Raw genomic sequence first — 56,715 nt, forward strand, 5'->3', positions numbered from 1 at the left:
GCTTGGTCATCCGCGACCGCATACAACCGACCGAGGTCTGCCTCGCCAGACGACAAAGCCTCGACCATGGCCGTCGTGTACTCCTCGTACGCCGCGAGCGCGGCCTGCTGTGGCGATCGCGGCATGGACGGTGCGGACGGGGCGGGCGAGGCGGGCGAGGCGGGCGGTGTGCTCGGCGCGGCGGCCGCGCCCGTCGCCGCCTGCTGTGAATCGCCCTGATTGGCGCCCGTGCAGGCGTTCAGGACGGCCGCCAGAACGACGGCAACGACCAACAGACACCGTCGTGCCCTCACGTCCCCACCCCGGATCGACCCCACCCCATCGGGTGCATCCTAGACAGCATCTCATAGCATGTCGAACCACCACACACGGGTGTCCGGGCGGTCATCTCGCCGTTACGCTGTCCCGCAACGCCTATGTCATCACGTCCCAGGAGCGCCAATGTCGCCCAAGCCCGTCGCCTTCCCCTTCGCCGACTTCCTGATCAACCCGCAGACAAGTTGGGAGCGCGTCTTCAACCCCCAGCTCTTCATCAGCTACAACAGCTCCGACGCCCCGATCGAGAACCACGTGCTCCGCCGTGTCGGCAGCTACGGCAAGCAGCTCGGGACGCTGCTCGACGCCGTGGAGGTGCTGGCCGCCCGTCTGCCCGCCGACGAGCTGACGCCGGCGGAGCGCTCGGCCGTCGACGCGCTGACAGAGCTGCGGGCCGACGTCGAGCGCGCCAAGGCCGACTACCGTGGCGAACCGGTCCGCGCCGACCTGTCACGCGCCGACGTCGACCGCTTGCTGGACCAGCTCGCGGACCTGGAACGCACGGAGCCTGATGCCCACCGTGACCTGGTCGGCCGACTCCGCGACGCGCTCGGCGACTGACTACCCGTCGAATGCGACGGTCAGCTCCTGACACATCTCGGCCAGCGCCTGACGGGCCGCGCTCGCCAGGCCCGGGAACGAGATGAACCCGTGCGCCATGCCGACGTAGTCGGTGTAGCGGGCGAGTGTGCCCTCGGCCCGGAGCCGTTCGGCGTAACGGCGGCCCTCACCGCGCAACGGGTCGTGCTCGGCGGTGATCACCAGCGCGGGCGGCAGGTCGGCGAGGCTCGGCGCACGCAGTGGCGACAGCCGCGGATCCGTCGGGTCCGCCTGTCCGAGCGTGTAGTGGTTGAGGTAGGCGATCCGGTCGGCCTTCGGCAGCATCGGGGCGTCGTCGAGGTCGGCCGACGGCGGTGTCTCCGGAGCGATGTCGACCGACGGGTAGAGCAGCGTCTGGTGCACGATTGCTGGACCGTCCTCGTCGCGCGCCCGCTGGCACGCGACCGCCGCCAGGTTGCCACCGGCGCTGGCGCCCATGACGGCCAGCCGGGTCGCGTCCCCGCCGAGCTCGCCAGCTTGGGCCGAGATCCAGCACAGGCCGGCGTAGCTGTCCTCCACGGCAGCGGGGAACCGGTGCTCAGGCGCGAGCCGGTAGCCGGCCGACACGACCACCGCGCCGACGCGCTGTGCGAGCTCGCCGCACATCCACGCCGACTGGGCCACGTTGCCGATCACCCATCCCCCGCCGTGGAAGAACACGACGACGGGCAGTCCGATGGCACCGTGCGGGCGGTAGATCCGCAGCGGGATCGGCCACTCGTGGTCGTCGATGCGCTGCTCGACGACCTCGACGTTGCGGGCGGGCCGCCCGAACACCAGATGCGCCAGCGGGTTGTCCGGAATCTCGCGTCGCCGCACCTGTCGCAGCTGCTCGGGCGTCATGGTGCCGACGTCGGGACCGATGCTGCGCAGCACGCGATCGAACGCGCGCAGCCGGAGGTCGGCCCGATCGGTGACGGGTCGTGTGCTCACTCCACCGAGTATGCGTCGGCGCACGGGCGGGTGTATCGCCGAACCGCCCGGGAACGCTCGCCACGACCTGAGAGGAGCACAGCATGGCCGATCACACGGGCGAAGAGATGAAGGGCCGCGCGAAGGAGGCCGCCGGCACGATGACCGGCGACAAGAAGCTGAAGCGCGAGGGCAAGGTCGACCAGGCCAGCGCCTCGGTCAAGGACAAGGTCAGCGACGCCGCCGACGTCGTGAAGGACGCCGTCAACAGCGACCGCCGTCACCGCTGACCGCGCGGATCCGCGCCCCGTGGCAGGTCTGAGCGCACTGCAGCTCATGGTGCCCGCGGTCGATCCTGTCCTCGACGATCTGCGCGCCCGGCTGCCGGCGGGCACGGCCCTCAGGGACCGAGGCCACATCTCGTTCGGATACCCCTCCTCGACCCGGACGCCGGTCGGGCGGTGCTCGACGACGTGGAGGCGGCGCTGGTCCGTGGCCCGTTCGACGTAGAGCTGTCGGGTCCCCGGCGCTTCCCGGCGGACGCCGGCGGCCAAGTCACGGTGTACCTGGCGCCGCAGCCGGAGGCCGCGGTCCGCGCGCTGAGCTGGGTCATCGCGGACGCGTCCGGTCACGACATCGACTTCTCACCCCACTGCAGCCTCGCACGGCTGCCCCGTGACGTCACCCCGGGCCGCTGGAGCGGCTGGTCCACCCGTACCTGCCGCTGATCGCGCGCTTGGAGCAGGTGCAGTTCCACGTGCACAGCGCCGATGGCTGGCGCGTCGAGCGCACCATGCCGCTGGGCACACCCGCGCGATGACGCTGCGCCTGTTCGTCGCCGTGGTTGGCATGCCCGCGTCGGGCAAGTCCACAATCGCCCACCAGCTCGCACCCGCGCTCGGCCTGCCGCTGCTGGCCAAGGACACGAACAAGCACGGCCTGATGGACGCGCTCGGCGACCACGCCGAGGTTGAGGCGTCCCGCGACCTCGGCCGCGCCGCGGTGCACGCGCTGCTCGCGTTGGCCGCCGACAACACCGGCGCCGTGCTGGACAGCACCTGGCACCCGTACACGGCGCCGCTGCTGGGTGCCCTGCCCGCACCGGTCGTCGAGGTGCGGTGCCACGTGCCCGTGGCGGTCGCGCGACAGCGGTACCTTGCGCGCATGTTGACATGTCGAACAGGTGACCTCCAGGCGCAGCGCCCCGACAGCGAGCTGTGGGCCGCCGTGCACCGCGAGCCGCTCGGCGTTGGGCCGTCGTCTGAGTCGACACCGACCGGCCCGTCGACGTCGCTGGGGTCGTCGCCGAGGTCACGGCCCACCAGCGAGACCTCCGCGCGGCGGCGGAGCATCCAGGTCCGGACCGCCCATGAGTGATCCGTTCGCGGGGTTCGGCGCGCTCAGCTTCGACTGCTACGGCACCCTGATCGACTGGGAGACCGGCATCACGCGGGCCCTGCGGCCGTGGGCGGAACGGCACGGCCTGATGCTCGCACGCGACGAGATCCTCGACGCGTTCTCGGCCCACGAGACCGTCGTGCAGTCGGAGCGCCCCGCGGCGCCGTACCCGCTGGTGCTGGCCGAGGTGCTGCGGCGCATGGGCGCCCGGTTCGGGGTCGGCGTGTCGGGGACCGAGGCCGCCACCTTCGGTGCGTCGGTCGGCGACTGGCCCGCCTTCCCGGACTCCGCCGACGCGCTGCGCCACCTGGGGACGCGCTTCTCGCTGCTCGTCCTGTCCAACGTCGACCGCCGGTCCTTCGCTCGGTCCAACCGCCATCTCGGCGTGACCTTCGACCGCATCGTGACCGCTGAAGACGTCGGGTCCTACAAACCGGCACCGGCCAACTTCGCAGCGCTGCTTACGGCCGTCGAGGGGCTGGGACTCACCCCCGACCAGCTGCTGCACGTTGCCGAGAGCCTGTACCACGACCACGCGCCGGCTCGGGACGCGGGCGTGCGATCGGTCTGGATCCACCGGCGTCACGCCGTCGACGGCTTCGGGGCGACGCCGACGCCCGTCGTCGACGTCACGCCGGACTGGCGGTTCGAGTCGATGGCGGCGTTCGCGGAGGCAGCGGGCACCTGACTCGCGCACGCTGCGGGCACGTGACCCGCGGATCCGCTGCGGGCACCTGACCCGCGGATCCCCGCCGCTCGGAGCCGCCGGCAATGCCGCGCGGGGTTGCCGCCCGGACAGCGCGCCCGCGACCCTCATGGCCAGCCGGCGCCAGCCGACAAGAGCATGGGGTCACGAGGTCGATACGCTGGGTCCGCCTGTGATGGGTCCGACCTGGAGCCCCGCACCGACAGGACGCCCGGAAGGGCCGAAAGAGACAGCACCCGGATGGCCGGCACGATCGCGACACCCCAGCTGAGGACAGGCACGGGCCACGCCGACGCGGCGGTGGCCGACCTTGTGCGCCGGGGATACGTCAGCGGACGCGCCACGTCCCTGACCGGCACACCGGCCGAGCTGCGGGACCGCCTGCGCGCCGGCGGGCTCGAGGTGCACTACCAGCCCATCGTCGCCCTGCCCGACCGCAGGCTGCTGGCGTTCGAGGCGCTCGCCCGGATCCGCACGGCGACCGGTCGTCTGCTGCAGCCATCCAGCTTCATCGCGCTGGCCGAGACGTCCGGTCTGATCGTGCCGCTCGGGCTGGAGGTCCTCGCCACCGCGGTGTCTGACCTGTCCCGGTGGCGTTGCGATCCCGCGCTCGGCGGGGTCTCCGTAAGCGTCAACGTCTCTCCCGCCCAACTGGGTGACGATACGTTCGCTACGACGGTGCGCCGGGTCCTGCACGCCCACGGCCTTCCGGCGGCCGGCGTCGTCCTCGAGATCACCGAGAGCCGCCTGGCGGGCCCCGACGCGGAGCGGACCGTCGAGCTCGTCGAGGCGACCGGCGTCCGCCTCGCGCTGGACGACTTCGGCACCGACTTCGCCACGCTGGACAGCCTGCGTCGCCTGCCCGTCCACATGCTCAAGCTCGACCGAGGCTTCGTTGCGGGCATCGGCGACGGCGGGCTCGACACCGTCATCGTCCGCAACGTGCTGGACCTGGCCTACGAGCTGGATCTGACGGTCGTCGCCGAGGGTGTCGAGACCCACGAACAGGCCGCCAGCCTGGCGGCGTGGGAGTGTACGTCCGCCCAGGGCTTCCTGTTCGGCCGCCCCACCCCGGCGGACCGGGTGGCGCGACGTGCATCCGGAGCCGCAACCGTCCCGTCGCTGCCTCGGCCGTCGGCGGTGGATCAGCCGGACCGTGCGACGGCGGTGGATCAGCCGGTCCGTGCGACGGCGGTGGATCAGCCAGACCGTGCGACGGCGGTGGCGATCGCCCGGACGCTGTCGCTGGGCGACACCGACCCCCACCACCGCGCACACGTCCACACGGTCGCGACGGGCATCGCCAACGCCATGCGCCTTCCCGCCGCCACCGTCCACGAGGTCGAGCTTGCGGCCCTGTGCCACGACGTCGCCCGCCTGGGTCCACTGGTTCGCGACCCCCGCGGACCGGCCACACTTCCGCCTGCACTGCACGCGCTGCTCGACCCAGAGGCGGGTACCGCCGACCAGCGACTGACCGCGGGGCTGGTCCGCATCGCTGTCGAGGTCGTCACGGACGCGACCCCGGATCCTGATGCGACCCCGGACCCGCGCCAGCTGGCCGCGGCGCTGGCCACCGGCGCGGCGACGCAGCCGCACGGCATCGCACGGGCGATGCGCCAGCTCGCCGCGCGCCTGCCGTCGACGTCGCCGACCGCCGCGGACCTGCTGCAGGCCGAGGCCGCGCGCGGCGACCTGCGGTCGACCGGCGACAGGCTCCGTGCCCTGCGCGCGTTGGCGCAGGCCGTGAACCCGACCGCCGACTCACGCAACCTGGTCGGGCTGCTCGCCGAGGAGGCGCTCGACATCGTCGGCGCCGCGTCGCTCTCGCTGAGCCGCTGGGAGCGCGACGAGGGCGTGCTGCGTGTACTGGTCAACGTGGGGCAGCTGACCGACGCCGAAGAGCGCTTCCCTGACGACGAGACCTACGCCATGACGGAGTACCTCGCCGCCAGCCGCATGCTGGCCGCGGGCGTGCCGCACGTGCAGCGCGTCGACGACGGCCAGGGCGATGCGGGAAGCCGGGAGCTGCTGCGCCGCCTGGGGAAGGGGTCGTCGGCCGCGGTCCCCGTCTACGCTGACGACCACCTGTGGGGCGAGCTGTACGTCACGACGGAGATCGACGAACCTCCGTTCGCGGCGCGCGACCTCGAGCTGCTGACGGCGATTGCAGACATCCTCGGCGGCGCCCTGGCCTACGGCGAGCAACTCGAGCGCATGGCCCGCCTCGCGTTCGAGGATCCCCTGACCGGGCTGTCGAACCGCCGCGCGATCGACGACCGGCTCGAGCAGGCCCTGCTGGAGACGACCACGCCGGTCACGGTCGTCATGATCGACGTCAACGGCCTCAAGCAGGTCAACGACGAGTACGGGCACGCTATCGGCGACAAGGCCCTGCGGGCGGTGGCAGACGCCCTGAGCGGAGCGACGCTCGACCTGCCGGGCGCGACGTGCGCCCGGCTCGGCGGTGACGAGTTCTGTGTGGTTCTGGTGGGTGACGCCGGGCGCGGAGTCGCCCCGATCGTGAACCGTGCGGCCGCCCAGCTGCGCACCGCGCCGCCGCCGCAGGTCACGATCTCCGCCGGCGCGGCCACGTCGACCTTCGCCGGGCGCACGGTCCGCGAGCTGTTCGCGGCGGCTGACCACGCCCAGTACGAGGCCAAGCGCACAGGCCGGACGCTGCTGCCCGCCGGGTCGACCGAGCACGTCGACGCCGGCCCCACCCCGGTGGGTCGTGAGCGCCGTGGACCGCACCGGGCCGACGCGTCGCCGGGCACCACCTTCGAGAGCACGTGCGGGCGCGTGGTCGAGGTCCTGGGTCGCCTCGCCAGCGCTCCCGCCGACGACGTCCTCGAGTCGGTCGGCATGGTGATGGCCGAGACGTGCGATCTCGGGCGGTGGCTGTTGTCACGCGTCGACAGCGACGGTGTGATCCGCATCCAGCACCTGCATCTGCGGCGTGCCCGTCCCCCGACACACCACGGCTCGATCGTGCCGCCCGAGGACGAGGTGTACGACCTCGACGACTACCCGGTGACCCGGGCGGCGGTGGAGGGCCCCGAGCCCTACTGGGTGCGGGTCGACGATCCCGACCACGACGCCGCGGAGCGGGCCGTGCTCACCGACATCGGCATGACGGGCGTGCTTGGCATCGGCGCGCCCGAGCACGACGACGGGGCGTGGCTGCTCGAGCTGTACGCCGACGAGCACACCGGCGACCTGGACGCCTTCGTCCCGCTCGCGCGCGTGGTCGCACTGGCGCTGCACACACGGGACCGCGACGCTCCCACCGGCTGACGACTACTCCATCAGGCCGGCATGGAACGCCATCACGACCGCCTGCGCGCGGTCGCGGGCACCCAGCTTGACGAACACCCTCCCGACATGGGTCTTTACGGTGTTCTCCCCGATGAACAGCTCGGCCGAGATCTCGCTGTTCGACAGCCCACGCGCCATCGCCCGCAGGACGTCGCGCTCGCGGTCGGTGAGCTGCCCGAGCCAGGTAGGGGTCGGGGCGGGAGGACGCCGGCGCGAGAAGCGCTCGATCACACGGGTCGTGACCGTCGGCGACAGCATCGATCCGCCGGCGACGACCTCGCGGATCGACTGCACCAGCTGGTCGGGCGGCGTGCGCTTGAGCAGGAAGCCGCTGGCGTCGGCGGCGAGCGCATCGAAGACGTAGTCGTCGAGCTCGAACGTTGTGAGCACGACCACCTTCGGCGGCGACGGGCGCGCGAGGATCCGTTCCGTCGCGGCGATGCCGTCGAGCTCGGGCATCCGCACGTCCATCAGGACGACGTCGGGACGCATGCGCTGCACCACGCCGAGTGCGGTCGTACCGTCATCCGCCTCGCCCACGACGGTGATGTCGTCGGTCTGCTCGAGGATCATCCGCAGCCCCGCGCGCATGAGCGCGTCGTCGTCGACCAGCACCACGCCGATCACGTGACGGTCTCCACCGGGATGCTGGCGGTCACCTGGTACCCGCCGCCGTCGCGCGTACCGTAGGCCAGCGATCCTCCGTGCACCGCGACGCGCTCGGCCATCCCGCGCAGGCCACGTCCCGCGGGCGCGTCGGAGCCCCGACCGTCGTCGACGACCACGACCACCAGTTCCCCGTCCGATCGCCGCACCGTGACACTGGCGTGGGCCGCCTCGGCGTGTCGCAGCGTGTTGGTCAGCGCCTCCTGCACGATGCGGTAGATCGTGGCGCCCTGCGCTGCGGACACATGACCGTCGATGTCCCGGACGAGCCGTACCTGTAGCCCGGCCCGACCGACCTGGTCCGCGAGGCGATCGAGCTGATCCAGACCCGGCAGCGGCGCGCGGTCCATCGCGTCCGTGTCGAGCATGCCGAGCAGCTCATCGAGCTCCCCCAGCGCCGTCCGTCCGACGCGTTCGATGGTCTCCAGCGCCGCGCGCTCCCCCGGGGTCGGTGCCGACCGCCCGCCGGCCCGCACCCGCGTGGACGACCATGACGTTGAGGGTGTGGCCCACCAGGTCGTGGATCTCCCGCGTCATCCGCCGCCGCTGCGCCTCGAGCGCCAGGCGCGCCTCCTGCGCCTCGGCAGCGGCCAGCGACAGGCCCCGCTCGTGCTCCACGGCGACCTGAATGCGCCGGGTCAGGCTCGCGCGCCCGGCGGCCCAGGCCAGCGCCCACAGGATCATGGTGAACGCACCCAACACCGGCTCCTCGCTGAGCGAGCCGAAGTAGACGGCGACGCCGGCGAGCCCAGTGGCGAGCCCGAGCACGGCGACGCCGGTCGAGGCGACGGTGGCCATCGTGTAGAGCAGCACGATGTTGCCGAACGGGTAGACGTCGCCCGGCACGCCGACGACCGCCGAGGTCACGACGACCGCAACCCCGTTGACGAAGTAGGCGGGCACGGGCGCGCGCGACCGGAACGCCAGCGTGACCGCCATGAGGGCGATCAGGACGCTCGCCGCGAGCTGCTGGCCGTTGCTGACATCCGACCTGAACACCCAGAGCTCGACCTGGGTGAGCGCGGCGTACACCGCTGCGAACGCGACGTCCGACCCGAACGTCGTCCGAGCGCTCGTGCTCGCGGTCATGCCGGCAGGCTAGCCGGAACCCGCCGCCGGTGGAGCGCTGCCACGAGCGGCAGGGCGAACGCGGCCGCGATCGCCGCGCCCGACGCGATTGAGCAGGGTCACCGACCACGGTGCCAGCACGTCAGCGGGCAGCCCGGCGACGCTCGTGGAGATGGCGAACAGCAGCACACCGGCATAGCCCGCCACCGCCACGCGCACCGCCAGCAGCCGTCGCGTCGGGGACAGGCCTGTGGCCACGCCGAGGGCCAGGACCAACGCGAAGATCTGGATGCCATGGAACGCCACGGCGTGCGGGAACTTCACGACCGCGTCGCCGTTGGTCACGACGTCGGGCACCACACCGAACCGCTCCGTGTACGTCGTGCCGAGCTCGACGAGCCACCGGCCGATGCCCAGGCCCGAGGCGATCATCACGAGCCCGCCGAGCACCGCCCATCGGGTCGCAGGATCGGCGGGGCGCTCCACCAGCGTCCACACGAGCAGGACCAGCAGTCCGAGCGCCATGAGCCCAACCATCGCGCCCATGATCCCGAACACCATCGCGTCGGTCGGGTCGAACACGTTGAAGTGCGACGCGCGGCCCCGCCACGTCTGCAGCACGATCAGCGCGGTCTCGACCGTCGAGGTGACAGCCAAGCTCCACGCGAGCAGGCCCGCCAGCCGGGGACGTGCGACCGGCATACGATCGAGCATCCAGCCGACGGCCCACAGCAGCAGGGCGATCGACGCCGAGAACACGATCGGCTTGCGCCAGGAGACCGGACCCGCCCAGCTCCCGCCGTCGACCGCGAACACGCTGACGTGGACGAGCGCGGACGCGGCCCACACGACCGCGGTGGCCATGGCCACCCGCGCGGGGCGTGTGGCCGGGCCGAGCTGACGCAGCGTCTCACGGACCATGACGACCTCCCATCGCATGGCCCGCCTTTAGGAACGGCAGGCCGCGCCGTCGTCATGCTGCGGGGTGATCACGTCGTGGTCCACAGGGTGATCCGGCGGCGGACAGCGTCCGCCGCACGGGACCGTGACGGCGCCCATCCGCCGGCGACGGTGGACCGGCTGTCGGACGTCGCGCCCCTGCGGCGTGCGACCCACGCCCCACAACATCCTCGAAACATCCAGACGCCCACCGGCGACGAACTGCATAGTGGACGAAGACGGCACGATCAACCGGACAGCTTCCCATGGCCACGGTCACCGAAGACGACGTCGAGGAGCAGCGGTCGACCGCCGCCACGCCGCAATGGCCAGCGGCGCTCGCCGGCGTGCTCGCGGCCCTGGCGGCCCTTGCAGGCGGCGAACTGGTCGCGGCGCTCGTGCCGGGCGCACGGTCGCCGGTCACCTCGATCGGCGCGGTCGTAATCGACCTCGCTCCACCTGCCCTGAAGGACGCCGCGATCGACCTGCTGGGCACCGCCGACAAGCCGGTCCTCATCGGCACCGTCCACACGGTGCTGCTGGTCGCCGCCGCCGCCACCGGGATCCTCGCGGCGCAGCGCTGGTGGGCCGGCGTCGCCGGTGTCACGCTGCTGGGCGTGGTGGCGATGTCCGCGGCGCTGGCGGACACTGCGGTGTCGGGCGTCGCGGCGCTCCTGCCGTCAGTGGTGGCCACGATCGTGGGCATCGGCACGTTGTGGTGGCTGACGCACGCGGTGCGTGACTGGACGGACCCCGCCGACGACGAGCAGCGGCGCACGTTCCTCCGCGCCGCCGCCATGGCCGGTGGAGCCACCGTGGTCGCGGGTGGGCTCGGCCGGTTCCTGATCAGCCAGGCGGAGGCGGCGACCGCACCGTCGACCGCGACACTGCCCCGTGCGGACGAGCCGCTGCCCGCGCTGCCCGCGGACGCGTCGCTCGAGGTCGAGGGGATCACGCCGTTCGTCACCCCGAACGACGACTTCTACCGGATCGACACCGCGCTGCGGATCCCAAACGTCGACGTGGAGGACTGGTCGCTGCAGGTCACCGGGATGGTCGACAACCCCCTCGAGCTAACGTTCGATCAGCTGCAGCGCTACGAGATCGTCGAAGCCGACGTGACGCTGGCGTGCGTGTCGAACGAGGTCGGCGGCGACCTGGTGGACAACGCCCGCTGGCGAGGCGTGCGACTGGCCGACGTGCTGGCCGATGCGCGGGTGCGGCCGGGTGCCGACCAGCTGGTCGGCCGGGCCGTCGACGGGTTCACCACCGGAGCACCGCTGGAGGTCGTCACCGGCGGCCGCGACGCCCTGATCGCCATCGGGATGAACGGCGAACCGCTGCCGCGCAAGCACGGCTACCCTGCCCGGCTCGTGGTGCCCGGCCTCTACGGCTACGTGTCGGCCACCAAGTGGCTCGCCGAGCTCGAGTTGACCACGTTCGACGCCTTCGACGCCTACTGGGTACCACGGGGATGGGCGGAACGGGCGCCGATCAAAACCCAGGCCCGCATCGACGTGCCACGTCCGCTGGACACCATCGCACCGGGCCCGACGGCGGTCGCAGGGGTCGCGTGGGCGCAGACCCGGGGGATCTCCAAGGTCGAGGTCCGGGTCGACGACGGTCCCTGGCAGGAGGCGCGGCTGTCCGAGGAGGTCGGTGCCGACACCTGGCGGCAGTGGGTCTATGAATGGGACGCCACACCCGGCAGCCACGACCTGCGCGTGCGCGCCACGGACGGCACCGGGCGGACCCAGACTGCGGAGCGGCAGCCGCCGCGACCGGACGGCGCGACCGGACGGCACGGCATCGTCGTGACGGTGTCCGAGGGCTGAGCGCCCAGCGCCCCGGCAACCAGGTCCTGCCGCCCGCGGTCCCCGCCGGCGCAGTCGAGTGGCACGACCGATGCGTCCACGGTTGACATCGAGACGGTCTCCGACCACGAACCGCCCTGGTAACGGATCCCAGTCTGGCCGCTGCCTGCCCACGCGAACGCGCCCAGCGTGACGTGTATCACGGGCACGCCTCACCGCTCTGTCCGTCCGAGACGCAGGAGGAGCGGGACGATGCTGCACCCCTACTCGATCTTCTTCAAGGCCATGTGGGAGACCCCAAGGCCCCGCGCGGACGCGTCGCCGGCTGACGCCCGAGGGGCCGAGCCCAGGAGCCCGGCGACGGCCTGCCCAGTCCGAACGGTGCGCGGGTCGTGGGGACGCGCACCTTCCGCGACACGGCGTCGTGACCCACTACCATCCCTGCCACGGGCACTCCAGCGGAGGACGGCAGCCGATGGCAAGGACGGCACAGGACGTAGTGGCACCTGCCAGGCCGCAGTCCGGCGACGTGCTGCGTTCGGTGGTGGTCTGGTGAGCATCGAGCACCTGACCACCCACGGCGTCTTCACCCTCGACAGCCAATCGTTCGACGTCACCAACAACGTCTGGCTCGTCGGCGACGACGACGAGGTCGTCGTGATCGACGCCGCCCACGACGCGGCGCTGATCTGGGAGGCGGTCGGCGGACGCCGCGTCCCGATGATCGTCTGCACGCACGGGCACAACGACCACATCAATGCGGCGGTCGAGCTCGGCGATCTCGTCGACGCGCCCATCGCCCTGCACGCCAACGACCGGATGCTGTGGAACGCCGTCCACGCCGACCGCGCTCCGGATCTGGACCTGAGCGACGGCCAGGTCATCTCGGTCGGCGGCGTTGACCTGACGGTGGTGCACACGCCGGGACACTCCCCCGGCTCGGTGTGCCTGCGCGGCAACGGCGTGCTGTTCTCGGGCGACACCCTGTTCCAGGGCGGGCCTGGCGCCACCGGCCGCGCCTATTCGGATTTCGACGCGATCATCGCGTCGATCCGTGACCGCCTGCTGACCCTGCCGCAGGACATGGTGGTCCACACCGGACACGGGGACAGCACGACGATCGGCGAGGAGTCGGGGTCACTGCCCGACTGGATCGCGCGCGGTCACTGACCCAGCGGACACCCCGTCGGCGGGGTGAGTCCCTGGTCACCCGGCGCCAACAGACTCCCCGAATCGGTCACCAGGCTCGGCGACACCCTTGACGCCCGCGCTGTCCTGATGCCACACCTGATCACGGGACGTCAAGCCACCAGACCCGCCATACAGCACGTTCACCATCCCCGCGCTGTTCGATCCGCCAACGGACTCGGCGGGGACACCGGCCGCAAGGTCGGCGCGACCATCGCCGTCGAAGTCGCCGGCGGCAACTGATTCCCCGAACCGGTCACCGGCTTCGACACCGCCCAGGATCCCGGCACTTCCCTGATGCCACACCTGATCACGGGATGTCAAGCCACCAGACCCGCCATACAGCACGTTCACCATCCCCGCGCGCTCGACGCCGCTGAGGGACTCGTTGGGGACACCGACCGCAAGGTCGGCGCGACCATCGCCGTCGAAGTCGCCCGCCGCGACCGACCATCCGAAGAGGTCGGGGAACTCAGCGACACCCTTGATGCCCGGACTGTCCTGATGCCACACCTGATCACGGGACGTCAACCCACCAGGCCCGCCATACAGCACATCGACGGATCCGACGCCAACGCCACTGACGGACACGGACTCGAACGGCACACCGATCGCCAGGTCGGCCCGACCGTCGCCATCGAAGTCACCGTCCGCCAGCGACCACCCGAACTCGTCCTCCGTCTCGGCGGCGTCCTGGATGCCCGGGCTGTCCTGATGCCACACCTGATCACGGGACGTCAACCCACCAGACCCGCCATACAGCACATTGACCATCCCTGCGAACTCCACGGCGCCGATGGACTCCTGAGGTACACCGACTGCGAGATCCGCCCGACCGTCGCCATCGAAGTCGCCCGCCGCCACGGCGTGCCCGAAGAAGTCGAACGCCTCGACACCGCCGAGGATGCCGACGCTGTCCTGATGCCACACCTGATCACGGGACGTCAACCCACCGGACCCGCCATACAACACGTTCACCATCCCCGCGCCATCCGACCCGGCAACCGACTCCTCAGGGACACCCACCGCCAGATCAGCCCGGCCATCACCATCGAAGTCACCCGCCGCAACCGACGCCCCGAACCGGTCACCAGGCTCGGCGACACCCTTGACGCCCGCGCTGTCCTGATGCCACACCTGATCACGGGACGTCAACCCACCAGACCCGCCATACAACACGTTCACCATCCCCGCGCCATCCGACCCGGCAACCGACTCATCAGGGACACCCACCGCCAGATCGACGAACCCATCACCGTCGAAGTCGGCCCACACCGAGTCTGCGGGCTGCGCAGCCACCGTAGTCGCCTGCGCCGGATCCACCGACCGGCACACCGCCGCGATCAGCAGTACGAGCACCACGACGCCCCGGACGACTGTGGTCGAGTTCGGTCGCGCTCGACCAGCGCTCCCCATACGCCGGGCCGATCCTCGTCGGAACCGGAGGCGCGCACCCGACCGCTCGTTGGTCACGAACGCCGGCATGCAGAAGACGCCCATCTTGGTCACCCCCGCTGGAACCATCACATGTGTCATGTTCATGCGGAACGACATGAGAATATGAAGCAGGGTGCTGTGAACACAAGGATGTCGGGCGTTCAGCTCTCGCTGCTGCAGTCAGCGAGCGGGCGTGCCGGATCCTATGGAGCCTCGTAGGCGTGCCGGTACATCACCGCGATGCGGGGGCCGGCGTTTGCGGCCTTGGGGATGGCGTGCTCGCAGGTGCGCTGGCATGACCCGCCCATGACCAGCAGATCGCCGCGTCCCACGGCCCAGCTCAGGCTGGACCCGCCTCCGCGAGGCCGCAGGCGGAACGGCCGCGGCTCCCCGAGCGACACGATCGCCACCGTGGCCTCCGGCAGGTCACGGGCGATGCGGTCGCCGTGCCACGCCACGCTGTCGCGCCCGTTGCGGTACAGGTTGCAGGCGATCCGGTCGAGCGCAATGCCGTAGCGCTCGCTGAGGACGTCCGACAACTCGCCGAGCAGCCGGAGCTGGGGCGGCAGCGTCCCACGCTGGACACTGGCGACCAGCCGGGGACGCGGCACGTCTGCACCCCGGATCCGCTCGGTACCGGTGCGCCATGGCAGGTACCGTTCGGCGGCGTCGTAGAGCGCGTCGGCGCCGCGGACCCAGCCTGGAAGCCGGTCGACCCACGCGCCGTCCGGTAGGTGGTGCCGGCGCAATCCGGCGAAGTCGGCCGCGTACTCCGGCGTCGTGGTTGCGGTGTCGAACAGCGATCCCTGGAAGGTGAGCGTCCCGGTCATGCGCAACAGCATAATCGAACGGACGTTCGGTCGCCACCGTCACCTACGATGGCTCCTCATGCTGGCCATCGATCACGCGATCATCGCGGTCGACGACCCCGCGACGTGGGCCCGGCAGCTGCGGCACCGGGCCGGCCTCACGGCCGTCCCAGGTGGACGCCACGAAGGCACCGGCACGGGCAACTGGATCGTGCCGCTCGGGGACACCTACCTCGAGCTCATGACCGTCGTCGACCGCGCCGAGGCCGAGGTGAGCGCGCTCGGCCGGTGGCTGCTCGAGCAGATCCGCAACGGGGATCGCCTGGCGGGCGTATGCCTGCGGACCGACGCCATCGACGAGATCGCACAGCGCCTCGATCGGACGCCCGAGGCGATGTCGCGTCGCGCCGACGACGGTACCGTGCTGCGCTGGCGGCTGGTCGGGCTCGATGCGGCGCTGTCGGACGGGGCGCTGCCGTTCTTCATCGAGTGGGACATCGACGACGGTCAGCATCCGGGCGCGATGGCGGCCGATCACGCCGCGACCCCGGGGGGCATCCGATGGATCGAGGTCGGCGGCGACCGGGGGCGCCTTGACGCCTGGCTGGGCGACGACGTCCTGCCCATCCGCTGGGTCGACGAGGCACCGGGCCCGCGCACCGTCGCGATCGCGACGTCCGAGCGCCTCGTGCAGATCACCGCCACCGGCCTCGCCTGACCCCACCTGGCGTCTCCGGATCAACGCAGGTGGTTGCCCGAACCGAGCGGTCCCGTGGCACGTCGGCTACTCGCATGCAGCTGTAACGAACGGACGGTGTGGTCCAACGCGCTACGGGGTCTTCGACGCCAGGACGTCGGCTCTGTTGATCTCCGGCGGTGCGCTGAGCAGACGGTCGGCGTTGTTCATCAACGCAGCCGCGATGGGCCCGTCGAGATGGGCGCTGCGCTCCTGCTCACCGGGGAAGGCGTCGACGATCCAGAAGGTCGACGTAGTGGAGCGCAGTGCAAACCAGACCGGCGTGCCCTCCTCCTGGTTGGCGAGGCCGACCGCTCCGGTGAGGAACTGCGCGACCTCGTCCTCGAGCCCTTCGCGGGCGGTCAGCTTCACGACGAGTGCGACGGTGTTCATTGTTCCTCCCTGCCTGGTGAACGCCCCTGCCTGGCGCACCCCTAACACGGCACGGTAGGTGCGCCTTTCGCACCGGACGATGGCGGAAACGACAGCGTCGCTACCATCTGCGACATGCGAATCGCCTTGGCCGTCACCCAGACCTGCTTCAGCTCCGGGGTCGCGGCACTCCTGGACATCCTGGGGACGGCCGAGGCGCACCGCGCCGACGTCGACACGTCGATCCCTCCCCTGCGGCTGCGTGTTCTGGCACCGGATCTGCGGGTGACCACGAGCAGTGGCATGGACGTGCCTGTCGACGGTCCCTTGTCGGACCTCGGCGACCACGACGTCGTGGTCGTGCCGGCCATGGGCACGATGACCGGCGACGACACCCTGGCAGGTCTGCGCCGCGCTGACGCGCGCGCTGTGGTCGCGGCCATCAGCGACCTCGCCCCGACCGCACACACCGTGGCGGCCGCCTGTACGGGCGTGTTCCCGGTCGCCGAGGCGGGATGGCTGGAACGACGTCGCGCCACCACCAGCTGGTGGCTGTGGCCGGCCTTTCGACAGCGCTATCCATCAGTCACGCTCGACGTCGACGCGATGGTGGTCGCCGACGACCACGTGGTGACGGCCGGTGCCGCGTTCGCGCACATCGATCTCGCGCTCGCGCTGGTCCGTCGGCACAGCGCGGCTCTGGCCGACCACGTGGCGCAGCTGCTGGTGATCGACCAGCGCCCCTCGCAGAGCGCCTACATCGCAATCGACCACCTGGTCCACAACGACCCGCTCGTGCTCGCGTTCGAGCACCATGCACGGGCGCATCTGAGCGAGCCGCTCGACATCGGCGACGTCGCCACCGCGATCGGGACGAGCCGGCGCACGCTCGAACGACGTACCGCCGCGGCGCTGGGGATGAGCCCGCTGTCCGTCATTCAGCGCCTCCGGGTGGAGCGCGCCGAGCACCTCGCGCGGACGACAGGCCGCAGCCTCCAACGGATCGCGTCGGAGGTCGGCTACGCCAACGCGTCCACCCTGCGGGCGCTCATGCGCCGCCTGAGGTGACGGGGCCCCGATCCGGACGTTCCGTCAACGCCGGAGGCGGCATGGTCCAGGTGACGGCGGTGCCCTCCACGGCGGTCACGTCGTCGTCGCGGGTCACCGACACCCGGCAGCTCGCGATCGGCTTGTCGGCGCGGACCTCGACCACCTCGACTCTGCCCGTGATGGTGTCCCCCGGCCGCACCGGCGCGCGGAAGTCCAGCGTGAGGTTGAGGAACACCGAGCCCGGGCCCGGCAGGTGCTGGGCCACCACCGCGTTGAGGATCGCGGTCGTCACCCCACCCTGCACCACGATCCCGCCGAACGGTGACGCCGCCGCGTAGGCCTCGTCGTAGTGCAGCGGGTTGAAGTCGCCGCTGATCTCGGAGAACAGCTCGATGTCGCGCGTCGTCACCGTCCGCTGCATGCTGGCGGTGTCCCCGGTGGCGGGCGCACCGCCAGGCCACACCTCCGAGGCGGTCGAGTGATCACCCATCTGCGCTCCTCGCGGCGTCAGGGACCGTGTCATTCGGTGAAGATCGCGGTGGGCAGGAGGGCGGTGACCACCATGTTCGGCACGTCTGGCAACGCGGCGATGCGCAGGTCGACGGCCACGCTGCAGATCGCGTAAGCCTGCTGCCGGTCGAACCCGCGCTCACTGACGAGGTGGTCGATCATCTCGCGCAGCGCGTCGCGGGTGGCGACGGTGACGTCTTCGGAGTAATTGACGCCGTCGGCGTCGATCGACAGGCCCGTGGTCGCGTAGAAGCTGCGCGGCGCGGCGAACTCGGGCGGCACGGAGTAGTCCTCACGCTCGAAGCGCAACCGGCGCAGGTTGCGCTCGGCAGCCTCGCCTTTGCGCAGGTCGAAGCGGAACCGGAACGTCGACCGCATCTCGATCGCCGTGCCGCAGCTCTCGTTGTCGCCCTGGGCGTAGTGCGCGTCACCGCCGGAGAACAACGCCCCCTCCGTCCAGACTGGGATGTACAGGCGCGCGCCCACCCCGCACTGGCGGATGTCGACGTTGCCGGCATTCTCGCGCGGCGGCACCGTGCGCAGCGCCTCACCGGCGATCGCAGGATCGTCGGGGACCGCGCGTGCGGGGTCCGGCGGCAGCACCATGCCCCCGCGGTCGAGCAGGTCCTGCTCGCGGTCCGTGATCTCGGTCATCAGGTCGCGCGACGGTGCGACGCCGAACGTGCCCAGGAACGGCGCCGCCGGGATGCGCACACCAGGAAGGTCGTCGGAGGTGGCCCAGCCGTCTGCCATCCGCCAGCGGATCATGTGCGGCTCGGGGAAGTCGTCGCGGAGGAACCCGAAGCCGGGGATCTGCACGGTGAATCCGAAGTCGGCGGGCGTGACGTCGACGACGTCGACGACCAGCAGGTCACCTGGCTCCGCACCTTCGATGTAGACCGGACCGGTCAGCGGATGCACCGGCCCGAGGTCGGCGTTGGCGACGTGGTCGACGGTCGAGTCGGGCGTCAACTGGCCGTCGAGCGCGTCGCGGGTGTCCATGACGACCTCGTCGCCCGGTGCGCAGCGCACGACGGGTGGGATGTCGGGGTGCCAGCGGTTGTGGCCCTTGGCCGGCTCGCCGGCCAGCGGCACCGAGTAGTCGACGCGGATCTCGTGGGTCGTCATGTGCTGCCTCCGCTCCATCGCGGCCGGCACCGCCGTCCGGCGGCGCCGGTGCCCATCGTTTGCTGAACCGGGCCCCGCTCATCTGCGGAACCGGGCCCCGCAACGTTGTACCCGGTGTCGACCGCAAGCGACACCGCGGCCATCGGCCACCGGCATGGATCGGCCGGTCCGGCCCACCGTCCGCGCCGTCACTGCTTCACGCCACCGTACGATCGGCTGAGATCCACGACGAGCCGCGGGAGGTGGCCGAGGATGGCGTTCACTGACGACGCGCCGGTCTGCAGGACGTGCGCGGTCCAGCACCGCCCCGGCCCGCAGCCTGAGCTCTGCGCGATCTGCGCCGACGAGCGACAGTGGGTGCCCGCCGACGGCCAGCAATGGACCTCGCTGGCGGGCCTGCGCGCCGAGGGACACAGGATCGCGGTGCGCGACCTCGAGCCGGGGATCACCGGCGTCGGCGTCGACCCGAGCCTTGGGATCGGCCAGCGGGCGCTGCTCGTGCGGACCGACGCGGGCAACGTGCTGTGGGACTGCATCGGCTACATCGACGAGGCAGGTGTCGCAGCTGTAGCCGCGCGTGGCGGCGTCGCCGCGATCGCCGCGTCACACCCACATTTCTACGGCGCAATGGTCGAGTGGAGCCACGCCTTCGACGACGCCCCGTTGCTGCTGCCATCCGCCGACCGCGCGTGGGTGCTGCGCGACGACGCGCCGATCATCTGGTGGGACAACGAGGTCGAGCCCGTGCCCGGTGTGCACCTCGTGCAGTGCGGCGGCCACTTCGACGGCAGCGCCGTACTCACGGTCGACGCGGCCGCCGACGGGCGCGGCGTGGTGCTGGTCGGCGACACGGCGACGGTGGTCAAGGACCGCCACGTCAGCTTCATGCGCTCGTATCCCAACCTGATCCCCCTGCCCGCCGCAACCGTCATCCGGGTCGCAGACCGCCTCACCCGCTACCCCTTCGGACGGATCTACGGTGGGTGGTGGGACACGGTCATTCCCGACAGTACGGGCGTTGTCGAGCGCTCCGTCGAACGCTATGTCCGGTGGGTCGAGCAGTCCTGACACGCCGCCCGAGGCGCCGCGCAAGCGGCTGCCCGACGGGCCAACTGGCTAGCACGCCTGAGTCGGTCAGGACAGTGCCCGCCATGGTCGCGGACGAACTCAGGTACCTGCCCGGCTCGTGGCTGCTGCGGCTGCGTGCCGAACGCGAGGCCGATCAGACCATCGAGAGCCAACGCTACGATGCCCATTGCTGTCGATGCTGACCCTTGCAAGTCAACGCTAGGGGTGGCTCGATGAACATCAACGCCGGCCGACGGTGACCGGATGGGAGGCCGGCGTCGGATCTCGACGCCGCCAGTCCCTACGAGAGGCGTCGAGCGCGTCCACCACGCGGCCCGCGGCGAATCGGACGGTCCGCGTGGGCGTCAGGAGAGGCGGTCGAGCGCGTCCAGCGCGCGGTCGACGTCATCGGAGCCGTGGTAGTGCACGAACCCGATGCGCACGGCACCCCCGGTGTCCAGCAGGCCCAGGCGTCGCATCGGCTCGATGGCGTAGTAGTGCCCGGCCCACACGTAGATGCCGTCGGCGGCCATGCACTCCGCGACAGCCTGCGGCGCCCATCCGTCGACCGTGACGGCGAACGTCGGGGTGCGGCCGTCCACGCCCTCGACACCGTGCAGACGGACGTGTGGCAGCCGCTCCAGGCCCGCGAGAAACCGTCGCGACAGGTCGCGTTCGTGCGCGCCGATCGCGTCCATGCCGATCTCGTCGAGGTAGTCCAGGGCCGCGCCCGTCCCGGCGATCGCCTCGAAAGCGGCGGTGCCGTTCTGCCACCGCTCGGGGCCGCTGTCGGGTGACGGGCGGACCTTGCGGGGCGTCCACCGTGCAAGCAGCTCGGGATCGGCCGACAGCACACCGGCGTGGGGGCCGAAGAACTTGTACGGCGAGCACACCACAAGGTCGACGCCCGCGGCTCGCTGGTCGATCGGCACGTGCGGTGCGGCGTGCACGGCGTCCATGAACGTCACCGCACCCACCGTCTCCGCCGCCTCTACGAACGGCGTGGGGTCCACCAGCGTCCCGAGCGCGTTCGACGCGCCAGGGAAGGCCACCAGACACGTCCGCTCGTCGACCTGCAGCGTGTCGAGATCGAGCATCCCTGTCTTCGGATCGAGATCGACCCAGTCAACGGTCGCGCCGGTGCGCTCGGCGAGGTGCAGCCAGGGTGAGACGTTGGCGTCGTGGTCCAGGCGCGTGCACACGATGCGATCGCCAGCCTCGACCTCGGTAGCGAGCGCATCCGCGACGTGCAGGGTCAGCGTCGTCATGTTCGGACCGAAGACGATGCCGTCGGCCCGCCCTCCCAGGAACGCGGCTGCCTGCGTACGCACCTCGGTACAGAGCGCATCGGTCGCCTGCGACGTAGGGAACGCGCCGTGTGCGTTGGCGCTGCCCGCCCGCAGGTAGGCGGTCATCGCCTCGACCACCTGCTCGGGGACCTGGGTGCCGCCGGGGGCGTCGGCGTGGACGACCGGCCGTCCGTCCGCGGTCGTGGCGCGCAGGGCGGGGAACCGGGCACGGACGTCGTCAAGCGCGATCATCTGGCCATCCTCGCACGCCGGCCGCTACCATCGAACGCGTGGACCGCAGTCCGCTTGCCTTCGGACGAGGAGTCGACGTGGGCATCACCAGGCTGAACCACGCGGTGCTGTACGTCAGCGACGTCGAACGCAGCGTCGCCTTCTATTCGGACGTCCTGGGCTTCACCAAGCTGCCGATGGACGTCCCCGGGATTGCCGCCGCGTTCATGCAGGCGCCGGGATCGACCAACGACCACGATCTGGGGCTGTTCCAGATCGGCCCAGCTGCGGGTCCGTCGCAAGCGGGACGGTCGACGGTCGGCCTGTACCACCTGGCATGGGAGGTCGACACGCTCGCGGAGCTGCGGCGCCTCGCCGAGCGTCTCGGCGCGCATGGCGCCCTCGTCGGTGCGTCTGATCACGGCTCGACCAAGAGCCTGTACGGCCGGGACCCCGACGGCCTGGAGTTCGAGATCGCGTGGATCATCCCTGCCGACCTCCTCGACGAGCAGGCGCTCGCCGCCCGCACCCGCATCGGCCGGCTCGACATCGACCGCGAGATCGCACGCTACGGGGCCGACACCCGCGGCGGCGTCGGCATCTCCCAACCGGTCTGACCAGCCGACCTGGCGACGAGTCTCACCGCCCAGCGCGGACTGCCGTCCCCGGACCGGTACGACCACACAACCCGGGGACGGATCCCATCGCCCACCGCGACCGCCGTCTCACGTGCGGGGACCGGGCCTCAGACCTCGGTGGTCCAGCCCCAGCGGTCGGGTGTCTCGCCGCGCTGCACCGTTTGCAGCGTCTCACGCAGCTTGGTCGTGTTGGGGCCTGGTGAGCCGTCGCCGACCGTCAGCCGCTCGCCCTCGTGCACAAGCGCGCCGACCGGCGCGAGGACGGCCGCCGTGCCCGACAAGGCCATCTCGACCTGCGGCGCGCGCTCGACGAGCTCATCGACCGTCAGATCACGCTCTTCGACGTCGTATCCCTGCTCGCGGGCGATCGTCAGCACCGAGTCGCGGGTCACACCGTGCAGGAACGACCCGTCGAGGGCGCGCGTGACGAGGCGGTGGCCGTCGATCATCATGAAGTTGGCGGCGCCGGTCTCCTGCACCATGCCGCCGGGAGCGAACAGGACCTGGTCGGCGCCGAAGGCCTCGGCCGCGCGGCGGGTGATGCCCAGCGCCATGGCGTAGTTCGCACCGGTCTTGACCTGCCCGAACTGCGGCGTCGTGCGCGGCAGCTCGGTCTCGACCGCGACCGTCAGGGTGCGCGATGTGTCGAAGTAGTCCCCGACCGGCGACGCGAGCACGTACAGCAGCGCGGTGTCCGACGGACGCGCCGCAGCACCGATATTCGGCTCGGTGCCGATGAGGACCGGCCGCAGGTACAACGCGCCGGGCGGCTCCGGGACGTCGTCGCGGTTGGCGGCGACCGTGTCGCGGACCATCTCGGTGAGCAGGTCGACCGGGGGCTCGGGCATCCACAGCAGCTCGGCACTGATGCGCATGCGCTCGACGTGACGGTCCAGCCGGAAGATGCGCACGGTGCCGTCGGGACCGCGGTGGGCCTTGAGCCCCTCGAAGCAGGCACTGCCGTAGTGCAGGACGTGCGCCGCCGGCGACAGGTCCAGGGAGCGGAACGCTACGAGCTCGTGGCCGTTGAACCGACCCGATTCGTAGGCGCTGATCGCCATCGTCTCCGAGAACACCGATCCGAACGCTGTCGCCGCCATGGCGCATCCTCCTGGGCGGGCCACACGCCACGCCTGTCGTCACTCCCAGCATGGCAAATTTTGGTCCGGTCCGCTGGCCGGCATGGCGTCCGACCCGCCCCAGCGGCTGTGTGGAGCGGGTCGCCTCCTGCACCGATCACCGCCGACCGAAGAGTGAAGACGACGACCTGCACGACGCTCCCGGGCGCGCACCCGGTCTTCGACCACCACGTGTCCGAGGCGGCCGGCCACGACCCACCCCGAACCACATCATCGATCACGAGCCCCGTCGGCTGCGCGCGTGGTGTAGGCAACTGCGGCAGCGCCGCGACGTTTCCGGACATCTCAGACGCGCGTTGGCCGCCGCCGACCGAGGGGACGCCGCCCGATGCTGGCGTCGGCGAAGTCGATCATCGCAGCTGTCAGCGCAGCGGGCCTGGATGGGCAGCCGTCCGTGACCGCCTGATCCGCGGCGCGGTGCGCCGACCGTCCCAGACGAGCGGTTCGGTGGCCCACCTGCTCTAGGCTGCTCACGACGAAGGGGCGTCGTGGATCACCAACGGAGCAGGCCAAGACTCGCAGCGCGGCGCGTCGCGACCGTCGCGATGACGCTGCTGCTCATGTCGGCCTGCGGTGGTGCCCAGACCGTGGAGTCGACCGACGCTTCGACGTCCGACGAGGTCACGGTCGCGGCAGCGGCGGCGTCCGGTCCCGCGGACGCGCCGTCCGACGCGGCAACGTCGGCATCGGAGCCATCGGTCGCGACGTCCGACGCCACGGCCTCGGTCGCCGACCTCCAGACCGGCCTGCTCACACCCGAGGCGCTGCCGGACCCCGGGCCAGGCTTCTCGTGGGTGACGACGCGGGACCGTTCGGCAGCACGTCCGTCGGTGCGGCTGTTCGATCCTTGTGAGCCGACCGACTACCCGACGGATCCGCAGCGGACGGAGGTCCTCGTGCGCGACCTGCGTGTGGAGGAGCCAGGCGGCGCGGCACCCGAGACCGCGGAGGTACGCCAGAACCTCGCGCGCTACGGCGGGCCCGATGTCACGGCGGACGCGATCGACGGCTTCCTGCGAGCCGCACAGGAGTGCGACCGCAGCGGCCCGGAGGGTGCCACCAAGACGACCGAGGTGATCGTCGCCGAGGACGACCGCCTCCTGCTGCAGACGACGCCGGACATCGGCCTGTCGACCCTCTACACGATCGTCGAGCGGCGCGGCGACGTCGTGACCCTCGTGCGCTACTACCCGGGGGAGACGCGCGAGGCCGACCGTAGGGCGCAACGGATCGCCGACGCGGTCACCGCAGCGCTCGATACTGCCGGCTGAGCATCGTCCTCCTCCACCGGTCGGCTGCTCCGAGGCCGCCGACCGGTCGTAGGGTTGCGGCAATGACGACAGCCATCTCCGATGGGCGCCGTCGCGTCCAGCGCGCAGAGTTCACGGCCGTGCTTGCCTTCTCGATGGCGCTCACCGCGCTCGGGATCGACCTGATGCTGCCGGCATTCGGACAAATCCGTGGTGACCTCGGCCTGCCGTCGGACTCGACCGCGGTCGCCGGACTGATCACCGCCTACTTCCTCGGGCTCGCGATCGGGCAACTGGGCTACGGGCCGATCGCCGACCGGTTCGGGCGGCGTCCCACCATGTTCGCCGGGTACGCCGTCTACGGGCTCGCTGCGCTGGTGACAGCGCTGGCGCCCTCCCTGCCCCTGCTGCTGGCCGGCCGGTTCGTCTGGGGGCTCGGCGCCGCCGCCCCCCGGGTGGTCACCCTCGCGATGGTGCGCGACGCGTTCGAGGGAGAACAGATGTCCCGCATCATGTCACTGATCATGGCGGTGTTCATCCTGGTGCCCGTCGTAGCACCGACGCTGGGAGCCGCGCTGGTCGCGGTCGTGTCGTGGCGCTGGCTGTTCGGCGTCTGCGCGCTGGTTTCGATGGTGTTGTCGGTGTGGGCAGTGCGGCTGCCAGAGACGCTGCGCGAGGAGCACCGGATGCAGCTGCGCTTCCGACGCGTCGCGCGTGCCGCACGCGTCGTGGTGTCGAATCGGCAGTCGGTCGCGTACGGCCTCGCGATGACGGCGCTGTACGGCGTGTTCACGTCCTACCTGGCCAGCGCCGAGATCATCTTCGGCGAGGCGTTCGGCCGCGCCGACATCTTCCCGTACCTGTTCGGCGGCATCGCCGCGGCGATGGGCGTGGCGATGCTGGCCAACGCGTGGATCGTGGAGCGGGTCGGCACCCGACGCCTGGGCCACATCGTGCTGCTGACCTACGTGGTCATGGCCTGTGGGCTGGTCGTGATGGTCGAGGCGAACGACGGCCGGCCACCCCTTGCGGCGTTCGTGCTCGGGGTCGCGGCGATGCTGTCGGCACACGCACTGCTGATCCCGAACTTCAACACCATCGCGATGGACCCGATGGCGGAAGTCGCCGGGACGGCGTCATCGGTGATCGGTGGCGTGCAGGTGGCCGTGGGGGCGCTGCTCGGGTGGCAGCTGGACCGCGCGTTCGACGGCACCGTGACCCCGATCTCGTACGGGTTCCTGGGGTACGGCCTCCTCGCACTGGCCCTGGTGGTCTGGGCGGAGCGCGGCCGGCTGTTCCGGCCGCTGACGCCGTCACGCCGACCCGCACCCGAAGCGGTCGTCGTGCGCCCCTGACCGCGATCGCCGGCGGACACGCAGCGCCGCATGGACGGGGTCTGGTCGGCACGCCGAGCGCGTGCGCGCACGACGCTTCCACGCAGCTGCGTTCGTCAGGTCAGCGGCGCGGTCGGTCGGTCCAGGTCCGTGTGCAGATGACCGGTGTCGTTGAAGCGCCGGACGATCCAGCACCGTCGGTCACCACCAGGTGCGTCAACGAGCCGTTGTCGGCGGCGATGAACGCGAACGGCTCACATCCCGTCGCGAGGTGCACGACATGCCGATGACCGCACCGCTACCGGATCGCGCTCACTCATCCGCCGACCGACGTCACCCCCTCCCACTCGCCCAGATGCACCTCCCGAACGTCCGCGTCGACCCGCGGGCCACGCCGGTCCGCTCGGCCAGCGGCGGGGCGGTCTGCGCCGTGCGCCGCGGCGTTGAGACGTAGATCGCGTGACCTCCTCGCCGCACAGGCGGTCAGCGATCAGCTGCGCCCCCTGTCGGCCGCGAGGGTCCAGATCGGGGTCTGCCTGGCGACCCAGCACGGGCGCAGGCGCGTCGAATCGGGCGGGCGCCGACTCTCCGTGGCGGATCAGCAGCATGTCGCTCGCTCCCGGAGGTGGGCGGAAGCGGCGCTGGCGGTACTCGGTGGTGGCGGCATCGGTCGATGCCGCCACGGTAAACCCGCGTCGGCCTTGTACGCGGCGCCCATCGCCCCGAGGATGCCATGCGAGGAGGACAGCATGGCGAACATCCACGCCGGTCGACTCGCCGACGTCTTCAAGCAGCTCGCGCTCGCCACGCTGCTCACGGTCGAGCAGCCTACGCTGTATGCCGAGACGCACGCTGGCAACGCGGTCTACCCGAACCAGGCGCCACCACCCGGCGCGATCCCGGCGCCACGCGACCCCGTCACCGAACGGGCCTACGGCGTCGGCCGGTTCGTCGAGGCGATGGATCGCGATCCGCGGCTCGGAGCCAGCAGCTACGGCGGCATCCTGCGCGAGCACATCGCCGGGTCGGCGACGATCCCTGGATCCCCGGCCGTCGCCATGGCAGTCCTGCGTGACCGCGCGGACTACCTGCTGTGCGACGTCGACCCCGTCAGCACGGCCGACCTCGAGCGGTGGGCCGTCACCGTGGGCCTCGGCCGTAGGGTGGCCACGGTGACCGCCGACGGCCTGCGCGCGGTCGGTCGTCGTGTGCTCGGCGGCTCGGCCGATCCTGCGTCGACGTTCGTACACGTCGATCCCTACGACCCCTGGGCCACCGGCGAGGACGGCACGTCGTCGATGGAGCTCACCCGCGCGTTGATCGCCGAGGGCATCAGCGTCATGCTCTGGTACGGCTTCGACGTACCGGCCGACCATGCGTGGGCCACCGACCAGCTCGCCGGTGACATCCCGCTGTGGTGCGGCGTCGCGATGGTCACCGACGCGGACGGGGCGACCCGCGATGACGGCGACCTGGGCGCGGCGACCACTCCGGGGACGGGATGCGGTGTGCTCTGCGCCAACACCTCGTCGGACGCGACCGAGCACTGCGAGCAGCTCGGCCATGCGTTGGCCGACAGCTACGCGGGCGTGCCCCTGCCGTCGGGTGAGCCCGGTGGGCTGGCGTTCACGGTCGTGCGCGCATGAACGCCGCCCACGCGGGCGGCCGCGTCAGGCGACCTCGACAGCCGAGCGGTCGAACTGGGTCGGGACGACGACCAGCGGCGTCGGCGAGATCCGCGCGAGCCGTTCGGCGACGGTGCGCCGCAGCCTCCTGGTCCCGCCCGCCGTGAGGATCATGGCCGAGTGGTGCCTGTCCGCGTAGGCGGCGATCGCGGCGACGGCATCGTCTGCGAGGACGGCCGCCGCCGACGTCGGGATGCCGCGCCGCCGCAGCGGCTCGGCGATGTGATCCGCGTACGCCTCGGCCGCGTCCGCCGGCGCCAGATCCTCGCTCGCCGCGAAGGGACCGAGCCGCGCAGTCACCTGGGCCGTGCGGGACAGCACGACGGCCAGCGAGACCCCCGTCGTCGTGGCCAGGCGCCCGGCGACGTCGGCGACCTCGCGGTCGCGTGCAGACCCGTCGAGCGCGACCAGCACGTGGGCGATGGTGCATGGCATGGTCAGCTCGCCAGCTGCAGGCGGCTGTTGTGGCCTGCGTAGTCGGGCACACGGCGCTGGTAGGACGTAGCCATCAGCGGTGAGGACACCATGAAGTCGGCAGACGCGCGGTTGCACGCCACCGGGATGTTCCACACCACCGCGATGCGCAGCAGCGCCTTGACGTCGGGGTCGTGCGGCTGCGGCTCCAGCGGGTCCCAGAGGAAGACCATGGCGTCGATGTCGCCCTCGGAGATCTTGGCGCCGATCTGCATGTCGCCGCCGAGGGGACCGCTCTGGAGCCGCTCAACCGGAAGGCCGAGCTCGTGTTCGAGGATGTTGCCCGTGGTCCCCGTTGCGATCAGGTGGTGGTCGGCGAGTGCGGCGCGGTTGTACTCCGCCCACTCGACGAGGTCGGCCTTGCAGTTGTCGTGTGCGACGAGCGCGATGGTCTTGCGCCCGGTCAGGACGTCTGTCATCGCTTCTCCTTGTGTCGGTACATCCCCGCGACCAGCCGCACGTCGTTCATGCCGGGCCGTGGAGCGGTCAGGGTCCGGTGGTCCGATCGGACCCGCCGGCGGGTTCGTCCACCACCCCACTGCTAGCAGCGTGTCCGCCCGCGCGGGTTACATCTTGATGAGCAGTTCGTCGCCGGGGCGTGTCATGGCCGGCAACCACAGGTCCAACACGCAAGATGACAGCCACATTCCCCCGGCTCGATCCAGGCGCGCACCGCACACACAATCCCGGAGAGCCAACCCATCACATCGGTGTGCGCGCTCCCCCCGGCCACCGCGCACACACAATCCCGGCAGCCAACCAACCACATCGGTGCGCGCGCTCCCCACGGCCACCGCGCACACACAATGGCAGCCAACCGACCACATCGGTGCGCGCGCTCCCCGGAAGTCGAGGTCACTTCCGGTTGAGGGACACCTCAGCCTGGTCGGCCGCCGTGCGTCCGGCACCCACGTCGTCCCAGGACGCCACCAGCGCGTCGGTCAGCTCGACCGGGCGGCTCAGCGCGATCAGGTGGCCGCCCGGGACCCCGACGGGCGTGATTCCGAGGCGCTGCCGTGCGATGCGGATCTGGAAGTCGGCGGGGAAGAAGCGGTCGTCACGCCCGGCGATCACACGGGTCGGCACCGTCGGCCACCCGCCCAGCGGCCAGGAGTCGGTGAACGGCGTCGACGACTGCGGGGGCTCGCCGCGGCGCATGGCCTCGTCCACGACGTGCTGTGGGACGTCATGGAAGAAGTCGTCGAGCAGGTCGTCGGCGAGCCGGCGGCCGTCGCGCGCCGCCCGCTCGGCCCTCGCAGCCGCCTGATCGGTCGTGTCCCACCACTGTCCGCCGGTCTCACCGGGCGTCGGGATCATCGCGTTGACCAGCACCAGCAGGTCGACGGACACCCGTTCGCACACCAGCGGTGCGGTCAGCCCACCCATCGACTGACCGACCACCACGAGCGGCCGCGTGTCCCCGATCGCCGCCACGACAACGTCGACGTACGTGGCCAGCCCTGCCGCGTCGTCACCCGCCGGCAGGTTGACCGCGGTCGCCAGCTGTCCTCGGCGTCGCAGCTCCTCGACGACCCGGTGCCAGTACCAGGCCTGGCCCCCGGCACCTGGGACAAGAACGAACGTCGCACGTCGGCTGCCGTCGGTCGGAGTCATCCGGCTTCCCTCACATGGTGGTCAACGTGGAGACGGTCAGGGCGGCCTGAACTCATCGGACTGACGGCCGCCGGGCGTACCGGCGGCCGTCAGTGGTGATCGGTGTCTACGCCTACGAGCCAGGTACCCGCAGGAGCAGCAGCTGCCCGTCCTCACGCTTGAGGGTCAAGGTCGGGCTGACGACCTCAGAGTCGACCCACTGCGCCGGGTCGTGGATCTGCACGGTGCTCAGCCACGCGCCCTCGCCGAACCAGCGCGAGGCGTCGACGATCCCACTCGATTCCGCGTCCGCGTTGACGACGGTCGCGACGGTCGACCAGTCACCTGAGCCGAAGTCGTGACGGAGGATGTTCGCGTTGGCGGTGTCCTCCTGCACCATGAGGCTCGTGCGGCTGGTGTCGAGGTTGTCGGGGCTCGTCATCTCGACGTAGGTCGGGTCGGTCTCAGCCGCGTCCCCATCCGCGAACACCGAGAAGCTCGTCACGCGTCGGGGGTTGTCCTTCGAGACGACGAACTTGAAGATCCTGCCGTTGTCCGCGAGTCCGATCGCGTCGGCCGGCCGGTGCATGCGACCCGTCGCAGGGTCGGGCACCACACGCGACGCACCGGTGTCGGCCACGTAGACCGTCCGCGGGTGGTGGCCGTCGGTCGCGACGTCCTCCAGACGGATGAACTGGAACACGTTGTTGTCGTTGGACCACTGCTCCAGCGCGTCCTGCGGCGGAAGCTCTGTCTCGCCGCGCGCTATGCGCTTGGGCACACGGATGAAGCGACCCTGCCAGTCGTCACCCGGCTGGATGTCGAGGTAGTCGTTGGCACCGTTGAACGGGTCCTGCGGATTCACCGGCCCCTCATCGGTACGCGTCACCTGGAACGCCCACAGGCTCCCGCGGTCACGGAACAGGTCGTCCTGGCTGCGCGTCAGGTACATGTACACCTGCGACGTGCCCGCCGTGAACGTGTCGTCGGTCGTCCAGATCGAGTGGTGTCGCCAACGACCCGGGACCACGACGCTGTTCTCGTGGTTCAGCCGTCCCATGCCGGCCACCTGGGTGTAGCGGCCACTGCGGACGTCGTAGGCGACCGCGTAGCCCGCCTGGCGCTGCGGAGCCACCGCCGGGTCGGGTCCGTACGGCGCGCCATCCGGCACGTCGATGATGTCGTTGCTCTCCTCGTTGACGAAGAACGTGTAGTTGCGGAACCCATGCTCCGGCCCGGCCATGAACGCCGAGCAGAAGCGGATGAACCCCGCCGACGACGGCAGCGCGACATCGGCCGAGCGCACACGGGCGCGGCCGTCGAGGACGAGCTTGGACACCGATGAGTCCTCGAAGTCCGCCGTGCCGCCGAAGGGCACCCTCGACTGCTCGTGGGCGACGTAGACCTGCACCTCGCCGTGCCCCGCCGGGGCGAGCCCGATGCCGTCCGGGATCCCCTCGAACATGAAGTCGCCGACCTGCTCCCCCACCGAGATGATCGGGGTCAGCGACGACCCCTGTGGCACCTCATCGGACAACGTCAGGTACGGATCCTTGTCCGTCTGGAACCCATCGCCGTGCTTCCCCTGGGAGTCAGCGTGCGCCGGCACCGCCAACCCCAGCACCAACATCAGAGACCCCACAACCCCATGATCCGCCGGCTCACCACAAGTGCCCTCCCCGCGTAGAGACGGGTCGGATGCTCTCACCATCAGAAAGGACAGTGAATTTGTCCCCGCCGATTGCTGTGGACCGGAGTGAGAGAGGTCATTCGTGGTCTGAGTCCGTCGAGAACCGGCCACTGGCGTCGGGTCCCGTCCGGTGGCAAGCTCCCACAAGCTGTGGTCGGCGCCGTAGTGGGGGCACACGATGCAGTTCGTTCCACGTCGAGCTCTGGTGACCACGCTCGTCATCGTGATGTTGGCCGCACTGGCCGTTCCCGCGGTGGCGGGCGGCATGCGACACGGCGACAAGGACGGCCGCTCAGTGCGGGTCGCCACGTTCAACGCCTCGCTGAACCGTGGCGCCGAGGGGCAGCTGCGCGCAGACCTGTCGACGCCGAACAACGCGCAGGCGCGGCAGATCGCCCAGATCATCCAGCGCGTGCGCCCCGACGTCCTTCTCATCAACGAGTTCGACTACGACCCAGCGGCGGTCGACCTGTTCCGCGAGAACTACCTCGAGGTCGCACAGAACGACGCCAGGCCGATCCGCTACCCCTACGCGTTCATCGACGAATCCAACACCGGTGTGCTGCCCGACGTGCCGGTCGACTTCGACAACAACGGGTCCTTCGCGCTGCCGGGCGACGGGTTCGGGTTCGGCTTCTTCCCGGTCAGTTCGGGATGCTGGTCCTGTCACGGTTCCCGATTCAGGCCGATCGGGTCCGGACGTTCCGGACGTTCCTATGGCGGGACATGCCCGGCGCGCTGCTGCCCGACGACCCGACCACCCCCGCGCCCGGCGACTACTACTCCGAGGACGAGCTCGACGTGTTCCGGCTGAGCTCCAAGAGCCATTGGGACGTCCCGATCGACGTTGGCGCACCGACGTCCGTCCACCTGCTGGCCAGCCACCCCACGCCTCCGGTGTTCGACGATCCTGTCATCGACCAGAACGGCCTGCGCAATCACGACGAGATCCGGTTCTGGGCCGACTACGTGCACCCTGCCGGGGGCGACTACATCTACGACGACGACGGTCGCCGTGGCGGGTTGTCGCCGCGCGCGTCGTTCGTGATCGTCGGCGACCAGAACGCCGACCCGTTCGACGGCGACAGCGTTGCCAGTGCGGCGAATCAGTTGCTCGACAACCCGATGGTCAACGACAGGTTCGTCCCGTCGAGCAAGGGGGCCGCCCAGGATGCTGTCGAGGACGGCGGCGTCAATGTCGACCACATCGGCGATCCGCGCTACGACACGGCCGACTTCAGCGACGACCCGCCGTTTGGCGCGGGCAACCTACGGGTCGACTACGTGCTGCCGAGCCGCCGGCTGAATGTGCGCCGCGGCGGGGTGTTCTGGCCGACCGAGGACAGTCCGCTCTTCCGCCTGGTGGGCGACGATGATCCTGATGTGGGTGTCCCGCTGAGCTCCGACCACCGCCTGGTGTGGCTCGACCTCAAGGTGCCCGGCCGCCACTGACCACCTGTGGACAACGGATCCACACCCACGCCCTCCAGCACTAACGTCCGTGGTCGAACACACATTCGATCACGGAGGGCACCATGCACGTGCTGGCGGCGATGAGGACGACCCTGCAGGACGACGGGACGTTGGCCGGGCCGTTGGAGGGCGAGCTCGTCGTGCTTCCGGCGCCCGACGTCGAGGTCGGTGACCTCGGGCTGTGCCGCAGGGAGCCACGGACGTTCGTCGGCGTCGACAGCCACGCGGACATCGCCGCCGTGGAGGTCGTGGAGCTGGCGGTCACGCCGCAGGTGATCCTGGGTCACGTGCGCGAGTCGCTGGCGCGCCGCTGCCCGTGGCAGGAGGACCGCATCGTCGACACGGCCGCGCGGCTTACCGCCGAGATGCTCAGCATCGCGCAGCAGTTTCCGGTGGGCACGATCCTGGACAAGCAGGGACGGCTGCTGCAGGCGCAGATCCCGCTGTTCGACCACGGTGACCGGCGACCGGTCTGCGGTTCGGCGGACGACGGTGGTGGGCCGTGGTGACTCCGCGCCTACGCCGGCGCGTCGTGGGTGCCACCGCCGGGTGGCGGTGGCTCGGGCTGGTCCGGCGCCGGCAGAAACGCACGGTCGACCGCCATCCAGATCGTGCGGGTCCACGGCGAGATGAGGAAGGGCAGCACCGCCGTGGCCGCCAGCCCGACGATCAGCAACGCGGTCCACGGCACGTCCGGCCAGGTCAGCACATCGTGGCGACGAACGACAGGCCGAACATGCCCTCGATGACCGCGAAGGCGATGATCATCGCGCCGAGCCAGTAGCCCTCCTCACGCTCGAAGACGAGACCGCACCGCGGGCAGGGGTCGCGGATGTCGAACAGGCCGTCGAACAGATCGCCGGCGCCGCACGTGGGCACTGGCGACGGAACCCGCGCCCGAGCAGGCGCGAGCGCTGCGTGCCGCAAGCGATCAGGTCACGGTCGGGTATCTGTCCCATCGGCTCCGGCCACCTCGGTCCACCACGCCCAGTGTCGCCGACCGCCGACGCGTCGACGGGCAGCGCGCGACCGGGCAGACTGACCTGATGGGACGATCCGCCGCATCCGCGCGTCAGGCGTGGGCGGTCGCGTCGATCACCCATGCGGCGGACGACCGGGTGCTCGAGCTCGGGTGCGGGCACGGCGTCGCCGCCAGCCTGGTCTGCGATCGGCTGACCACCGGCCGTTACGTCGGGGTCGACCGGTCCGCGGCGATGGTCGCGCAGGCGACGGACCGCAACCGTCACCACGTCGAGGCGGGACGCGCGAGGTTCCTGCGGGCGGCGATCGCCGAGCTGGCGGGCCACGGGTCCGTCGATGTGGTGTTCGCCGTCCACGTCGGCGTCTTCGTGCGCGGCGACCCGCACGCGGAGCTCGACGTCGTCCGACGGCACCTGCGCGACGGTGGTCGGCTGTGCCTGTCCTACCAGCCCCTGGCTTCGGACGCGGTCGACACGACGATCACGCGGCTGACGTCGACGCTGACGGCCAACCGCTTCGACGTCGTCGACGTGGTCACCGGCGCGCCGGCGTCCCGGCCGATGTTCACGGTCGTCGCCACGCCCGGCGCGACGCCAACCGAGGCCCCTCACCCGGGCGCGCCGTTCGCCGACGCCAGCGCGGCGAGCACACGATTGCACGTCGCGTCGAGGGCGAGCCGGTCCGCGAGGTCGACGACGGCCGCGGGGTCTGCCGGCGCCGCCGGCAGCGCGTCGTCGAGCCGCGGGATGTCGAGGTGGGTCGCGACCCTCACTACGGGGTCCGCAGCGATGAGGTACTCCCGCGATCCGAGCACCTTGCGACGCACGGCGATCGCCATGTCCGATCCGGGGTCCGCGGCTGCGTCGAGGACGGCGCCGATGGTCCTGTAACGGGAGATCAGCGTCGCGGCCGTCTTCTCGCCGATGCCGACCGCACCCGGCAGCCCGTCACTGGGATCGCCTCGCAGCAACGCGTAGTCGGCGTAGGCCGTGCCCGGGATCCGGTAGCGCCTGGCGACGGCGGCCTCGTCGATGACCTCGTGCCGCCCGACGCCCTTCGCGATGTAGAGCACCCGGACGTCGCGGCGGTCGTCGATGGTCTGGAACAGGTCGCGGTCACCGGTCACCACGTCGACCGGGCGACGTGCACGCGCCGCGAGCGTGCCGATGACGTCGTCGGCCTCGTAGCCCGCGACGCCCACCCACGCGATGCCGAACGCGTCGAGTGCCTCGCAGATCAGCGGCACCTGCAGGGCGAGCGGGTCCGGGACGATCTCGGCGTCGCCCTCCGCGAGCCGGTGCGTCTTGTAGGTGGGCACCGCGGCAACGCGCCACGCCGGACGCCAGTCGGCGTCCATGCATGCGACCAGGTGCGTTGGCCGACGGACGGTGATCAGGTGGGCGATGAACTCGAGCAGGCCCTTCACTGCGTTGACCGGCGTGCCGTCGGGCGCCGCCAGCGGTGGCACGCCGAAGAACGCGCGGAAGTACATCGACGGCGCGTCGAGCAGCATCAGGCGTCCAGCCCCGGCACCCACGCCTCAAGCCTGCCACCGCGGACGCACCCTCACGACGTCCAGGCATCGGATCGACTGCCATCCACCGGAACATCCGTCCAGGTCTCAGCGGCGCGATGCCGTGCCGCCGCGTGCGCGAGGCTGGTCACGTGACACCGGACGACTACTTCGGGGAGTGCCGGCTGGGCATCGAGGTCTTCGCAGCGGTCTCGGAGATCCTGAGGCCGCGTCCGGTCGAGGTGCGCACGACGAAGAGCCAGGTCGCGTTCCGCACGCGGCGAGGGTTCGCGTACGTGTGGATGCCGGGCAGGTACCTGTCGAACCCCGGCGCACAGGTCGTCCTGTCCATCGCCCTCGACCGCCGTCTCGGCTCGGAGCGCTTCAAGGAGGTCGCGCACCCGTCCACGCGGATCTGGCAGCACCATCTCGAGATCCACGAGGTCACCGACATCGATGACGAGGTCGCCAGGTGGCTGCTGGAAGCGTACGAGCGCGCTGGATGATGATTGGACAGGTCCGGGCACTGGCGTGCAGGCCCTGCGACGCCAGGCTCGTCGCGATGCCGTGGGTTGCCCGGCGGGCGCCCGACGTGGATGCTCATCGGTGGACCGACGAAGGTGTGGACGTTGGACGTCGGAGCTCACCTGCCGCTGATCGACTTCGGGGCGGGGTCAACGACCCTCGACCGGCTCGTCGCGTTCGCTGCGACCGCTGACGAGCTTGGGTATGCGACGTTGTCGGCGAACGACCACCTGGTCTGGCAGCGACCGTGGTTGGACGGCCCAGCGGCGCTGACCAGCGTCCTGTCGCACGCCGGGAGGATGACCCTGGCGACCAGCATCTGCCTCGTCAACGTCCGCCACCCCGTCGTGGTCGCGAAGTGGCTGACGACGGTGGCCCGGCTGGCCGGCAACCGTGTGATCGCCGGGCTGGGCCCCGGCTCGTCCGGTGCGGACCACGCCGCGGTGGGGATACGCTTCGACGAGCGGTGGGCCCGCTTCGACGAGGCGTTCACGGCCGTCAAGGCGCTGGTGCAGGGGCGCAGCGTCCCCACCGGAACCTTCTACGATGTGATGGACGTGCACCTGGAGCCGCTGCCTGCGCGCACACCCGAGGTGTGGTTCGGCAGCTGGGGGTCTGACCGACGGCTGCGGGCGTTGGCCGCAACCGCCGACGGCTGGATGGCGTCCGGGTACAACACGACACCCACCAGGTTCGCGGAGGCACGCGGGCGGCTGGACGAGCACCTGGTCGCGTGCGGACGTGATCCGTCAGGGTTTCCCGACATCATTGCGACGATGTGGCTGTCGGTGACCGACACACAGGGCGAGGCGGACCGTCTGGTGCACGACGTGCTGGCTCCGGTGCTCAGGCGTCGTGCCGACGAGCTTGCCGCCCAGCTTCCGATCGGCCGGCCCGAGCACTGCATCGAGCTGCTTCAGGCGTATGCCGACGCGGGAGCGCGGCAGATCCTCCTGTGGCCGATCAGTGACCCGATCGACCAGCTCCATCGGTTCGACGCCCTCGTGCGCCCCCACATCACGTCGTGAGACCACCTCCGCGGATCGCGCAGCGGCCGCTCCGCTCATCTCGCCGAGATCGTGTCGCGCAGTTGGCCCAGGAAGTACGCCCATCCGTGCGCATGGTCGTCGACGACGGCCGGCGGAAGGCCATGGTGGACGAGGCGCACAGTGGTGACGCCGTCCTCCTCACTCAGGTTGATCTCGACCATCGTGCTCTCGGGCGGCACCCCCATCAGGCTGTCCTCCCAGCCGTAGGAGAAGACGAGGCGCCGGTGCGGGATGAGCTCGACGAACCGGCCGACCACGGTTGCGCCGTTGGGGTGGGTCCAGCGTAGGATCCCGCCCGGGACGGGGTCGGCGGTGGCGTGCGGACCGATCCAGCGGACCAGGCCCTCCGCCGTCGTCAGGTGCGCCCAGACCACGTCGGCCGGGGCATCGATCGTGACTTCGTGGGACGCGAGCCTCACGGCAGATCCCCCGCCTCCACGGCGCCTTTGAGTGCGGCGAGCGCCGGCTCCCAGTAGGCGTCGAGGGCCCGGCGGAGCCGATCGAGTCCTTCGATGTCGACCCTGTAGAGGCGCCGCCGCCCGTCCATGCGGCCACGGACGAGTCCCGCGTCCCGCAGGACCTTGAGGTGCTGGCTCGCGGCGGGCTGACTGAGCCCGACCCGCTCGGCGAGCTCGCCGACCGCCATCTCCCGGTCCAGCACGAGCCGGAGCATGGCACGACGACCTGGATGGGCGATCGCGTCGATCGCGGCCTGCATTCGTGACACCTACGATTCATCGCATATAAGATTCGTCGCATATGATAATCCCGTTCTTTCGGGAGGACCGCTGTGAGCGACACCCACCAGATCGCGCGCCGCCGTCACGACGTGGGGACCAGCGCAGCGACGCTGCCGCCTCCGGACGCCCGCGCGACCGGCATCGCGCCATGAACCGCAGCCCCGCCGTGGACCAGTGGCTCGACGACGCCGACCACCCCCTCGACGCATTGATGCGGCGCGCTCGGGACATCATCCTCCGTGCGGACGACCGGGTCACCGAGTCCATCAAGTGGAACACCCCGACGTTCGCCTACAACGGCAACATCGCCAGCTTCAACCCGTCGAAGCGCGTCGTCAGCATCATGTTCCACCGGGGATCCGAGATTCCGGGCGACCACCCACGCCTCGAGGGCGACGGGAAGCTCGTGCGCACCATGCGCTTCACCGATCCCGCTGACCTCGAGGCCGGACGAGCCGAGCTCGAGGCCGTCATCCGCGCCTGGTGCGACTGGAAGGCAGCCACCGCCGGGGCCCGCTGATCCGCAGGTCGAAGCGGTCCCGGCGACCACGCATCGGCACCGTGCTCCCACTGCCGCGGCCGGCCGTTCGGAGGGGTGATGCCCCAGCCGAGCGCCGGCGCGTCGACGGCGCGACGCCGTATGCTCGACCGCGGCGAGGTCAGAGCGCGTGGAGACGGGTGACGCATGCGACGGCGACTGCCCCAGGGAAACGGGATCGTCCTGGCCGTGCTCCGATCGCCGTTCCACCGGCTGCTGAGCGGCGTCGCCCTCGAGCTGCGCTACACGGGACGGCGGAGTGGCCGCGAGTACGTCCTGCCGGTGCAGTACGCGCGACGCGGTGACCAGCTCACCTCTGGCCGCAGGACGCGGCACGCAAGTCCTGGTGGCGGAACTTCCGCGACCCTGCACAGGTGAGCATGCGGCTCGCCGGACGCACGCACCGCGGCACGGCCCGCGTCGTCGAGCCCGCCGATGCGGGATGGGAGCAGGCGCGGTCGCTGTACGCGGCGCGGTGGAGGCGGTTCGAACCGCGCCTGACGGGACCGTACGTCGTCGTGACCCTGGACACGTGACGAGCGAGGGGACCGAGCACGGTGGACCGCCCGTGACCTTCACCGACCCGCCGACGAGCGCCGCGTGGCGGCACCAGGACGCCCGGGAGGGCTTCGAGGCCGCGTTCTTCCATTCCGAGCCGGACGGCCACCGCGTCGAGGGACACACGACCGCGATCGAGGACAGCGTCGTCTGGTCCGTGCGGTACACGATCGCGCTCGACCGGGCCTGGGGCACACGACGGGCACACGTCGTCGGCCTCGACGCTGCCGGCACGCGGCAGCTCGACCTGCTGAACGACGGTGCAGGCCACTGGCGGGTCAACGGTCAGCCCGCACCGCACCTGGACGGCTGCATCGACGTCGACCTCGAATCGTCGGCTCTGACGAACGCACTGCCCGTGCACCGCCTCGCGCTGGAGGTCGGCGACGCCGCGGACGCGCCCGCGGCGTACGTCCGTGCACCCGATCTCGGCGTCGAACGGCTGGACCAGCACTACCTGCGCACTCCGGACGAGGCGGGACGTCAGTGCTTCGCGTACGAGGCGCCGAGGTTCTCGTTCAACTGTCGCCTGGTCTACGACGAGGCCGGCCTCGTGCTCCACTACCCGGGGCTCGCCACGCGCGTGGCGTGATCGCGGCCACTGGCGGCCACCACCGCAAAGCCCGTACGCGGCCGACGCGTGCATCGGTCAGCCGTACCGAGGGCGCGTGACCGGCGACGGCGCGCTACGGTCCTCTCGGCAGACGGCGCGGCCGAGCGCCGGGGGACACGGAGGTGCCATGGCACCCACGGACGGGCCGATTCGGATCTCCGTCTCGGTGTCCGGCGGCGCCAGCCTCGGCGCCTACCACGCGGGCGTGCTCGCCGCGCTGACGACGGCGTTGCAGGCTGTGCAGGACGACGAGCGCGGCATGCGCCTCGACGCGATCGGGGGCGCCTCCGCGGGTGCATTGGCGTCGATGTTCACCGTCCACGGCCTGCTGAACGGTCTGGACAGTGCCGAGATCCTCCACCAGGCGTGGTCGAGCAGGTGTCGCTCGACATGCTACGCGAGCGCGGCGCCGGGTCGCCGCTGGGCTTCCGGCAGCGGCGCGATCTGCTGCCGGTGAGCTCGACGTCGATCGTTGGCCGAAGGCCCCCGCTGGACCGCAGGCCACGCCGATCGGACTGCATGTGTAACTGACCGGCCTGCGTGGGCTGCGCTACGAGGTCAGGACGACCGACGACTGGACGATCCCGGCGATCACCTACGCCGACTGGGGTGAGTTCGCGCTGGAGCCGGGCGGCGGCGTGCAGCAGCTGCTCGAACCAGACGGTGCGTCGGTGCTCGACTTCGTGCTCGCGTCCGCCGCCCATCCCGCCGGCTTCGGGCCGGAGCTGCTCGACCGGTCCGGGGACCGCGAGGCGTTCGTGTCCCGCACCATCGAGGACCTCCCCAGCGACGGACGGCTCTGGTACACCGACGGATCGAGCATCTCGTCAGAGCCGATCGGGCGGGTGCTCACGCTGCTCGACCGCGTCGACGACTGCCGGCGGGCGCGTCGCATCCACCTGATGGTGGACACGCTGTCAGACATCCCCGACGAGCGGACGGCGTGGACCGCCGACGCCGAACGGCCGACGTGGCTGACGTCCCTGTCGCGGACCCTGGAGATCATGCCCGAGCAGGTCCTCCAGGACGACATGCGGCGCGTACAGCACGTCAACCACCGCTTCGAACAGCTCGACCAGCTGGTCGAGGTGCTGGCTCCGTACCTCGACGAGGACGCGATCACCGCGCTCCGCGGCGTGTTCGACGACGAGGACCTGCCATCGTCGTCCGACGCGGACGTCGCCTCGGCGCTGCGCGAGGTCGTCAGTCGGGTCGCCGGGCTGCACGGCAAATCACCGGTCCACCTCGACCTCGTGTCGCCGCTGCTGCTGGCCGATCGCCACGAGCGCGACCTGCCGGGCCTGCTGGCCGGCGAGATCATGAGTGACTTCGGCGGGTTCGCCGACAGGCGCCTGCGGCGCAGCGACTTCGCTCTGGGCTACGACTGCCTGCTGGCGTGGCGCCCGCAGGTGACCCCTGCGGACCGGGCGACGCACCCCCTAGTCTTGACGCATGCATCCATTGCGTGCTGAGGATCCCGCCGACGTCATCGTGGCCTGGGAGGCGGTCGAGGACCTGCTGGCGGTCGTGCCGGAGGGCACGGGCAAGGACGTCCTGCGTATGACGGCCGCGGGGTGGTCTGTCGACGAGATCGCCGCGCGCCTCGGGCTGTCCGCAGAGGACGTCAGCGCACACGGCGCACGCGCGCGGGTCCGCGTGCTGACCGCCGCCGTGGCCGACGACGGCATCGAGGCATCCATCGGTTCGTCATGAGCGAACCTGTCTACCTCGAGCAGGGACCGAAGCGGACGTTCGCGTGCGCGGTCGACTGGCCGGGCTGGTGCCGGGTTGCCCGCGGCGACGACACGGCCATCGCGATGCTGGCGGCCTACGCCGACCGGTACGCGGTCGTCGCCGACGAGGCCGGGGTCGCGTTCCCGTTCGCGCACATGGACGCCGACGCCATCGTCCCGCAGCTCATCGTCGTCGAGCACGTCGAAGGCTCCGGCGGCACGGACTTCGGCGCCCCGCTCGCGATCCCCGAGCTGGACGGCGAGCCCCTCGACGCCGCGACCGCGCAGCGTCACGCCGATCTGCTCGCCGCCAGCTGGCGCGTGTTCGACGCGGTCGTCGGCGACGCGCCCGCGGTGCTGCGCAAGGGCCCACGCGGCGGCGGACGCGACCGCGATGAGATCGTCGCCCACGTCGCCGAGTCCGAGCGCTCGTACGCCCGCTCGATCGGCGTCCGCTACACGCCGACGCAGTTCAGTCATGCCGGGGGACAGGCCGCGATGCGCGCCGAGCTGATCGACGTGCTGCGCGCCGCCCGTGACGGCACGCCACCCGCTGGCAAGGGTTGGCCGGCGCGGTACGCATCGCGGCGGATGGCATGGCACGTCCTCGACCACGCGTGGGAGATCGAGGACAAGTCGGGCTGACCGGGGACCGCCCCCCGACGTCCAGCAGCGAGGGACACCGCAGGTCGTCGAGAGACACGCTCGCACCTGTCCCTGGCACACGCACCTGTCCCTGGCCAACCGCACGTGTCCCTGGCACACCGCACGTGTCCCCCGGCGCAGCGCACGTGTCCGCGGCACGGGTCCACCGCAGGCCGGCGCCGCTGCGGTATGGTGCCAGGCCGTGTCGAACCGCTACCCCGATGATGCCCACCCGCCGGCTCGCTCCGCTCGCCCGTACCCCGACGACGTGCTCGCCGCCCGCCGGGCACGGCGCGAGGCCAAGGCACCGGAGGTCACCGCCGAGCCGGGCGTGCGGGCGGAACACCGCGTGACCGGGTTCGGCGGCCAGGTCATCGCCGTGGACTCCACGTCGGTCACGCTGCGCAACATGCACGGCAGGCAACGTCACTTCCGGTTGAGCCCCGGTGCGTTCCGGGTGAACGGACGCACCGTGACGCTCGTGCGACCGCGACCGCGACCGAGGCAGGCGACGCCACGGCGCACGTTCACCGCCTCGGGCTCGGTCGCGTCCGCCCGCACGCAGCCGCGGGTCGCACGCGCCAGCCGCATCTACGTCGAGGGCACCCACGACGCAGAACTGCTCGAGAAGGTGTGGGGTGACGACCTGCGCGACGCCAGCGTCGTCGTGGAGCCACTCGGCGGCATCGATGACCTCGCCGCGGCGGTCCGCGCATTCGGGCCCGGGCCACAGCGTCGCCTGGGCGTGCTCGTCGACCACCTGGTCCCGGGCTCCAAGGAGCAGCGCATCGTCGACGCCGTGACCCATCCGCAGGTGCTCATCACCGGCCACCCCTACGTCGACGTCTGGCAGGGGGTCCGGCCACGGGCGCTGGGCATCGACGCCTGGCCGGTCGTGCCGCGGGGACAGCCGTGGAAGGAGGGCATCTGCGCGGCACTCGGCGTCGACGAGCCTGCGGTGTTCTGGCGCCGCCTGCTGCGCTCCGTCGACAGCTACGCCGACCTCGAGCAGCCCCTGATCGGCGCCGTGGAGCAGCTGCTGGACTTCGTGGCGCCGCCAGAGGAGTGAGCGGCGGCGGCGACCGCCCGCACCTATGATCCCGACGTGGGCGACAGCGCATCCAGACGTGCCGCGGGGCGCCGGCACGCGCGGGTCGCCGCGGCGACCGGCGCGCACCCCAACGCCAGCTTCTGGCTCGACGACGGCGGACCGCCACGGCCATCACTGACCGGAGAGGTCACCGCCGACGTCGCCGTCGTGGGAGCCGGCTACACGGGCCTGTGGACCGCGCTCGCGCTGACCGACCACGACCCGGCCCTGCGCGCGGTCATCCTCGAGGCCAGCCGCGTCGGTCACGGCGCCTCGGGGCGAAACGGCGGGTTCGTCGAGGCGAGCCTGACCCATGGCCTGCACAACGGCCTCGCCCACTTCCCCACCGAGATCGACGAGCTGCTGCGCCTCGGTCGCGAGAACTTCGCCGGCCTGGTCGACGACGTCCGCCGCCACGGCATCGACTGCGACCTCGAGCTCACCGGCACGATCGACGTGGCCACAGCAGCCTGGCAGCTGGACGAGCTCGCTGAATCGGCCGAAGTCCACGCGCAGCTGGGCGAGAAGGCGACGCTCCTGGCCGCCGCGGAGGTCCGCGCCCACCTCGACTCCCCCACCTACCTCGGCGGGCTGGCGCACCCCGACGGAGCGATCGTGCATCCTGGACGGCTGGCCCGCGGGCTGGCCGGCGCACTTGACACCCGTGGCGTCACCATCCACGAGGGCACACCCGTCAGCCGGATCCGCCGGCAGGGTGGTCGCGTCAGGCTCGACACGGTAGGGGGCGTGGTCCTCGCTGACCGCGCGGTGCTCGCGACCAACGCCTACAGCCACCTGCTGCTGCGCCGGACCTCGCGCCACTTCGTGCCGATCTACGACCACATCCTGCTGACCGAGCCGCTGACCCCTGACCAGCGGGCACGGATCGGATGGGCCGGCCGTCAGGGCATCGCCGACAGCGGCAACCAGTTCCACTACTACCGGTTGACCGCCGACGACCGGATCCTGTGGGGCGGTTACGACGCGGTCTACCGGTACGGCAACGCCGTCGGCCCGCGCTTCGACCACCGCCGCGCGACCTATGACCTGCTGGCCCGCCACTTCCGCACCACGTTCCCACAGCTGCACGACCTGCGGTTCGCACGGTGGTGGGGCGGTCCGATCGCCACGACCACCCGGTTCACCGCCGCGTTCGGCGAGGCGCTCGGCGGACGGGTCGTCTATGCGTTGGGCTACACCGGGCTGGGGGTCGCCGCCGCCCGGTTCGCCGGACGTGTCCTGCGCGACAGGCTTCTCGTACCGGACTCGCCGCTGCTCGACCTGCAGCTGGTATCGACGTCGCCGTTCCCGTTCCCGCCGGAGCCACTGCGCTGGACGGGCGTCGAGCTGACGCGCCGTGCCATCGCGCGTTCGGACGGGCGTGGCGGCGTCCGGGGCCCCTGGCTGCGACTGCTCGACCGCTTCGGCATCGGCTTTGACTCCTGAGCGGAGGCCTTTGCTAGGCTGACGACCTCTCGGGGCACATTGGCTCAGTTCCATGACATCTCCTCCCTCATCCGGCGCGTACGGGCATGGCTCCGGATCGGCACGGCCCCAACGGCGGCGCAGACGTCAGCGGTGGTCGCGCGCGACGATGGCCATCGTCGGCGTGGCCTTCATGCTGTCGGTCTTCGCGGGAGTGCTCGTCGGCACCTGGCTGCGCCCTGACGGGTCCGCGCCGGCGGCAGCTGCAAACGCCTGCGACGCCGTGACCCTCAGGGTCTACGCGTCACCTGACATCGCGGGCGTGCTGTCGGACCGGATCGCCGAGTTCCGCGGCAACGCCGAGGACGAGTGTGACGCCTTCCAGGTGATCGCCGACTCCTCCGCCGACGTCGTCGACGACCTGGCCGACGGCTGGGACCAGAGCGCCGACGGCCCACCACCCGACGTGTGGATCCCCGAGGCGACGTCGTGGGTCCAGCTGCTGCGGGCCACGGAGACCGGTGCCACGCTCGTCGGTGACGACACGCCGTCGATCGCGCGGTCCCCCACCGTGGTCGCCATGCCCCGTCCGATGGCCAAGGTGCTGGGCTGGCCGAGAGCGCAGCTGAGCTGGGCGGACCTGGCCGACCTGATCTCCGAGCCCGAGGGCTGGAAGGCGCACGGCCACGAGGAGTGGGGCCCCTTCAAGTTCGGCCTGACCACGCCGCGGCGGTCCGCGGCGGCGGCCCAGTCGATCATCTCCGTTGGTGCGGCGCTCGGCGGTGTGTGGGCGGACGAACTGTCCGCCGAGAGCGTCCAGCGCGATCGCGTGCGCCTGAACCTGCTGCAGCTGGAGCGCTCGGTCGCCCGCACGGACAACACCACCCTCGAGCAGCTCTCGGGACTGCGCCGCGCCGACCGGGCCGGTGTCGGGCTCGACTTCGTGTCGGCGTTCCCCATCGACGAGCGGCAGGTGTGGCGCTACAACGCGGGCCTGCCGCCCGGTACCGCCGACGACGACATGCGCCTGAGCAAGCCGAAGGTGCCGCTGGCGGCCTGGTACCCACCCGAGGGAAGCCTCGCGCTCGACTACCCGTTCGTGGTGCTCGAGGGAGACTGGGTCGACGAGGAGCGCCGTGAGCGGGCGCTGGAGTTCCTCGCCATCCTCCAGGGCGAGGAGACCCAGAACCGGCTGTTGGAGCTGGGGTTCCGCGGCGCCGACGGCGAGGTCGGCGACGTGCTGCGCAGGGCAAAGGGCATCGCGGTCGACCGTGCCGGCACCCAGGTCCAGCCGCCACGGCCCAAGGTCGTCCAGCAGGTCCTCAACACCTGGGACACGGTGTCGCAGCGGACCAACACGCTGGCAGTGATCGACGTCTCCGGGTCGATGGCCGAGGCTGCGAGGGGCACCGACGGCACGCGCCTGGACGTGGCCACGGCGGCCGCCGCCGAGGCAGTGAAGCTGGCGGTCGACGACAGCGGGTTCGGGCTGTGGGAGTTCTCGACCGATCTCGCCCGCGAGCACCACCGGGAACTCGTCGCGATGGGTCCGTTGGGTGAGAACGTCGGTACGGTCACCCGCCGGCAGGCGGTCGAGGACGCGCTGGCGGCCATGCAGCCGCGTCACGACACCGCACTGTACGAGACAGTGCTCGCCGCGTACCGCGAGGCCAAGCGCCACTTTGACCCGGAACGCGTCAACGACATCGTGCTGCTGACCGACGGCAGGCAAGACAACCCCGACGGCACCCTCGGACTCGAGCGCACCCTCAGTCAGCTGCGCAAGCTGGCCGACAGTGAACGCCCCGTTGGGCTCATCGCGATCGGCTACGGCGGCCAGGCAGACCTCAACGCGCTGGAGCGGATGACCAAGGCGGTCGGCGGTCAGGCCTACGGCGCCGTGCGGGCCACCGACGTCCGCGAGATCATCCTGCAGACGTTGACGGGCTGAACGGCGCGGCGCGGTCCGCGCCGGCCGTCACTCCGGCGTCCGGACGATGATCTCGTCCAGGTCGACCGGTTCGTCGAGGAACTCGAACTCGACCATGAGGTCGACGATCCGCTGGATCTCGTCGCGGTCGATGCGTGCCGCGAACTGCGGCTGAGTGACCGTGGCGGCCGCCTCGGCGTCGAGGTCCGAGTAGGTCGGCAGCACGTCGACGACCCGCTCGGGATCGTTCGCGGCGATGTCGGTCGCGGCGATCAGGGCGCGCTGGAAGGCCGCGATCGTGTTGGGGAAGTTCGTCGCGAAATTGCCGGTCGCGTAATAGCCGGCGACCGGCAGCGCCTCGGTCTCCCCGACGTAGGGGTCGGTCACGACCACGGCGTCCAGCGACGACTGGGCGATCGTGTCGAACGGCTCGACGGCGAAGATCGCGTCGAGCTCCCCACGCTCCAAGGATGGCACCATCTCCGGGAACGGGATCTCTACCGCCTCGACCGTGCTGTAGGCGGCGCCGGCGCTCTCGACCACCGATCGGGTGGTCAGCTCCGCGACGTTGGCGAACGTGTTGAGGCCCACCCGCTTGCCCTCGAGCCCGGCGACATCGCCCTCCAGGCCCGATCCGGGCAGGGCCACGATGTTGCTGAACCCCGGTGCGGCGCGGTTGCCCTCGGCGATGATCCGCAGGTCCAGGCCATTGGCGACGCCGGTCATGGTGGAGGGGTAGGCGCCGAACGTCAGGTCGAGCTCGCCAGCGACCATGGCAGGGATCGCGGCCGCACCGCCCTGCACCGCCTGGATGTCGATCGTCAGCCCCTCGCGCTCGAACAGCCCCTCCTCGATCCCGATGTAGATCGGCGCGACGTCGATCAGCGGCAGCAGTCCGATCGTGAGCTCGGTCTTCTCCGGCGCGGCCTGCGACGCACCATTCCCGCCGTCCTCGTCCGACGCGGACGTGACCGAGCGGACGCTGCTGCGCTCCTGTGCGGCCGGCTCGGCCCGGCTGCACCCGGAGACCCCGACGAGTGCCAGCACGACCAGCACGACGACTCCGCCCGGCATGCGCAACGCGGCCATCGCCGCCCCCTTGCCACAACCCAGTAGGCACCCGGCACGACCTCGCGGAGGCACTCCATGACGGTCGATCGTCTCGCTGGTGCACGATGTCCGGACGCCGGCCACCACAGGCACACGTCCGGTGCATGACCGGCGCCGCCCCGCCAGCAACGCCCCTGCCGGGACGGCACGCAGACTAGAGGACGCACACAGTCCGAACGGACAGGTGCCCGCATCCACCCCCTTGATAGCGTCGCGGCGCGGTGAGTGCCGCGTTGCATGAGGAGGACGCCATGGGGCCTCGGAGACGTAGGACGGCGATCGGGGCGACGGTGGTGGCGCTCAGTTTGCTGCTTGCCGGCGGCGTCGTGGCGGCGACGCAGTCCGGTGACGAGGCCGCGCTGCAACCCACCCGCCAGCCGGCCGACCGGGCGATCGAAACCCGCGTCAACGATCTGCTGTCTCAGATGACGCTCGAGGAGAAGCTGGAGCAGATCCAGCTGCTGCCGGACTTCAGGGTCACCGATGACGAGGTGAGGAGGGGCCTCGGCTCGATCCTGAGCCTCACGGATCCGGCGCAGATCAGGCACTTCCAGCGCATCGCGGTGGAAGAGTCGCGGCTGGGGATCCCGCTGCTGTTCGCGTTCGACACGATCCACGGCTTCCGGACCGTCTTCCCGATCCCGCTGGGAACCGGCGCGAGCTTCGATCCGAGCGTTGCATCCGACGACGCGAGCTTCGGGGCGCGTGAGTCGACCGCGGTCGGGCTCAAGCAGACCTACGCCCCGATGGTCGACGTCTCGCACGAGCCGCGCTGGGGGCGGATCGCCGAGGCGGCCGGCGAGGACCCCTATCTCAACTCCGTGATGGCCGCCGCGCGCGTCAAGGGCACGCAGGGCCCGGACTACAGCGCGCGTGACAGGCTCATCGCCAGCCCGAAGCACTTAGCGGCGTACGGGGAACCGGAGGCCGGGCGTGACTACGCCACCACGGACATGTCCGAGCAGCGGCTGCGCAACTTCTACCTACCGCCGTTCAAGGCGGCGGTCGACGCCGGCGCCGACACGGCGATGTGCTCGTTCAACGCGCTCAACGGCGTGCCGGCCTGCGGCAATGACTACCTGATGAACGACATCCTCAAGGGCGAGTGGCGCTTCGACGGCTTCGTCGAGAGCGACTGGACGGCCGTCGCCGAGTTGCGCGCGTGCCCGCCGAAGAACCCCGACGAAGCGGAGTGCGGCCACGGCGTCGCCGTCGACGGCCCTGACGCGGCGGCGCTCGCGCTCAACTCGGGCGTCGACTCGGAGATGACCAGCACGCTGATCCGGGACTTCGGGGCGCAGCTGCTGTCCGAGCGTCGGATCTCGATGCGGCGGATTGACGACGCGGTGCGCAGGATCCTGCGCGTGAAGTTCCGCGCCGGGCTGTTCGAGAACCCGTACGCGCCGTTCGAGCCCGAAGAGGCCGACGCGCAGATGCTGCTGCCCGACGCCGTCGCGGCGGCCCGCAAGGCCGCCGGCAGGTCGATGGTGCTGCTCCAGAACGAGGGCGGGATCCTGCCGCTCGACCCGGCCAAGTCCACGGCCGTGATCGGGCCGCTCGCCAAGAACCAGCACGACATGCTGGGCCCGTGGTGGGGGCGCGGCGACGACGGGGACGTCGTGACCGTCTTCGACGGCATCAACGAGCAGAGCCCGGGCGCGACCTACGCGGAGGGCTGCGAGCTCTCCAACACCGAGGTGCCGCACACGGATCCGGAGGGCTGCGGCTCGGACGCCGGATTCGCTGAGGCGGTCTCCGTCGCGAACGCGGCCGACCAGGTGGTGCTCGCCCTGGGCGAGACGCGCGAGATGAGCGGCGAGGCGAATTCGCGCAGCACTCTGGATCTGCCGGGCCGGCAGGAGGAGCTGATCCGGGCGATCAAGGCGACCGGCAAGCCGGTCGCGGTGGTGCTGTTCAGCGGCCGCCCGCTGGCGCTGGAGAACATCGTCGAGGACGCCCCGGCGATCCTCGAGGCGTGGTTCCCCGGCGTGCAGGCGGGGCCCGCTGTCGCCGACGTCGTGTTCGGGAAGGTCAACCCGGGCGGCAAGCTGCCGGCGTCGTTCCCGTATCGGGTCGGCCAGGTGCCGATCTACTACAACCACGAGCCCGCCGGGCGCCCGTGCAACAAGGACGTGAAGTGGAACTCGCAGCACCGCGATATCCCGAGTTGCGACCCACTGTTCGTGTTCGGCCACGGCCTGAGCTACACGACGTTCGACGTCACGAACCTGCGGCTGAGCTCGTCGAGCGTCTCGCGCAACGGCAGCCTGACCGCGTCGGTCGACGTCGCGAACACCGGCGGCCGAGAGGGCGACGAGGTCGTGCAGGTCTACATCCACGACCCGGTCGCGAGCATCTCGCAGCCGGTCCGCCGCCTGCGCGGCTTCGAGCGCGTGACGCTCGAGCCGGGCCAGACGCGGACGGTGACGTTCACGCTCGACCGCAGCGACTTCGGCTTCTACGACAACCGCGGGAAGTTCGTCGTGGAGCGCGGCACGATCGACGTCTACGCCGGCAACAGCTCCAAGGCCGAGCTCAAGCAGTCGTTCACGGTGAGATGATGACGCCTCCACAGCTCCTTGGAGGTCTCGCGCCAACCCCGGCGAGGTGAGAGAAACGGGTTCGGGGGCGCGACGCGGTCGAACCCGGCCCGAGTGCTCCTGCGGCCCGAGCCAGTCCGATGACGCACGCATGTGCAGTGGCTGGTGCCGCGAGCCCCGGGCCTACCGACCCCGGAAAGCGGGCGGAGGGGCCTGTCGCGCTCGACGGTTTCGAGCCTCGTCGCCGACCTGCAGGCCGACAGGCTCGTGATCGAGCGCGCCTGGCTGGGGGCCTTCCACGGCGCCCAGGGCGGACGGCCGCCGATGCTGCTCGCGTTCGACGCGTCTGCGGGTGCCGCCGTCGGGATCGCGTTCGGACACGTCGGCGTGCGTGTCGCGGTCTCCGACCTCTCGTCGACGATCGTCGCCGAGGGCGTGGTCGAGCTCGATGTCGACCACGAGGCGACGGAGGGCCTCGACGCGGCGGCCGAGCTCGTTACCGGCGCGTTGGCCGAGGCCGCTGCGCAGCGGCGGCGCGTGATCGGCGCGGGCGTCGCCCTCCCCGCTCCAATCCACCGGGCGACTGGCAGCATCGGCTCCTCGGCGATCCTGCCGGGCTGGGTCGGCGTCACCGCTGCCGAGGAGCTGCGCAACCGGCTCGAGCTGCCGGTTCTGGTCGAGAACGACGCGAACCTCGGCGCCGCTCATCGAGGCGACCACAGAGCAGGTCGCGAGGCGGCCATCGCCGCTTCGGCGCCGGTGGAGCGGCGACGGGGCCGCGGCCGCGGCGATCGTGAACGCCGACCGTCGGGTCCCGCTCGCCCTGCTGATCCCTGGTCGCGGGGCCGGTCATCGCCGGCGTGAGCCTGTTCGGCGGCGGCGGGACGGTGTGGGCGGCGCTGCTCGGCGCGCTCGTGATCGGCTCCATCGCCAACGGCATGGACCTGCGCGGTCGCGAATCGGACGTGAAGTTCCTGATCACCGGCGGGGCCCTGCTGGCGACCGTCTCGCTCGACGCGATCACCGCCAGCCGTGCCGGCCGGTTCACGCCGGTTCCTTCGCACGACGACCTCTGGGCTGCTGCGCGTCGATCGTGCGGCCATGGCGGCGGAGGCGAAGCTGGACGGCAAGTTCCTGCTCCGCACCTCGGATCCGACCATGTCGGCCGAGGACGTGGCGTTCGGGAAAAGCAGCTGCTGGACGTCGAGCGCGGCTGGCGGGACATGAAGTCCACCCTGGAGCTGCGGCCCGGGTTCCACCGCATCGAAGACCGCATCCGCGCGCACGTCATCTTGTGCCGGCTGGCGCTGCTGTGCATCGGCGTCGCCGAGACCAAGACCGGTGACACCTGGCGGACCCTGCATCACGAGCTCGACCGGCTCCACGTCGGCGAGTTCACCGGCAACAGCGGCCGGGTGCTGCATCGCACCGAGCTCACCAGCCGGCAGCTGGCGATCCTGCGCATGCTCGGTGTCGACACGCCACCCCGCTTCCTCGACGTCGACCCCGCCACCGGCTGACCGCACCAGCCGGCGCCTAGGCACACACCCCCATCGGGGGGATCTCGGCGTTCCCGCAGGTCAACCCGCCAAACTCATGCCTACTGCGGGTCGTTGCGCCACGGAGACGAGGAGCCCGAGTGCGACGATAGCCCGAGCAGGCGGTGACGGAGGAGGCATGCATGGGGCTCTCCGGGGCCCGGGCACCCGCCCGGCGAATGCCTCGGTGGGATCGTAGGTACCGCTGTCACGGTTGGTCAACCAGAACCGGCTGACCGTGGTCCGCGAACACGCGCACGACCCGCGTCGCAGGGTGGACGTCTGGATCAGTTGACGCCGGTCGACTGTCGGCGCATCCACGGGTTCGGCGTAGGGTAGGCATGCGCCTGGCCGGCGTGATCGGGGGCGTGCGTGGCGCGCGACCAGGCGGCGAGAGATCGGATGTGCATGGGCATGTGGTCTTGGGTGAGCTGTCTTGGTCAATGACCATGACCGGCCGCGGGTCAAGCGGCTGGCCACCCTGTCGTTGGGGGCCCTGGGCGTCGTGTACGGCGACATCGGCACGAGCCCGCTGTACGCGTTCCGCGAGTCGTTCGCCGAGCGGTCCATCGATCCAGAGCCGGCGAACATCCTCGGCATCCTGTCGCTGATCGTCTGGTCGCTGATCGTGGTCATCTCGATCAAGTACCTGGTCTTCGTGATGAAGGCGGACCATGAGGGCGAGGGCGGCATCCTGGCGCTGACCGCGTTGATCCCGCGCTGGGGCGACTACCACGGCAAGGGGCGCCGTCGCGCGCTGATCCTGGTCGGCATCTTCGGCACCGCCCTGCTGTACGGCGACGGGATGATCACGCCGGCCATTTCGGTGCTGTCGGCCGTCGAGGGGATCTCCGTCGCCACGGACGCCTTCGACCCGCTGATCATCCCGATCGCGGTCGCGATCCTCGTCGGGCTCTTCGCGTTCCAGCGGCGCGGCACCGGCGCGGTCGGCGCCGTGTTCGGCCCGATCATGGTGGTCTGGTTCGCCACGCTGGGTGTCCTCGGGCTGGTGAGCATCATCCGGGACCCGTCGGTCCTCGTCGCGTTGAGCCCGACCTACGCCGTCGAGTTCTTCGTCACGAACGGATTCACCGGCGTCCTCGTCCTCGGATCGGTGTTCCTGGTCGTCACCGGCGGAGAGGCCCTCTACGCCGACATGGGTCACTTCGGTCGCACGCCCATCCAGGCGGCCTGGTTCACGGTGGTCCTCCCCGGGCTGCTGCTCAACTACTTCGGGCAGGGTGCGCTGCTGATCAGCAACCCCGGTGCGGTGGACAACCCCTTCTACCGGCTGGCCCCCGGCTGGGCCACCATCCCGCTGGTGGTGCTGTCCACGGTCGCCACGGTGATCGCGTCACAGGCACTGATCAGCGGCGTGTTCTCGTTGAGCATGCAGGCCGTGCAGATGGGCTACCTGCCGCGTTTGCGCGTGCAGCACACGTCCGAGGAGCAGGAGGGGCAGGTCTACATCCCCGGCATGAACTGGACGCTGATGATCGCGTGCATCGGACTGGTGTTCGGCTTCGGCACCTCGAGCGGGCTGGCGGCGGCGTACGGCGTGGCCGTCACGACCACCATGGTCGTGACGACGATGCTGTTCTACGTGGTGGCTCGCGAGCGGTTCGAGTGGGCCCGCCGACCCACGCTGGCGCTGTGCGGTGCCTTCCTTGTGGTCGACCTGGCGTTCTTCACCGGCAACATCTTCAAGATCCCCGACGGCGGGTGGTTCCCACTGGTCGCCGGCGTGATCGTGTACACCCTGATCACGACCTGGCGCCGCGGCCGCTTCATCGTCGGGGGGCGACTGCGCAAGGGCCTCGTGCCGGTCGAGGGCTTCATCGGGAAGCTGGATCCCGACACGCCACGCGTGCCCGGCACGGCGTACCACCTGACCGCCGACCCCACGCAGATCCCGTCCTCGCTGCTGGTCAACCTCCGGCACAACAACGCGTTGCACGAGCAGATCGTGCTGCTGCACGTCCACGTGTCCGGCCTCGCGCACGTCCCGCGGGCGCAACGGGCCAAGGTCGAGCGGCTCGACAAGGGCTTCTCGCGGGTGACCCTGCGGTACGGGTTCCGCGACCAGATCGACGTGCCGGGCGCGCTTGCCCAGAAGGTGTTCCATCGGCGGGGGTTCGACGACGACGACCTGACCTACGTCGTCGGCCACGAGGACGTCTATGCCACGTCCCGACCCGGCATGCCGCTGTGGCGTGAGCGCCTGTTCGTGGTGATGAACCGCAACGCGACGAATGTCACCCAGCTGTTCAAGCTGCCGCTGGACCGCGTGGTCGAGATCGGCCGGCCGGTCGACATCTGACGTCGGGTCAGAGCTGGGCGAGCACCCTGCCGCCGAGCCGCGCCAGCCCGACCAGGATCGCCAGGCCCGCCAGGGCCTCGCCGCGCAGCGCGCCGTGCGAGCGGTCGATGCGGCGCAGGGCGAGGAAGCCGAGAACCGGCGCGATGAACGCGCCCACCTGCACGAGCGTGAACGCCAGCGACACGATCGCCAACATGCTCATGCGGGCCCGTACGTACACGGGCCGGTGCGTCACCACGGGCCGGGCCGGGACGGCCGTGCGCCGCTCGGGGACCCGTCCCCCGGGCGCGGGCGCCGGGGGGACGGCCGTGCGCCGCTCGGGGACCCGTCCTCCCGGCGCGGGCGCCGGTTGCGGGGCGTCGGACCCCCGGCGCCTGCGCACCCAGCCGCCGAGGCCGGACGGTGCCGCCGGTTCCGGAGTGGAATCGGGCACGGCGCGCCGGGTCGCCGGTGCAGGCGCCGGCAGGACGTCGGTCGGGCGCCCACCGGCACCGTCGATCGCCGCGTCCAGGGCGTCAAGGAGGGCGTCGAGCGAGGCGTAGCGCTCGTCCGGCTCCTTGGCGGTCGCCGTCGTCACCACATGGTCGATGGCGGGGGTGACGTCCGGGCGCAGGCTGCTGGGTGGCGGGACGTGCTCCCTGGCGTGGCGGAGCGCGGCGGCCATCGGCACCTCGGCAGGCAGCGGCGTCCGTCCCGTCAACGCCTCGAAGGCGACGATCCCCAGCGAGTACTGGTCGCTGGCCCACGTCGCAGCCTGGCCGAGCACGACCTCCGGCGCCATGTACTGCACGCTGCCGAGCATCGTGCCGACTGGGGTGAGCCTGGTCGAGTCGAGGGCACGGGCGATGCCGAAGTCGGCCACCCTGACGTGCCCCGAGGCGTCATGCAGCAGGTTCTCGGGCTTGACGTCGCGGTGGACGAGCCCGACGGCGTGGACGGCGCCGAGCCCGCCGCACGCCTCGACGAGGAAGGCCAGCAGCTCCGTGGGCTCCAGCCGGGACCGGTGGTCCAGCACGTCGCGCAGCGACGGCCCGTCGACGAGCTCCATGACGATGAACGGCGTGCCGGCGTGCTCGTCCTGGTCGAGCACCGCCACGACGTTGGGGTGGCGGACCCGCGCGGCGTGGCGGGCCTCAGCACGGAACCGGTCGCGGACCTCGGCGTCCTCCGCCAGGTGCGGGTGGAGCACCTTGACGGCGACGGCGCGGTCAAGCCGCTCATCCCATCCGCGGTACACCGTCCCCATGCCTCCGGACGCGATCCGCGCGGCGACACGGTAGCGCCGCTGCAGCAGCGTCCCCGTCTCGGGTCCCGCACCATGGACCGGCATGTCCACCTCTCATCCGCGTCCGCGCGTGCCACGCCCGGGCCGGCACTCGTACCCAACATGATGCTCGACGTCGATCGCCCCGGCAAAGGGATGGTCGAGGCCGCGAGCGAGAATTTCCCGCTGCAGCGCTACGCCGAGGGCACGTGGGCGTCGTTCGCGGCGATGACCGACGAGCAGAGCGGGCTGCCCGCGGACAGCCTCAAGGCCGACGGCACGCGCAGCGTGCAGACCTCGACCACGAACATCGGCGCATACATGTGGAGCGCGCTGGTGGCCGAGCGGCTGGGCGTCATCGGCCACGGCGAGACGGTCGACCGGCTCGGCAAGACCATGACGACGCTCGAGCGCCTGGAACGCCACGCGCCGAGCGGTCAGTACTTCAACTGGTACGACCACCGCAGGGGGAGAAGCTGACGAGCTGGCCGCCGACCGGCGACCCGCTCGTGCCGCACCTCTCCTCGGTCGACAACGGCTGGCTGGCGGTCGGGTTGCGCGTGGCGAGCCGCGTGCCGGAGCTGCGGGCGCGGGCACAGCGGTTGTTCGACTCGATGGACTTCGGCTTCTACTACCGGCCCGAGATCAACCGGATCCTGTTTCACTTCGCGCCCGACACGGGCGCCGCGCCCTGCTGCTATGACACGATCGCCTCGGAGAGCCGGATCGCCAGCTACATCGGGATCGAGAAGGGCGAGCTCCCGCAGCGCCACTACTACGGCGCGTGGCGCAGCTTCCCCGACAGCTGCGACTGGAACTGGCAGGAGACCAGGCCCGTCGGCTTCCACCGCACGCTGTTCGGCGAGCGCGTCTTCGAGGGCGCATACCCGTACAACGGCACGCGCGTGACGCCGTCGTGGGGCGGCAGCATGTTCGAGGCGCTGATGCCCGCGCTGTTCCTGCCCGAGGAGCGCTGGGGGCCCGGCAGCTGGGGCCCGAACCACCCGCTCACCGTGCGCGCGCAGATCCACCACGGGATGACCGAGGCGGGCTATGGCTACTGGGGCTTCTCGCCGGCCAACGTGCCCGAGGGCGGCTACTCGGTCTACGGGGTCGACGCGATCGGCATGGACCCGAACGGCAACCCGTCCAACGAGGACCGGACGCTGGTCGACCGCGGCTTCGCGGGCTGCCCGGGCCGCGACCCGCAGCCCGACCCGCCGGCGTCCGCGTACACCAACGGCGTCGTGACCCCGGCATGCCGCCTTCCTCGGCCTGCGATGGACGCCAGGTGCGACCCTCGACAACCTGCGCCGGCTCGAGCGCGACTTCCCCGGCATGTACGGCCAGTGGGGCTTCCGCGACTCGGTCAACGTCGACTCGGGCACCGTCTCGGAGTACCACCTCTCGCTCGACCAGGGCATGATCATGGCCGCGATCGGCAACGCGCTCGGCGACGACATGCTGCGCCGTGCGTTCGTCGCCGGCGGCGACAGCGACGACGTGCTCTCGGGTGGCCCCGGCGACGATCGCCTCGACGGCGGCGCCCGCCGACCACCACGAGGGCGGCGAGGGGACCAACCGCTGCCCCGACGCCATCGGGCCCTACGACACCAAGAACGCCTGCGGCTGAGCGCAAATGGTCCCGCACCTTGTGAGCCGGCCCCCGCGATCGCTGTCCGCAGCGTCACCGTCTCCGCGGCGCGCTCGCCACCGCGGTCGCCGGCGCGTTCACCGTCCTCGGAGGCCCCGCGCCGGTCGCCTGGGGCGCGG

At 71.1% G+C, this 56,715-nt stretch carries 60 protein-coding genes and 2 pseudogenes; 37 read left to right on the forward strand and 25 right to left on the reverse strand.

Going from position 1 to position 56,715, the window contains the following annotated elements; translation table 11 throughout:
• On the reverse strand, nt 1–272 hold a 272-nt coding region (locus VK923_05225; GenBank protein HSJ44070.1), incomplete at its 3' end, for a hypothetical protein.
• A gap of 169 nt (nt 273–441) precedes the next feature.
• Here VK923_05225 and VK923_05230 point away from each other — a divergent pair.
• On the forward strand, nt 442–876 hold the full coding sequence (locus VK923_05230) for a hypothetical protein (protein ID HSJ44071.1): 435 nt from the start codon (nt 442–444) through the stop codon (nt 874–876).
• Here VK923_05230 and VK923_05235 read toward each other — a convergent pair whose 3' ends face one another.
• On the reverse strand, nt 877–1,848 hold the full coding sequence (locus VK923_05235; protein HSJ44072.1) for an alpha/beta hydrolase: 972 nt from the start codon (nt 1,846–1,848) through the stop codon (nt 877–879).
• Nucleotides 1,849–1,931: 83 nt separating this feature from the next.
• Here VK923_05235 and VK923_05240 point away from each other — a divergent pair, with 83 nt between their 5' ends.
• From VK923_05240 to VK923_05260, 5 genes and pseudogenes are all read left to right on the forward strand, one after another.
• On the forward strand, nt 1,932–2,117 hold the full coding sequence (locus tag VK923_05240; protein ID HSJ44073.1) for a CsbD family protein: 186 nt from the start codon (nt 1,932–1,934) through the stop codon (nt 2,115–2,117).
• Between the two features lie 123 nt (nt 2,118–2,240).
• A pseudogene (locus VK923_05245) lies at nt 2,241–2,555 on the forward strand (2'-5' RNA ligase family protein).
• Between the two features lie 88 nt (nt 2,556–2,643).
• Nucleotides 2,644–3,204, forward strand: coding sequence for an AAA family ATPase (locus VK923_05250; GenBank protein ID HSJ44074.1), 561 nt, complete (start codon nt 2,644–2,646; stop codon nt 3,202–3,204).
• Complete coding sequence (locus VK923_05255; GenBank protein HSJ44075.1) at nt 3,197–3,913, forward strand: haloacid dehalogenase type II; 717 nt, start codon at nt 3,197–3,199, stop codon at nt 3,911–3,913. Before VK923_05250 ends, VK923_05255 begins: the two co-directional genes overlap by 8 nt.
• Before the next feature lie 258 nt (nt 3,914–4,171).
• Nucleotides 4,172–7,228, forward strand: coding sequence for an EAL domain-containing protein (locus VK923_05260; GenBank protein HSJ44076.1), 3,057 nt, complete (start codon nt 4,172–4,174; stop codon nt 7,226–7,228).
• A 3-nt stretch (nt 7,229–7,231) separates the two neighbouring features.
• On the opposite strand, the gene VK923_05265 is transcribed toward VK923_05260, so the two are convergent.
• The 4 genes from VK923_05265 to VK923_05280 are packed head-to-tail and all read right to left on the reverse strand — an operon-like array spanning nt 7,232 to nt 9,904.
• A complete protein-coding gene (locus VK923_05265) occupies nt 7,232–7,876 on the reverse strand; it encodes a response regulator transcription factor (GenBank protein ID HSJ44077.1) in 645 nt (214 codons plus the stop codon).
• Nucleotides 7,873–8,283 (reverse strand): ATP-binding protein, encoded by a 411-nt coding sequence (locus VK923_05270; GenBank protein ID HSJ44078.1) that lies wholly within the window; start codon nt 8,281–8,283, stop codon nt 7,873–7,875. Before VK923_05270 ends, VK923_05265 begins: the two co-directional genes overlap by 4 nt.
• Before the next feature lie 10 nt (nt 8,284–8,293).
• Nucleotides 8,294–9,004: a histidine kinase dimerization/phosphoacceptor domain-containing protein gene (locus tag VK923_05275; GenBank protein ID HSJ44079.1), complete on the reverse strand. Its 711-nt coding sequence runs from the start codon at nt 9,002–9,004 to the stop codon at nt 8,294–8,296.
• A gap of 9 nt (nt 9,005–9,013) precedes the next feature.
• Nucleotides 9,014–9,904, reverse strand: coding sequence for a hypothetical protein (locus VK923_05280; GenBank protein HSJ44080.1), 891 nt, complete (start codon nt 9,902–9,904; stop codon nt 9,014–9,016).
• 284 nt (nt 9,905–10,188) lie between these two features.
• On the opposite strand from VK923_05280, the gene VK923_05285 reads away from it, so the two are divergent.
• On the forward strand, nt 10,189–11,757 hold the full coding sequence (locus tag VK923_05285) for a molybdopterin-dependent oxidoreductase (GenBank protein HSJ44081.1): 1,569 nt from the start codon (nt 10,189–10,191) through the stop codon (nt 11,755–11,757).
• A gap of 531 nt (nt 11,758–12,288) precedes the next feature.
• The gene (locus tag VK923_05290; protein ID HSJ44082.1) at nt 12,289–12,906 is read left to right on the forward strand and encodes an MBL fold metallo-hydrolase; all 618 of its coding nucleotides are present in this window, start codon (nt 12,289–12,291) and stop codon (nt 12,904–12,906) included.
• Nucleotides 12,907–12,942: 36 nt separating this feature from the next.
• Here VK923_05290 and VK923_05295 read toward each other — a convergent pair whose 3' ends face one another.
• Together VK923_05295 and VK923_05300 are read right to left on the reverse strand one after the other, a co-directional pair.
• Nucleotides 12,943–14,466: an FG-GAP repeat protein gene (locus VK923_05295; GenBank protein ID HSJ44083.1), complete on the reverse strand. Its 1,524-nt coding sequence runs from the start codon at nt 14,464–14,466 to the stop codon at nt 12,943–12,945.
• Between the two features lie 98 nt (nt 14,467–14,564).
• Nucleotides 14,565–15,191 (reverse strand): alpha-ketoglutarate-dependent dioxygenase AlkB, encoded by a 627-nt coding sequence (locus tag VK923_05300; protein HSJ44084.1) that lies wholly within the window; start codon nt 15,189–15,191, stop codon nt 14,565–14,567.
• On the opposite strand from VK923_05300, the gene VK923_05305 reads away from it, so the two are divergent.
• A complete protein-coding gene (locus tag VK923_05305; GenBank protein ID HSJ44085.1) occupies nt 15,190–15,888 on the forward strand; it encodes a VOC family protein in 699 nt (232 codons plus the stop codon). The two genes, VK923_05300 and VK923_05305, sit on opposite strands and share 2 nt — an antisense overlap.
• A 111-nt stretch (nt 15,889–15,999) precedes the next feature.
• Here the strand turns inward: VK923_05305 and VK923_05310 are convergent, their stop codons facing one another.
• The gene (locus VK923_05310) at nt 16,000–16,299 is read right to left on the reverse strand and encodes an antibiotic biosynthesis monooxygenase (GenBank protein HSJ44086.1); all 300 of its coding nucleotides are present in this window, start codon (nt 16,297–16,299) and stop codon (nt 16,000–16,002) included.
• Nucleotides 16,300–16,413: 114 nt separating this feature from the next.
• Here VK923_05310 and VK923_05315 point away from each other — a divergent pair, with 114 nt between their 5' ends.
• Complete coding sequence (locus VK923_05315) at nt 16,414–17,346, forward strand: helix-turn-helix domain-containing protein (protein ID HSJ44087.1); 933 nt, start codon at nt 16,414–16,416, stop codon at nt 17,344–17,346.
• Here the strand turns inward: VK923_05315 and VK923_05320 are convergent.
• On the reverse strand, nt 17,327–17,818 hold the full coding sequence (locus VK923_05320; protein ID HSJ44088.1) for a MaoC family dehydratase: 492 nt from the start codon (nt 17,816–17,818) through the stop codon (nt 17,327–17,329). The genes VK923_05315 and VK923_05320 overlap by 20 nt on opposite strands.
• A gap of 29 nt (nt 17,819–17,847) precedes the next feature.
• On the reverse strand, nt 17,848–18,966 hold the full coding sequence (locus VK923_05325; GenBank protein HSJ44089.1) for an acetamidase/formamidase family protein: 1,119 nt from the start codon (nt 18,964–18,966) through the stop codon (nt 17,848–17,850).
• A gap of 252 nt (nt 18,967–19,218) precedes the next feature.
• On the opposite strand from VK923_05325, the gene VK923_05330 reads away from it, so the two are divergent.
• Complete coding sequence (locus tag VK923_05330; GenBank protein HSJ44090.1) at nt 19,219–20,034, forward strand: hypothetical protein; 816 nt, start codon at nt 19,219–19,221, stop codon at nt 20,032–20,034.
• A gap of 365 nt (nt 20,035–20,399) precedes the next feature.
• On the opposite strand, the gene VK923_05335 is transcribed toward VK923_05330, so the two are convergent.
• Nucleotides 20,400–21,575 (reverse strand): cysteine desulfurase-like protein, encoded by a 1,176-nt coding sequence (locus VK923_05335; protein ID HSJ44091.1) that lies wholly within the window; start codon nt 21,573–21,575, stop codon nt 20,400–20,402.
• A gap of 77 nt (nt 21,576–21,652) precedes the next feature.
• On the opposite strand from VK923_05335, the gene VK923_05340 reads away from it, so the two are divergent.
• Nucleotides 21,653–22,171, forward strand: a complete 519-nt coding sequence (locus VK923_05340; protein HSJ44092.1) for a VOC family protein — start codon at nt 21,653–21,655, stop codon at nt 22,169–22,171.
• 128 nt (nt 22,172–22,299) lie between these two features.
• On the opposite strand, the gene VK923_05345 is transcribed toward VK923_05340, so the two are convergent.
• Entirely contained in the window at nt 22,300–23,292 is a 993-nt protein-coding gene (locus VK923_05345; GenBank protein HSJ44093.1) for a branched-chain amino acid aminotransferase, read from the reverse strand.
• 584 nt (nt 23,293–23,876) lie between these two features.
• Here VK923_05345 and VK923_05350 point away from each other — a divergent pair.
• The 3 genes from VK923_05350 (at nt 23,877) to VK923_05360 (ending at nt 27,561) form a co-directional block, all read left to right on the forward strand.
• The gene (locus VK923_05350) at nt 23,877–24,602 is read left to right on the forward strand and encodes a hypothetical protein (GenBank protein ID HSJ44094.1); all 726 of its coding nucleotides are present in this window, start codon (nt 23,877–23,879) and stop codon (nt 24,600–24,602) included.
• 62 nt (nt 24,603–24,664) lie between these two features.
• Complete coding sequence (locus tag VK923_05355) at nt 24,665–25,936, forward strand: multidrug effflux MFS transporter (protein ID HSJ44095.1); 1,272 nt, start codon at nt 24,665–24,667, stop codon at nt 25,934–25,936.
• A gap of 728 nt (nt 25,937–26,664) precedes the next feature.
• Nucleotides 26,665–27,561 (forward strand): hypothetical protein, encoded by an 897-nt coding sequence (locus VK923_05360; GenBank protein ID HSJ44096.1) that lies wholly within the window; start codon nt 26,665–26,667, stop codon nt 27,559–27,561.
• Between the two features lie 24 nt (nt 27,562–27,585).
• Here the strand turns inward: VK923_05360 and VK923_05365 are convergent, their stop codons facing one another.
• From VK923_05365 to VK923_05380, 4 genes are all read right to left on the reverse strand, one after another.
• On the reverse strand, nt 27,586–28,035 hold the full coding sequence (locus VK923_05365; GenBank protein ID HSJ44097.1) for a universal stress protein: 450 nt from the start codon (nt 28,033–28,035) through the stop codon (nt 27,586–27,588).
• A gap of 2 nt (nt 28,036–28,037) precedes the next feature.
• A complete protein-coding gene (locus VK923_05370) occupies nt 28,038–28,493 on the reverse strand; it encodes a methylglyoxal synthase (protein HSJ44098.1) in 456 nt (151 codons plus the stop codon).
• A 436-nt stretch (nt 28,494–28,929) separates the two neighbouring features.
• On the reverse strand, nt 28,930–29,688 hold the full coding sequence (locus VK923_05375; protein ID HSJ44099.1) for an alpha/beta fold hydrolase: 759 nt from the start codon (nt 29,686–29,688) through the stop codon (nt 28,930–28,932).
• A 112-nt stretch (nt 29,689–29,800) separates the two neighbouring features.
• Nucleotides 29,801–31,297, reverse strand: coding sequence for an alkaline phosphatase PhoX (locus VK923_05380; GenBank protein HSJ44100.1), 1,497 nt, complete (start codon nt 31,295–31,297; stop codon nt 29,801–29,803).
• 325 nt (nt 31,298–31,622) lie between these two features.
• Between VK923_05380 and VK923_05385 the strand changes: the two are divergent.
• The 3 genes and pseudogenes from VK923_05385 (at nt 31,623) to VK923_05395 (ending at nt 33,339) form a co-directional block, all read left to right on the forward strand.
• Nucleotides 31,623–31,931, forward strand: a pseudogene (locus VK923_05385) (endonuclease/exonuclease/phosphatase family protein).
• 80 nt (nt 31,932–32,011) lie between these two features.
• Complete coding sequence (locus tag VK923_05390; protein ID HSJ44101.1) at nt 32,012–32,809, forward strand: endonuclease/exonuclease/phosphatase family protein; 798 nt, start codon at nt 32,012–32,014, stop codon at nt 32,807–32,809.
• Between the two features lie 83 nt (nt 32,810–32,892).
• Nucleotides 32,893–33,339, forward strand: a complete 447-nt coding sequence (locus VK923_05395; protein HSJ44102.1) for a hypothetical protein — start codon at nt 32,893–32,895, stop codon at nt 33,337–33,339.
• Nucleotides 33,340–33,347: 8 nt separating this feature from the next.
• Here VK923_05395 and VK923_05400 read toward each other — a convergent pair whose 3' ends face one another.
• The 4 genes from VK923_05400 to VK923_05415 form a co-directional block, all read right to left on the reverse strand.
• A complete protein-coding gene (locus VK923_05400; GenBank protein HSJ44103.1) occupies nt 33,348–33,539 on the reverse strand; it encodes a hypothetical protein in 192 nt (63 codons plus the stop codon).
• A complete protein-coding gene (locus VK923_05405; protein ID HSJ44104.1) occupies nt 33,533–33,709 on the reverse strand; it encodes a hypothetical protein in 177 nt (58 codons plus the stop codon). Before VK923_05405 ends, VK923_05400 begins: the two co-directional genes overlap by 7 nt.
• Nucleotides 33,710–34,253: 544 nt before the next feature.
• Entirely contained in the window at nt 34,254–34,391 is a 138-nt protein-coding gene (locus VK923_05410; protein ID HSJ44105.1) for a hypothetical protein, read from the reverse strand.
• Between the two features lie 27 nt (nt 34,392–34,418).
• Nucleotides 34,419–35,348 carry a 5'-3' exonuclease gene (locus VK923_05415; GenBank protein ID HSJ44106.1) on the reverse strand — a complete coding sequence of 310 codons (930 nt, stop codon included), beginning with the start codon at nt 35,346–35,348 and terminating at the stop codon, nt 34,419–34,421.
• A gap of 128 nt (nt 35,349–35,476) precedes the next feature.
• Here VK923_05415 and VK923_05420 point away from each other — a divergent pair, with 128 nt between their 5' ends.
• Together VK923_05420 and VK923_05425 are read left to right on the forward strand one after the other, a co-directional pair.
• The gene (locus tag VK923_05420) at nt 35,477–35,830 is read left to right on the forward strand and encodes a DUF5655 domain-containing protein (protein ID HSJ44107.1); all 354 of its coding nucleotides are present in this window, start codon (nt 35,477–35,479) and stop codon (nt 35,828–35,830) included.
• A gap of 123 nt (nt 35,831–35,953) precedes the next feature.
• Nucleotides 35,954–36,877: an LLM class flavin-dependent oxidoreductase gene (locus VK923_05425; protein HSJ44108.1), complete on the forward strand. Its 924-nt coding sequence runs from the start codon at nt 35,954–35,956 to the stop codon at nt 36,875–36,877.
• A gap of 35 nt (nt 36,878–36,912) precedes the next feature.
• Here VK923_05425 and VK923_05430 read toward each other — a convergent pair whose 3' ends face one another.
• Nucleotides 36,913–37,317, reverse strand: coding sequence for an SRPBCC domain-containing protein (locus tag VK923_05430; GenBank protein HSJ44109.1), 405 nt, complete (start codon nt 37,315–37,317; stop codon nt 36,913–36,915).
• Entirely contained in the window at nt 37,314–37,616 is a 303-nt protein-coding gene (locus tag VK923_05435; GenBank protein ID HSJ44110.1) for a metalloregulator ArsR/SmtB family transcription factor, read from the reverse strand. Before VK923_05435 ends, VK923_05430 begins: the two co-directional genes overlap by 4 nt.
• Nucleotides 37,617–37,786: 170 nt before the next feature.
• Here VK923_05435 and VK923_05440 point away from each other — a divergent pair, with 170 nt between their 5' ends.
• The 11 genes from VK923_05440 (at nt 37,787) to VK923_05490 (ending at nt 46,191) form a co-directional block, all read left to right on the forward strand.
• The gene (locus VK923_05440; GenBank protein HSJ44111.1) at nt 37,787–38,158 is read left to right on the forward strand and encodes a DUF1801 domain-containing protein; all 372 of its coding nucleotides are present in this window, start codon (nt 37,787–37,789) and stop codon (nt 38,156–38,158) included.
• Between the two features lie 165 nt (nt 38,159–38,323).
• Nucleotides 38,324–38,554: a hypothetical protein gene (locus VK923_05445; protein HSJ44112.1), complete on the forward strand. Its 231-nt coding sequence runs from the start codon at nt 38,324–38,326 to the stop codon at nt 38,552–38,554.
• A 2-nt stretch (nt 38,555–38,556) separates the two neighbouring features.
• Nucleotides 38,557–38,712: a hypothetical protein gene (locus VK923_05450; protein ID HSJ44113.1), complete on the forward strand. Its 156-nt coding sequence runs from the start codon at nt 38,557–38,559 to the stop codon at nt 38,710–38,712.
• Between the two features lie 32 nt (nt 38,713–38,744).
• Entirely contained in the window at nt 38,745–39,326 is a 582-nt protein-coding gene (locus VK923_05455; protein ID HSJ44114.1) for a putative glycolipid-binding domain-containing protein, read from the forward strand.
• Between the two features lie 148 nt (nt 39,327–39,474).
• The gene (locus VK923_05460; GenBank protein ID HSJ44115.1) at nt 39,475–39,804 is read left to right on the forward strand and encodes a patatin-like phospholipase family protein; all 330 of its coding nucleotides are present in this window, start codon (nt 39,475–39,477) and stop codon (nt 39,802–39,804) included.
• A gap of 181 nt (nt 39,805–39,985) precedes the next feature.
• On the forward strand, nt 39,986–40,819 hold the full coding sequence (locus VK923_05465) for a hypothetical protein (GenBank protein HSJ44116.1): 834 nt from the start codon (nt 39,986–39,988) through the stop codon (nt 40,817–40,819).
• Nucleotides 40,800–41,060: a LuxR C-terminal-related transcriptional regulator gene (locus VK923_05470; GenBank protein HSJ44117.1), complete on the forward strand. Its 261-nt coding sequence runs from the start codon at nt 40,800–40,802 to the stop codon at nt 41,058–41,060. The genes VK923_05465 and VK923_05470 overlap by 20 nt, the downstream gene beginning before the upstream one ends.
• Nucleotides 41,057–41,725, forward strand: a complete 669-nt coding sequence (locus tag VK923_05475; GenBank protein ID HSJ44118.1) for a hypothetical protein — start codon at nt 41,057–41,059, stop codon at nt 41,723–41,725. Before VK923_05470 ends, VK923_05475 begins: the two co-directional genes overlap by 4 nt.
• Before the next feature lie 202 nt (nt 41,726–41,927).
• A complete protein-coding gene (locus tag VK923_05480) occupies nt 41,928–42,794 on the forward strand; it encodes a DUF3097 family protein (GenBank protein HSJ44119.1) in 867 nt (288 codons plus the stop codon).
• Between the two features lie 36 nt (nt 42,795–42,830).
• Nucleotides 42,831–44,261, forward strand: a complete 1,431-nt coding sequence (locus VK923_05485) for an FAD-dependent oxidoreductase (GenBank protein HSJ44120.1) — start codon at nt 42,831–42,833, stop codon at nt 44,259–44,261.
• A gap of 148 nt (nt 44,262–44,409) precedes the next feature.
• Entirely contained in the window at nt 44,410–46,191 is a 1,782-nt protein-coding gene (locus tag VK923_05490) for a substrate-binding and VWA domain-containing protein (GenBank protein HSJ44121.1), read from the forward strand.
• A 27-nt stretch (nt 46,192–46,218) separates the two neighbouring features.
• Here the strand turns inward: VK923_05490 and VK923_05495 are convergent, their stop codons facing one another.
• Entirely contained in the window at nt 46,219–47,259 is a 1,041-nt protein-coding gene (locus VK923_05495; GenBank protein HSJ44122.1) for an ABC transporter substrate-binding protein, read from the reverse strand.
• Nucleotides 47,260–47,573: 314 nt separating this feature from the next.
• Here VK923_05495 and bglX point away from each other — a divergent pair, with 314 nt between their 5' ends.
• From bglX to VK923_05515, 4 genes are all read left to right on the forward strand, one after another.
• A complete protein-coding gene (bglX, locus tag VK923_05500) occupies nt 47,574–49,841 on the forward strand; it encodes a beta-glucosidase BglX (GenBank protein ID HSJ44123.1) in 2,268 nt (755 codons plus the stop codon).
• A gap of 144 nt (nt 49,842–49,985) precedes the next feature.
• Nucleotides 49,986–50,684 (forward strand): ROK family protein, encoded by a 699-nt coding sequence (locus VK923_05505; GenBank protein HSJ44124.1) that lies wholly within the window; start codon nt 49,986–49,988, stop codon nt 50,682–50,684.
• Nucleotides 50,681–51,340 (forward strand): hypothetical protein, encoded by a 660-nt coding sequence (locus tag VK923_05510; protein ID HSJ44125.1) that lies wholly within the window; start codon nt 50,681–50,683, stop codon nt 51,338–51,340. The genes VK923_05505 and VK923_05510 overlap by 4 nt, the downstream gene beginning before the upstream one ends.
• A gap of 454 nt (nt 51,341–51,794) precedes the next feature.
• Nucleotides 51,795–53,678 (forward strand): potassium transporter Kup, encoded by a 1,884-nt coding sequence (locus tag VK923_05515; protein HSJ44126.1) that lies wholly within the window; start codon nt 51,795–51,797, stop codon nt 53,676–53,678.
• 7 nt (nt 53,679–53,685) lie between these two features.
• Here the strand turns inward: VK923_05515 and VK923_05520 are convergent, their stop codons facing one another.
• Nucleotides 53,686–55,008, reverse strand: a complete 1,323-nt coding sequence (locus VK923_05520; protein HSJ44127.1) for a protein kinase — start codon at nt 55,006–55,008, stop codon at nt 53,686–53,688.
• On the opposite strand from VK923_05520, the gene VK923_05525 reads away from it, so the two are divergent.
• Together VK923_05525 and VK923_05530 are read left to right on the forward strand one after the other, a co-directional pair.
• A complete protein-coding gene (locus tag VK923_05525; GenBank protein ID HSJ44128.1) occupies nt 54,997–55,422 on the forward strand; it encodes a DUF3131 domain-containing protein in 426 nt (141 codons plus the stop codon). The two genes, VK923_05520 and VK923_05525, sit on opposite strands and share 12 nt — an antisense overlap.
• Nucleotides 55,423–55,451: 29 nt before the next feature.
• The gene (locus VK923_05530) at nt 55,452–56,600 is read left to right on the forward strand and encodes a hypothetical protein (protein ID HSJ44129.1); all 1,149 of its coding nucleotides are present in this window, start codon (nt 55,452–55,454) and stop codon (nt 56,598–56,600) included.
• The last annotated feature ends 115 nt before the right edge of the window (nt 56,601–56,715 follow it).

The organism is Euzebyales bacterium (assembly GCA_035461305.1).
In the GTDB taxonomy this organism is placed as follows: domain Bacteria; phylum Actinomycetota; class Nitriliruptoria; order Euzebyales; family JAHELV01; genus JAHELV01.

Coding starts and splice junctions, on each gene's coding strand:
- VK923_05520 (HSJ44127.1), bottom strand. CDS start 55,008: ATGCCGGTCCATGGTGCGGGACCCGAGACGGGGACGCTGCTGCAGCGG.
- VK923_05305 (HSJ44085.1), top strand. CDS start 15,190: ATGCGCAACAGCATAATCGAACGGACGTTCGGTCGCCACCGTCACCTA.
- VK923_05435 (HSJ44110.1), bottom strand. CDS start 37,616: ATGCAGGCCGCGATCGACGCGATCGCCCATCCAGGTCGTCGTGCCATG.
- VK923_05330 (HSJ44090.1), top strand. CDS start 19,219: ATGGCGTTCACTGACGACGCGCCGGTCTGCAGGACGTGCGCGGTCCAG.
- VK923_05280 (HSJ44080.1), bottom strand. CDS start 9,904: ATGGTCCGTGAGACGCTGCGTCAGCTCGGCCCGGCCACACGCCCCGCG.
- VK923_05300 (HSJ44084.1), bottom strand. CDS start 15,191: ATGACCGGGACGCTCACCTTCCAGGGATCGCTGTTCGACACCGCAACC.
- VK923_05395 (HSJ44102.1), top strand. CDS start 32,893: ATGCACGTGCTGGCGGCGATGAGGACGACCCTGCAGGACGACGGGACG.
- VK923_05445 (HSJ44112.1), top strand. CDS start 38,324: ATGCGACGGCGACTGCCCCAGGGAAACGGGATCGTCCTGGCCGTGCTC.
- VK923_05240 (HSJ44073.1), top strand. CDS start 1,932: ATGGCCGATCACACGGGCGAAGAGATGAAGGGCCGCGCGAAGGAGGCC.
- VK923_05440 (HSJ44111.1), top strand. CDS start 37,787: ATGAACCGCAGCCCCGCCGTGGACCAGTGGCTCGACGACGCCGACCAC.
- VK923_05275 (HSJ44079.1), bottom strand. CDS start 9,004: ATGACCGCGAGCACGAGCGCTCGGACGACGTTCGGGTCGGACGTCGCG.
- VK923_05460 (HSJ44115.1), top strand. CDS start 39,475: ATGGCACCCACGGACGGGCCGATTCGGATCTCCGTCTCGGTGTCCGGC.
- VK923_05285 (HSJ44081.1), top strand. CDS start 10,189: ATGGCCACGGTCACCGAAGACGACGTCGAGGAGCAGCGGTCGACCGCC.
- VK923_05450 (HSJ44113.1), top strand. CDS start 38,557: ATGCGGCTCGCCGGACGCACGCACCGCGGCACGGCCCGCGTCGTCGAG.
- VK923_05495 (HSJ44122.1), bottom strand. CDS start 47,259: ATGGCCGCGTTGCGCATGCCGGGCGGAGTCGTCGTGCTGGTCGTGCTG.
- VK923_05360 (HSJ44096.1), top strand. CDS start 26,665: ATGGCGAACATCCACGCCGGTCGACTCGCCGACGTCTTCAAGCAGCTC.
- VK923_05490 (HSJ44121.1), top strand. CDS start 44,410: ATGGCCATCGTCGGCGTGGCCTTCATGCTGTCGGTCTTCGCGGGAGTG.
- VK923_05470 (HSJ44117.1), top strand. CDS start 40,800: ATGCATCCATTGCGTGCTGAGGATCCCGCCGACGTCATCGTGGCCTGG.
- VK923_05260 (HSJ44076.1), top strand. CDS start 4,172: ATGGCCGGCACGATCGCGACACCCCAGCTGAGGACAGGCACGGGCCAC.
- VK923_05390 (HSJ44101.1), top strand. CDS start 32,012: ATGCTGGTCCTGTCACGGTTCCCGATTCAGGCCGATCGGGTCCGGACG.
- VK923_05315 (HSJ44087.1), top strand. CDS start 16,414: ATGCGAATCGCCTTGGCCGTCACCCAGACCTGCTTCAGCTCCGGGGTC.
- VK923_05525 (HSJ44128.1), top strand. CDS start 54,997: ATGGACCGGCATGTCCACCTCTCATCCGCGTCCGCGCGTGCCACGCCC.
- VK923_05345 (HSJ44093.1), bottom strand. CDS start 23,292: ATGGCGGCGACAGCGTTCGGATCGGTGTTCTCGGAGACGATGGCGATC.
- VK923_05325 (HSJ44089.1), bottom strand. CDS start 18,966: ATGACGACCCACGAGATCCGCGTCGACTACTCGGTGCCGCTGGCCGGC.
- VK923_05270 (HSJ44078.1), bottom strand. CDS start 8,283: ATGCTCGACACGGACGCGATGGACCGCGCGCCGCTGCCGGGTCTGGAT.
- VK923_05335 (HSJ44091.1), bottom strand. CDS start 21,575: ATGATCGCGCTTGACGACGTCCGTGCCCGGTTCCCCGCCCTGCGCGCC.
- VK923_05355 (HSJ44095.1), top strand. CDS start 24,665: ATGACGACAGCCATCTCCGATGGGCGCCGTCGCGTCCAGCGCGCAGAG.
- VK923_05295 (HSJ44083.1), bottom strand. CDS start 14,466: ATGAACATGACACATGTGATGGTTCCAGCGGGGGTGACCAAGATGGGC.
- VK923_05350 (HSJ44094.1), top strand. CDS start 23,877: ATGACGCTGCTGCTCATGTCGGCCTGCGGTGGTGCCCAGACCGTGGAG.
- VK923_05380 (HSJ44100.1), bottom strand. CDS start 31,297: ATGTTGGTGCTGGGGTTGGCGGTGCCGGCGCACGCTGACTCCCAGGGG.
- VK923_05375 (HSJ44099.1), bottom strand. CDS start 29,688: ATGACTCCGACCGACGGCAGCCGACGTGCGACGTTCGTTCTTGTCCCA.
- VK923_05230 (HSJ44071.1), top strand. CDS start 442: ATGTCGCCCAAGCCCGTCGCCTTCCCCTTCGCCGACTTCCTGATCAAC.
- VK923_05475 (HSJ44118.1), top strand. CDS start 41,057: ATGAGCGAACCTGTCTACCTCGAGCAGGGACCGAAGCGGACGTTCGCG.
- VK923_05370 (HSJ44098.1), bottom strand. CDS start 28,493: ATGACAGACGTCCTGACCGGGCGCAAGACCATCGCGCTCGTCGCACAC.
- VK923_05310 (HSJ44086.1), bottom strand. CDS start 16,299: ATGAACACCGTCGCACTCGTCGTGAAGCTGACCGCCCGCGAAGGGCTC.
- VK923_05320 (HSJ44088.1), bottom strand. CDS start 17,818: ATGGGTGATCACTCGACCGCCTCGGAGGTGTGGCCTGGCGGTGCGCCC.
- VK923_05250 (HSJ44074.1), top strand. CDS start 2,644: ATGACGCTGCGCCTGTTCGTCGCCGTGGTTGGCATGCCCGCGTCGGGC.
- VK923_05365 (HSJ44097.1), bottom strand. CDS start 28,035: ATGCCATGCACCATCGCCCACGTGCTGGTCGCGCTCGACGGGTCTGCA.
- VK923_05255 (HSJ44075.1), top strand. CDS start 3,197: ATGAGTGATCCGTTCGCGGGGTTCGGCGCGCTCAGCTTCGACTGCTAC.